The following is a 56,215-nucleotide window of genomic DNA, read 5'->3' on the forward strand; positions in this document are numbered from 1 at the left end:
CCTGACGGCCCTTTATGGGTCCACAACGAAGGGATCCACGTCAAGCTGCCGGGCCAGGTCGCCGACCGGCTCCGTCCCTATGTCGGGGAAAAGGTCACACTTGGAATCCGCCCGGAGGACCTGCACGTCGCCTCCGGCCGCGATCCGGCAGAGCTCGCCTTCGATGCCGCGGTCGAGGTCGTCGAGAAGCTGGGGTCGGAGATTCTGCTGGATGTGAAGGTCGGCCCCAACAGCATGGCGGCCGCAGTAGAGCCGACCGTCCAGGCGAAAGTCCATGACCGGCTTCGCCTCGCGCTCAATCCGGACCGGCTGTACTTTTTCGACGGTGCGTCGCAAGCGGCGATTTGACGAGCTTCCACCTCAGCGATGCTGCAGGCACGGCACGTATTGCGGGACCGCCCTATTCTGCAGCCTGCGCGCGCGCTCGCCTCGACCCGAACCGCGCCTTCACCCATTCCCGCATACGTTGGAAAACAACGTACAGCATCGGGATCACGAAGATGCCGAGAGAGCTCGCGGCGAGCATTCCTCCGAACACGGCAGTGCCCACCGCGCGGCGGCTCAGTTGCGCCGCACCGGTCGCAACGACCAGCGGGACGAGGCCGAGAATGAAAGCGATCGACGTCATCATCACCGCGCGGAAGCGCATCCGCGCGCCGAGCTCCGCAGCATCCACGATCGATAGTCCCGCCTCGCGCTGCTCCTTTGCGAATTCGACGATGAGGATGCCGTTTTTCGCGGCAAGCGCAATCAGCACCACGAGCCCGATCTGCGCATAGAGATCGAGATTGAGCCGCGCCACTTGGATCGCCACAAAGGATCCCAATACGCCCACCACCACGGACAGCAACACCGGAATCGGAATGGTCCAGCTTTCGTAAAGCGCCACCAGGAACAGATAGGCGAACAGGATCGCAAGACCGAGAATGATGCCGGTCTGCCCGGAGGCCTGCTGCTCCTGGAACGCCGTTCCGGTCCACTCATAGGAGTAACCTGCCGGCAGCGTCTTGTCGGAGATCTCCTGCATGGCGGCGATGGCGGTGCCGGATGAGACGCCGGGGCCAGGTGAGCCATTAATGGTGACGGAACGATAATTGTTGTAGCGGCTGATGACCTGCGGGCCGAGCACTATCTTCGCGGCGGCGATCGAGCGCAGCGGCACCATCTCGTTGCGGGCATTTCGGATATAGATCTGCCATAGCGCGGAAATGTCGGCGCGGTCTCGCGCTTCGCCCTGGATATTGACCTGCCAGGTGCGGCCGAAAAGATTGAAGTTATTGACGTAGAAACCGCCAAGCGTGGCCTGCAGCGCCGTGAAGACATCGCTCATGTTGAGCCCGAGCGCCTGTGCCTTGGCGCGATCGATATCGAGATAGACGGACGGGTTGCTGGCCGAGAAGGTCGAGAACACGTGCGTCAGCCGCGGATCCTGGTTCGCCGCGGCGATCAGCCCGCTCATCACGCTGTTCATGTCGGTGGGGTCCTGTCCCTCCAAGGCTTCGAGCTGAAATTCGAATCCGCCGCTGGTCGAGAGCCCGATGATGGGCGGCAGATTGAAGGCAAGGATATTGGCTTGCCGTATCTGATTGCCCGTGGCAAACGCCTTCCCGATCAGCGCCTGCGCGGATTTGGCGAGGCTGGTACGATCGGCAAAGGGCTTCAGGCGGACCACAAGCAACGCGGCGTTCGGCTCGGCGACGCCGTCGAGCAGCGAAAAGCCGATGATCGAAAGCACGTGATCCACTCCGTCGAACTGGCGCAACTTGTCCTCGACCTGCCCTGCGACCTCGCTGGTCCGCGGCACCGAGGCGCCGTCCGGTAACTGCACCATCACGAAGAATGCGCCCTGATCCTCCTCCGGCAGGAAACCCGTGGGCGTGATCAGGGAAATGCCGAATGCGCCGGCGCCGACGAGCGCCACGAACAGCACGGAAAGCACAGCAACGCGAACGAGACGCCGCACCCCGCCCGCATAACGGTCGCGCACCCAGTCGATGCCGCCGAGCACGCGCCCCATGATGCCGCGGCGCGGTCCGGTGTGGCGCAGGAACAGCGCGCAGAGCGCGGGCGAAAGCGTCAGCGCATTGATGGCCGAGATCGTCATCGCGGCGCTGATGGTCACCGCGAACTGCCGAAATAGCGTACCCGAAATTCCCGGAATGAATGCGATCGGCACAAACACCGAAAGCAGCACCAGGCTGATCGCGATGATCGGCGCGGTGATCTGGGCCATGGCCTTCTTCGCCGCTTCCGCCGGCGAAAGCTGCGGCTCCTCCTCCATCACGCGTTCGACGTTCTCCACGACGACGATGGCATCATCGACGACGATGCCGATGGCCAGCACCATCGCGAGCAGCGAGACCGTGTTGGCGGAATAGCCCATGGCCAGAAGCACAGCGAAGGCGCCGATCAGGCTGACCGGTACCGCGATGGATGGGATGATGGTGGCGCGCAGATTGCCGAGGAAGAGGAAGACGACAATCACGACCAGCACGAAGGCTTCAGCGAGCGTTCGCAAGACCTCGCGGATCGTGTCGCGCACGAAGGTGGTGGAATCGTGCACCACGCGATATTTCAATCCCTCGGGAAAGCGCGCCGACAACCTGTCCAAGGTTGCCCCGACGGCGTTCGCCGTCGAGACCGCGTTGGCACCGGGCGCCAGATAAATGCCGATCGGCACCCCCGGCTTGCCGTCGATTCGCGCTTCGCTGTCGAGGTTCTGCGCACCGATTTCGACCCGCGCGACATCATGGACGCGCAGCACCGAGCCATCCGGATTGGCCCGCAGCACGATATCGCCGAATTGCTCTGCGCTCGCGAGCCGCCCCTGAGTCTGGACATTGAACTGGAACTGCTGCTGATCGCTGATCGGACGCGCACCGATCCGTCCCACCGGCGCCTGGACGCTTTGCGCGCGGATCGCATTGATGACGTCGCTCGGCGCCAGGCCGAGGCTGGTCAGCCGCTGGGTGTCGAACCAGATCCGCATCGAATAATTCATACGCGCAAACAGGTTCGCCTGGCCAACGCCGGGCGTGCGCGAGATGGCGTCGAGCAGATTGATGATGGCGTAGTTGGTGATGAACAGCGGGTCCTGCTGCCCGTTCTCGCTATAGAGCACGAGAAACTGCAGCACCGCCGACGAGCGCTTCTGAACGGTCAATCCCTGGGCCTGCACCTCGGAGGGCAGTTGCGAGAGCGCCGTCTGAACCCGGTTGTTGACGTTGACGGTGTCGATGTTCGGGTCTGTCCCGAGGGCAAAGGAAACAGTCAGATTGTAGCTGCCGTCGCTGCCGCTCGTCGACTTCATGTAAAGCATCTGGTCGACGCCGACGATCTGAGCTTCGAGCGGCTGGGCGACGCTCGACTCGACCACCGCAGCGGATGCGCCCGGAAACATGCCGGAGACCGTCACCTGCGGCGGCACGATGTCAGGAAATTGCGCGACCGGAATGCGCAACAGCGCCAGCGCTCCCGCGATCGTGATGACAAATGCGATGACGATGGCAAGCCGCGGACGATCGATGAAGACGGCCGAGATCATGTCAGCGTCCGCCGGAACCGCTTGGGGGCGCCGGATCGTTGCCTCGCTGCGGAGCGCCCGTGGCGCTCCCCACCGTTGAAGTGCCACCGCCGCCGGCGCCAGGCGCGGCACCTTGGCGCCCATCGCGAGTCGAGCCTTCACCTCCGCTGCTGCCGTGCGCGCTCTCCTCCATGAGCGCCTGCACCTGCGCGCTCGCCGGCCCCGGCGCCACTTTGGCGCCAGCCCTCACCCGCTGCAGCCCTTCGACGACGACGCGCTCGCCCTGTTGCAACCCGCTGATCACGCCTGCGAGCGTCGCGGTGGACTGGCCGACCTGGATGCGGCGCTGCTGTGCCGTATTGTCGTTGCCGACCACAAACACGTAACTGCCCTGCTGGTCCGAGAGCACGGCGGCGCGCGGCACTGCCAGCACCTGGATCGGCTGCACGCCTTCGAGCAGCACGGTGACGAACTCGCCATCGAACAACTCACGAACGGGTGTGCCGCTGCCTTTCACCTCCTGGATGGCCGGATTCGCGATTTCGCCGCGCAAGGTAATGGTGTCGGTGTTGGTCGTGATCGTATTGTTCGCAAAATTGAGATGGCCTGTGCTGCCATACATGCGCCCGTTCGGGAGCTGCAGGCGAATGACCACGGCATTGAACCCGCCGCGCGGCACATAACGATCGCGCAAGACCAGCGCCTCACGCACCGACACCGGGAACGTCACATACATGGGATCCTGGCTGACGATGGTCGTGAGTACGCCGGACGACGGACTGACCACGTTGCCTTCGGTCACCGAGGTTCGCCCGATCTTCCCGTCGATCGGCGAAGTGATGTCGGTATAGCCGAGATTGATCTGTGAAGCCCGGACCTGCGCCTGCGCCGCCTGGACCTGCGCCTCCAGACTGCGCTGGTTCGCAATGGCCGCGTCATAATTGGACTGCAGCCCGGCGGGGCCTTTGAGGAGGGCTTCGGCGCGCTGCGTAGTCAGCTTGGCATTTTCCAGGGTCGCTTGTAGCTGGGCAACCGCGGCCTGTTTCGCGGCCAAGTCGGCCTGGAAAGGCCCCTTTTCCAGCTCATAGAGCTTATCGCCGGTCTTGACCTCGCCGCCTTCAGTGAACAGCCGCTTTTCGAGAAAAGCGGTCACGCGGGCGACAGCATCGACGTGGCGCACCGCCTCGATCCTGCCCAGAAACTGCTCTGTTTCCGTCATCGGCCGAGGAGTTGCCGCAACCACTCCCACGGCGGGCGGCGCGGCAGGCGGGTTCTGGGCCCAGGCAGCCGGCGCAACAAGCATGGTCGCGCAACAGGCCCACGCTGTCCAATAAGGTCGAACCAACATGCGTCCCTCGATCGGCCGTGCTGCCGACCCTAGGTGTGCGAGGTGCGGCAGTTCCGGTGCCAACGCACTTAGGTTGCGAAGGTTCAACGACATGCCAAACCCCACCGACAATTTACAGCGGCCAGGGCGGCGGTCGGCCCATGGCTGGGCGGGTGATGCGAGCACATGCACCGGCACTCTCATGCGCAACATCGCCCGCGCGCTGACGCGACATGAGACGGCTCGGCAGCGTGTCGCCTCCTGAAAATCAAATGAGACAACGAGTTAGCCGCAGGCCGACCCGCCAGGCGTCCGCACCCTCCGGGACGATTGAGGCCTGCTGTTGCCGTCGACACAAATATCAGTAATATGTCAGATATATACAAAACAAAATATTCCGGGGAGGACTGGACATGAGTAGCTTGACGACGGGCGGCTCCATTGATTTGGCGCGGCCGGTTATGGATGCCGCGGATTCAGCAACGCACACCGCGGCCATCGCGGCCCGCCTGGAGCGGTTGCCGCTCACCTCGTATCAGCGGAGCATCTTCGCCATCATCGCCACCGCCTGGTTCTTCGACAGCATGGACCTCGGTGCGCTCACTTTCGTTCTTGGCTCGATCCGGCAGGGTTTCGGCCTCTCGACGGCACAAACCGGCCTGCTCTCGGGCATGAGTTTCCTTGGCATGTTCGTAGGCGCCGCCTGCGCCGGACTGTTGGCAGATCGCTTCGGCCGCACGCGCGTCTTTCAAGCCAGCATGATCTTCTGGGGATTGGGCAGCATTCTCTGCGGTCTTGCACCATCGGTGGAGGCACTTGCAGCCGCCCGCGTTCTGCTCGGCTTCGGCATGGGCATGGAATTTCCGGTCGCGCAATCGATGGTGTCCGAGTTCATTCCTGCCAAGCAACGCGGGCGATACATTGCCCTGCTGGAAGGCTTTTGGCCGATCGGCTTTGTCGCGTCGGGCCTTCTGGCCTTCGCCGTGCTTTCGGTCGCTGATTGGCGATGGGTGTTCATTCTGCAGGGCGTGCCGGCGATTTTCGTCCTGATCGTGCGCCGCTACGTCCCGGAGTCGCCGCGCTGGCTCGCCAGCCGCGGCGACATCGCCGGCGCCGACAGGGTGATGTCCGACATTGAAGCCAAGGTCTCGCAGCGGCTCAATGGCGCGGCGCTGCCGGCGCCTTCACCGCAATTCATCGAGGCACGTGGCACGCGCGGCCTATCGACATTGTTCGCCGCTGGCTACGCACAGCGAACCGCGATGCTGTGGAGCCTCTGGTTCTTTGCGCTGCTCGGCTTCTACGGCCTGACCACCTGGCTCGGCGCGCTGCTGCAGGCCAAGGGCTTTCCGGTGACCAAATCGGTCTTCTACACGATCGTGATCTCGCTGGCCGGCATTCCGGGTTTTCTGACCGCGGCGTGGTTGATCGAAAGCCTCGGACGAAAACCGACGCTGATCGGCGCGTTGCTCGGCGCCGCCATCGCCTGCTACTTCTATGGGGCCGCAGCGGATCAGGTCCAACTGATCGTTGCCGGCCTCTGCATGCAGTTCTGCTCCTTCGGAATGTGGTCGGCCCTCTACGCCTACACGCCTGAGCTCTACCCCACCCACATTCGCGCAACGGGCACGGGGTTTGCTTCGGCCGTTGGGCGCATTGGCTCTCTGATCGGTCCGTCGCTGATCGGCTTCATTCTGCCGGCCGCCGGCCAGTCCGGCGTCTTCGCGCTCGGCGCGGGCGCCTTCGGCCTAGCCGCTCTCGCCGTGCTTCTCCTCGGTGAGGAAACCAAGGGGCGGACACTCGAGAGCATTTCGCACTGAAGAGCCGGCTGCCGCAAGCGCGTCTTGCATCGCGACCAATTGACCCTCCTCGTCACGCGTGGAATATCGTCGTGGCGAGCGAAGGGAGAATCACGGCAGATGGCCGCGGACAGGCGAACCGGGCGGGCCCGCACCACCAAACCAGGCAAATCCCGGACGCGGAAGATGATCCCGTCCGATACGGGTGGCAGCGCGGAGCACCAGGCCGAGGAGCCGGAAACGCTGACCGACCGCGCGTATCGGCAAATCGAGGAACTGATCGTCACCCTGGCGTTGCCGCCCGAGACGGTCCTGTCGGAGCAGTCGCTGGCCGCCAAGCTGGCCATCGGGCGCACGCCAATCCGGGAGGCGCTGCAGCGACTGGCCCGCGACGGACTCATCGTCATCCTGCCACGGCGCGGCATCCTGGTTTCGCAGATCAACATCAAGAGACAGATGCGCCTGCTTGAAGTGCGGCGCGAGCTCGAGCGACTGATGGCTCGGGGCGCAGCCGAGCGTGCAACCGAAGAGGAGATCGCGCAATTCGCCGCCATCGCCAGGGACATGCGCCGCGCTTCGGACAAGGCCGATGACATGGCGTTCATGCGGCTCGATCGCGAGTTCAACGAGCTCGTCAGCCATAGCGCGAGAAACGAATTCGCCTCGCGCGCAATGGGGCTGATGCACGGTCTGTCCAGGCGCTTTTGGTATCAGCATTATCGCGAGGTCGGGGATTTGCCGCTGTCGGCCCGCCTGCATGCGGAGGTCGCCGAGGCGATTGCCGCGCGCGATCCGGACGCGGCGGCGAAAGCCTCCGATCGTCTGCTGGACTATATCGAAAGCTTCACGCGCAAGACGATCGAGACGTAATCAAAAAACCACAACGCTGCGGATCGCCGCGCCACGGCGCAGGGCCTCGAAGCCTTCGTTCACCTCCTCGAGCGAGATGCGGGCCGTGATCAACTCATCCAGCTTGAGCCGGCCAGCCAAGGCGGCTTGCGCCAGCATGGGAAAGTCGCGCAGCGGCCGGGCCCCGCCATAGCTGGAACGTCTGATGCGTTTCTCCTGCATCAGGGAGCCCCAGCGGAATGCGACGTCCTGTTCGACATCGATCTTTCCCAGCCAGATGACCTCGCCGCCGGGCCGCACCGCCTCGGTCGTCAAACGAAACGCGCGCCCGCTGCCCGCCGACTCCAACACCAGGTCGACTCCGCGGCCGCCGGTCAATTGACCCGAGAAATCGATCACATCGTCGCTTGCGGCATTGATCGCATGCGTCGCACCAAGTCGCTTCGCCAAGTCGAGCTTCTTGCCGTCAAGATCCACGGCAATGACGGCGCCCGCCCCCGCCATGCGAGCCCCCTGGACGGCCGCGAGCCCGACCGCGCCGCATCCGATCACCATGACACTGTCGCCATAGCGAATGGACGCGACGTTGAGCGCCGCACCAACGCCGGTCATGACGCCGCAGCCGATCAGGCAGGCCTGGTCGAAAGGCAGCTCTTTTTCGACCACGATCGCCTGCTGCGCCGGCACGATGCAGTATTCGGCCAACGCGCCGAGATACATCAGGTGCTTGAGCTCTCGCCCATCGGACAAGCGTGCCCGGCTCCGCCCGTCGAACTGCACGGCACGCGACGCCCGGCCAAGATAGGATTCGCAAAGGATCGGCAAATCACGATCGCAATAGAAGCAATGACCGCAATGCGGGTTCCAGGAGAGAACGACGTGGTCGCCGACGGAAACACCGCGCGCCTTCGGTCCGACCTGCTCGACAATGCCGGCCGCCTCGTGGCCAAGGAGGATGGGCATCGGGTTGCGCAGGCCGCCTTCAATCACCTCGAGATCGGTGTGACAAAGCCCGACCGCCTTGACGCGGATGAGGACATCGTCCGGCGCTAATTCGCTCGCCTCGACCGTTTCGATGGCGAGCGGCGACTTCGGCGCATGGAGGACCGCCGCTTTGTATGTGAGCCCCACCGAAACGTCCCTCGCCTCTGTCTCAGGATGTCGTCCGCGCTGGGATGCGATCTTTCTTGAGCACGGCCACGGCGGCCTCGATGTCGTCCGAGCTCATCTCCCATTCGTTGCCGAAATTGGCCACCACGGCCTTCATGAAGGGCTCAACGAGCGCTTTGGCGGCGACCGCATCCTTGAGATGTTCGGCCAGGATCGCGAGCGATAGCTGCCGCGGTTCATCGCCCTCGTAGCTCCATTCGAAGCCGTTCGCGGTGTACCGGCAGAGATCAAGCCTCTGATCGAGAGGACGGCCGTCCACCGTGACCGCGATCCCGTCGATGGTGCGGTCTCCACAAAATTTCTTCATGCCTTGCGTCCTCCGGCACCCAGCATCTTGCCCAATTGATACATCAGTGATATGTCAGCCGCAAGATCAAATGTCGGCCTGGTTTGGCAATGGGAGGACGGCCATGGAACTCGCTTCAACCGCCATGTCGGATCGTCAGCGCCGCTACCGCGAAACCTACCGCGAGCGCGTGGCGGGCTGGTACAATGGTTGGCTTCACGTCTTCATCATCTATGCGATCGGCGTCACCGCGCTCTACATCTATCTCGCCAATGTTCGCGACCTGCGCGCCTGGGAATTGCTGATCGTGCCGATCGCCTTTCTCGGCGCGAATTTTTTCGAGTGGTGGATTCATCGTTACGTGATGCACCGCCCCTCGCAGATCAGGGCATTCCGCGCAATCTACAATCGTCACACACTGATGCATCACCAGTTCTTCACCGAACAGGAGATGCGCTTCGCCGATCATCATGACTGGCGGGTCACCTTCTTTCCGCCCTACGCGCTGGCAACCTTCACCCTGATGTCGATCCCGCTCGCGCTAGCGGCCGGCTCGATCGTCTCGGCCAATGTCGGATGGCTCCTCATCGCGACGACGACATCGATGTATCTGATCTACGAGTTCATGCATTTCTGCTGCCACGTCGACGAGAACTGGTTCGTCCGCAGCGTGCCGCTCGTGAACACCATCCGCCGCCATCACACGGCCCATCACGATCAGTCGATCATGATGGAGCGGAATATGAACCTCACCTTCCCGATCATGGATTGGCTGTTCCGCACCTCCGACCTGGACCGCGGCCTATTGGGCCATCTCTTCAACGGTTACGACACGCGCTTCATCAGGCGTAACATGCGCAAGGCCGTGCGCACGCCGCGGATCGATCCGGCCGCGACCTCCGTGCCTGCGGAGTAGCCGATCATGGCCGCCATCGAGCCAAATGGCATCGCGCTTGCGCTGTTCGCCGCGAGCTTTGCGGCCTGCTGCCTCGGCTTCTTCACGCTGGTCGGCATGTTTCCGCCGAGCGCCCGGCCGCGAGCGGTAGCGGGCGCTGCAGGCAGCGCACTTGTGCTGCTCAACGCCGTGCTCTGCGTCATGCTCTTGGCAGGCGTAGCGCTGCTCGTGGAGCAGCGATTGCGCTGGACGTCTGCGGTCGTTTTCGGTGGCCTGATCTTTCTGTTTATCCCCTCGATCTTCCAGATCATCCCCAATGAGCGCCGGGACAGTCGCGGCGGGCTCGCCGTGCTTGGCCTTGTTCAGATCGCCTCATTGGTATTGCTGGTCTCGTCAGCCGTCGGATTTTCCCTGTAAGGATGTCGTCGATGCCCCTTCCGATCAAGACCGCTCTTTCCATCATCGTGCTGCTCGTTGCCTGCGCGGCCTACGCCTATCAGGACTCGATCGGACAGCATGGTCCAAAGATCGCAATCATGGTGCTCGCCCCGTTCATGGTGATCGCGATGTGGATCTTCCCGGAAGTGACGCGAAAATAACCAGCACGACGGCGAGCAGGCTGCTCTATGGTGCGCGTGGCTCCATGGTCATTCGCGCACCGCGACCATGCACAGACTTCCGAGCAGCGGTCCTGCCGCGAGAATCACAAGAGCGACCTGAAACGATCCGGTTGCCGCGAAGACCACGCCCACGATGCTGGGAACGATCACGCTGCCCAGTTGCCAGAACGCATTGATCACACCTGTTGCGGTTGCCGTGAAGCGTCCATCGACCTTTTCCGTGATCATGGCAGCGAGAAGCGGGCTGTAGACGACCGCGGTCAGTCCAAGAAAGGGCGCGGCGAGCAGAAACCCTTGTTTGGAGCTCATCAAGCCAAAGATCGTCAGCATCGCCGTGAATGCGAGGAGATCATAGATGACGAGGTTTCGTCGCTTTCCGCCCAGCACGTCCGACAAGAAACCGTAGATCGGCTTGGACACGGCGGCCGCGACGCCGAAAATCAGCGCGATGACGCCCGCGTCAACTGGACTGAGCTGATAGCCGCGAACCATCAGCGCGGTTGCCCAAAACGCAAAGCCCCACGTTCCCCAATTGGCTCCAAAACCCGCGAGCGCGATCAGGACGAGGTTGCGGTCCCTGCAGAGCCCGGACAGTCCACGTCGCCATGTGGTGAAGTCCGATTCCGCTGGCCGGGCGCCGGCCGTGCGCCTCGCCGGCGAGTCGGCGAGCAGGGCAAGACAGATCACGGCAACCAGCGCCGTCAGGCCGCCAAGAACCCAATAGAGCGCGCGCCAGTCGACGATGCCCAGAAGTGCGGGAAAGACGGCATTGGCGCAGGCAATACCGATCGACGGCGCGGTGGAGAAGAGTCCGAGCGCCCTCCCGCGTTCGGCGCGGCCGAACCAGCACGCGACGATCTTGACGCAGGCGGCGTAATCGGCCCCGGCGAAGAGGCCCATGAGACCCTGCAGCACGAGCCCCATTGCGAAGGAAGAGGTAAATCCGAACAGGAAGGTGGTTGCGGCGAGCGGGGTGAGAGCCAGAAACAGCATCAGCCTCGGTCCGATCCGATCCGTGACAAAGCCCGCCAATGCGCTGGCGGATACATAGCCGACATAGAAGGCTGTCACGAATAGGCCGAGTGCCGCGATCGGAATTTGTAGTGATTTGCTTGCCAGAAGGTTGGCGTTTGCCCACGCCAGGCGGTCGAGAAACGTCACGAAGAACGCCGCGAACGCGACGGAGAGGACGACCCAGCGATACGGCGCCGTCAGCTCATCTGCGGGCAGCGCTTCCTTTACAACGCCCGTTCTTGCGTCCGCAAGCTCCGCAGACACGCTCATCATCTCGCCCTCCCTCAGAAATCTTCGCTGCGCGGCGTTCACTCGGCCAATCGCACCAGCGTTTCGGCAGTCAATTTCGGATCGGAGATCATGCACGCGTGCGACGATGCGAGACTTTGAAACCGCCAGTCGGTTCGCGCTTTCGCGCGTGCCCGGAACGGATCGATCGCACCCATCGCCGGTCCTTCGCAGCTCACGTAGACCGTGTCGATCCCAGCCCCGACCGCCTTCGTCAGCCTGGGAGGCTCGACATACGTGCCAATCGGTTGCGGCCGCAGCCGCCGCTCCAGCCAGGCGATCTGATCCGGATCGGTCACTCCAAAGGCGGCGATCGGCGGCGGCGGAAAGCCGTTCGCGGGCGTTGCTCGAGCTGCCGCCACGGCTCATCCGGCCGCAGTTGCCGCAGACAGATGCGCACGCGATGGCAGCGCCCTCGCGGCAGCCAGACCGTCTTGAATGATCTTGGGTGGAACCGATCGAAGGTCCCATTCGAAATCCGCCGCATGTGCGGCCAGGTGCCCAGCCGCCTGGCCAAGGGCCATCGCGGTCGCCTGGTGCCGGATCGCCCCATTTGCTTCACGGCTTGCCGAGATGGCGCGGCCGGTGACGAGGAGGTTTTTGACCTGCGCGCAGGTCATGGTGCGCACCGGAATTTCGAAAGGCTGCGAAGGCATCAGCAGTCGCAGCTTGCCGTCCTCTTCGTGCACGTCCAGAGGACCACATCCCAGCGCGATGGAATCCGCAAACGGCGTCGCCTCGATCACATCCTGCTCGGTGAGCCAGTAGTCGCCGACAAGCCGGACGCTCTCCCGCACGCCGATGTGGCTTGCGATCCCCGCAAGCTCGCAGGTCGCAAAGCCTGGCATCCTGCGTTTCAGGAAAGCGTAGATCCTGCCGACCTGATAGCGTCCGATGAACTCGGCTTTGGTCAGATCGTTGGGATCGAGGCTATCGAGACCATCCAAGTGGCTCATCAGGCAGATGGCGTCGGACTGCCCGACGGGCGAGACCGACAACACGTCCCAGAACAACTCGCCGCCGGCGATGCCCTCGAGGGCGATCGCGCGCTTCTCCTGTCTTGTTAGGGCACGAAACCTTGCGACGTCGACATGCGACAGCCGAAAGACGAGGCTCATCCCCATCCGCTGCTCGCCTGGCGCGGGGCCTTTCATCGGCGCACCCGCATGGCGCGCCACGACGGCATCACCGCTCGCGTCGACGACGCAGCTCGCCTCCACCTCGAGGCGCCCGCCCGACGTCTCGACCTGTACCGCGCTCACGCGGTCACCTTCCCGACGGGCACCGCTGATGCGGGCGTGAACCAAAGCGGAAACGCCGCTCTCCAGCACCAGCTCGTCGGCAACGAGCTTGGCGATCTCGGGATTGAACGGCAGGCGTTTTAGATGAAGCGGCCGCGCAGTGGCTTCCGCGAGCACGTAGTTCTCAAAACCCTTGGACCCACCGCGAGCGATGACCCTCTCGGCGAACTCCATCGGCAGACCGCCGACGGCGCAGGTCTCGCCGTTGTAGAAGCCGAGCCACTGGGCCACCATCCCCGTGGTGCCCGTTCCACCGAAGCAGCCGGACGACTCCACCACAGCAACCCGCGCGCCCAGCCTCGCGGCAGACACCGCCGCCATCAGACCCGAGGCGCCCCCACCGGCTACGACCACGTCGAAATGATCGCTCGATCGGACCGGCGTCAGCCTACTCGCCCTCTGCAAAATATCGCTTCCGCGAACGACCATGACGCTCCTTCCCTGTTTTGCGCGCATTGGCGCGCGTCTGCTGTTGGGAATTATGCGCGTCCACCCGTGACACGCCACGGCGATTTGTGCGTTTTTGTGCTAATTCGTGCGCTCTGCGCACACAGAGTCCCCATCCATGGTTCCATCGACATTCAAGACAAGCCGCTCAAGCGACGACGACGAGGCGAACCGCGATTTCGTCGGCGCTTTTGCGCGGGGTCTTGCGGTCATCGAGGCATTCGGCCCCGAGAACAAGGGCATGACGTTGTCGCAGGTCGCGGAACGCGCAGGCCTCGACCGTGCGGTCGCGCGGAGGCTGCTCCTGACGCTCGTGAAGCTCGGCTTTGCCCGCGTCCATGAGCGCCGGTTCGAGCTCACCACCCGCGTACTGCGTCTCGCTTATTCCTTCCTGTCGTCGTCCGGCCTCGGCACGTCGCTGCAGCCCTTTCTGGACGACCTCGCGCGTGCCATCGGCGAGACCGTCTCGCTATCCGTGCTGGACGAGGCCGAGACCGTTTTCATTGCGCGTTCTGATACGCCGGGCCGGCGTCTGTCCTATGTGATCACGACGGGGATGCGCCTGCCCGCATTCTCCGCTGCATCGGGGCGAATACTGCTCGCCCACAAGCCCCGCATTGAAGTCGAGCGCCTGCTGTCGCGGACAAGGATCACGCGGCATACGCGGCACACCATCATGCTCAAGCGCGAGATCATGGCGCAGATCGCCGAGGCCAGGGTGAAAGGCTATTGCATCAACTATGAAGAACTGGAGGACGGCCTCGTCAGCGTCTCCGTTCCCGTTCTCAACCGTGCCGGAATCGTGGTGGCCTCGCTCAATGCAAGCACCAGCTCTGCGCGCGCCAACAGGGAAAGATTGGCTGGCGAATTCGTCTCCAAGCTGAAGGCAATGGCGGACGAGCTTTCCTTGATGCTGCCCTGACCGGGTGTCGCGGCCCGGTGTAAATCGCGCGACGAGCTGATTTGCCGGACGAGCCGCCGTTGCAAAATCCTGTCAATGCCCGCGCCTGAGAAATATTCGTATGGTCTTCACGTTCCGATCCGGCAGGGAGCGTACGCGTCGTCACGAACGTGGAGCGGAATACGGTGGCCGCGACGGTGCCGATTGACGAGCGGCATCGACGCGGACGTCGAAGTCGTGTGGTCCCGGCGCAGCCATGCGAGTGCCAAGCATCGCACCGACGTGCCCCCTGCGGGCGGCTTTCTCGAGTAGCACCCTTGCAGTGAAAGGATCACGGCGACCGCCACGTCCGTTCGCCATCATCTCCGCGAGCGCCACCTCGGCTTCAGCCATGCCGGCTCCGGCCGCCCGCGCGATCCAGGTGCGACCTTCCGTGGCATCTGTCGGCACGCCGCGCCCCTCGACCAGCATCCGTCCATACCGATATTGCGCGTCCACGACACTATCAGCGGCTCTGCGCATCCACTGGGCGGCCAGGCGCTCGTCACGTTCCATCCCGAGTCCTTCTGCCAGACAGACGCCGAGGTTGAAAGCTGCGGCAAGGTCTCCGGACGTGGCTGCCTGCTCCAACAACTGGCGCGCCTTGACCGGGTCCTCAGGATGGCCAACACCCCTGAGGGAAAGATTGGCAAGATCCACCCGGGCCTGCGGGTCGCCTGCTTCGGCGGAGATGCGGAGCCAGTGCGAAGCTTCATCCGGATCGCGCGCAACTCCAGCCCCGGTCAGATAGAGCAGGCCGAGTGACCGTGCTGCCGTCGGGTGACCGGCCTCCGCGGCACGACGATACCAAATCGCCGCCTCCGCATGATTCGGGGGAAGCGCCTCTCCGCGCCTGGCGTAAAGGTCCCCTAGCCGCGCCGCCGCCTCCGCATCCCCGGCCAGTGCGGCTCGTCGCAGCCACACTTCTCCCTCGGTCTGGTTTCGCTCAACTCCCAGCCCGCCGATGAGCGCCTCCCCCCAGCGTGTCTGACCGGAGCGATTGCCCTTCTCGGCCGCCTGCCTATAGAGGTCAGCCGCGATCACGTCACTGCGCTCGACGCCGATGCCGCCTCGGGTCAGTTCACCGAGCAAGTACAACGCGCTCGCCAGTCCCGCTTCCGCCGCACGACGGACATAGCCCGCGGCCCTTTGTTGCCCTGCCTCATCCTTGGCGACGCGCGCCAGCCACAGGCCGTAGCCGAGGGCGCCTTGCGGACAATTGCCGTCGGCGGACCGCTCGTACCATTGATGCGCCGCGTCGAGGTCGCGCACCGCTTCCGGGCCGGAAGCAAGGATATAGCCAAGAATGGCTAGCGCATCCGCAGAGCCAGCTTCAGCCGCGAGGCGCGCCCATTTCTCCGCCGCGACAAAGTCGGGCTCGCAGGGGTCGTCGCCCGAGAACAGGCTTGAAATTTCCTCGTGCACCGAAGTGCCGACACCTCGCAGATACAGCAATGCAAGCTGCCACTGGGCTTCGATGTGGCCTTGGGTCGCGGCGCGCCTCAGCCAGTGCAGGCCGTCGGTCCGGCTGACTGGAACGCCCGCGCCTTCGAGATAGCATCGCCCGACCCGATATTCGCCTTCCGCGAGGCCGGCGCGGGCGGCACGGGCGAGAAGCGGAAAGGCCTGCACGCGCTGGCCCTCGTCAGCAAGCCGCAGGGCATGTCGCAACGCTGCCACCGGCGACAGCGCATCGATCAAGCGAACCAAAAGGCCCCTTCGATACTTTGTCCCGCCACTCGTTCTGCGTTGGCTGGCCCGGCTCATGGCTCGCGCATCGCCTCTGATGCGACCGGCCGGATACGGCCGAGCAGATAGGTGAGGACGGTGCGCTTGCCAATCATGATGTCGGCAATGACAGGCATGCCCGGTACAATACGAAAGCCGGCTGGGACGCCGTGCAGTTGCACGTTGTCGATGGTGATGCGGGAGCGGTAGAAGGGCTCGGTGCTACCGGGCTTAGGGGGCACAAACCCCGAACGCGTCTTGACCTCGTCCTGCCCGGTAAAGCTGTCCGCACTGATCACGCGGACCGCTCCGCGCGCCAAGCCATACTGCGAGAATGGGAACGTCTCGAACTTAATTGCCACGGGGGTGCCAACCTGCACGAAGCCGCCGTCGCGTCCCACGACATTTGCTTCCACCTCAAGAGGGGCGTTGGTGGGGACCAACGTGATGAACTGGTCTCCGGATTGCAGCACGGAGCCGACGGAAACCTTTGCCACCGTCAAGACGGTTGCGTCGCGACTGGCGCGCAGTTCCACGAGCTGATGGCGCAACCGCGCTTTATTGAGCTGTTCGCGCGCATCGGCCAGCTTCTGCGTCTGCTCCGAGAGCTTCTGCGACACCTCGGCAAGCCAGTTCTGCTCATAGGCATCGCGTTCGGCCTTCAATGCCTCGAGATCGCGGCGCGCGCTCTCGGCAGTTTCCGTTGCATTCGCGAGACCACGCGTCGTTTCCAAGAGATTGTCGGTCGCGGTCAGCGATAAGAGCGTGCTGCCCACTTGATGCCGCTCCAGTTCTTTACGGACAGACACGATCTGTTCGGCCACGGCCTTGCGCGCTTGGTAAGCGTTCACGTCAGCTACGGCGCGTGCGACAGCGGCCTGCAGCCCACTGATGCGTTGCTTATAAGTCTCACGTTTGAAATCGCGCTCCGACTGACGCTGGGCATATATCGACGCCTGCAGCGACAGGTTTGGATCAGAGCCTGTGGACGTGAACGGACGTCCCGTGGCTTCTGCCTGCATGCGCGAGACTTCCGCCTGCAACGTCGAAACCTGCGCCTCGGACGCGCTCACGTCCGCCGCCGCGAAGGTTGGATCGAGCCGCGCAACCACATCGCCGGTGTGCACACTTTGCCCCTCGGTCACGTCGATCGACTGAACAACCGAAGTCTCTAACGGTTGCAGGACGAGCAAGGGTACCTTGGAGACCACCTTTCCCTGGGCGGTCACAACCCGGTCGATCGGGATCAGCCCTATCGCCATCAGACAAGCCGCGAACATGCTGGAGATGACCCATATCGTGCCACGCGCCGTGCGGGGGATTGGGGCGGCGGTGATGGCGCGGGATGGCGACTGAAATTCCAGTATCACTGGAAGCGTGGGATCGTCCGCCCGGTTCGCGCGGCTAGCCAGCCTTTGCATGACGCGGCCCTTGATTGCCGAGATGACGGTTCTGTTGGGTCCAGAGCTGCCGGTAGATGCCGCAGCGTTCGACGAGCAAGCGATGCGGCGCCATATCCACGGCCTTGCCGTTGTCCAGGACAAGGATTTGGTCACAATCGATCAAGGACGACAGGCGGTGCGAAACAATGATCATGGTCCTGCCGTGCGCGATACGAAGCAAATTGGCGTTCAGCACCGCCTCGCTCTCCGGATCGAGCGCGCTCATTGCTTCATCGAGGATCAAGATGCGCGGATCGGTAATGAGGGCGCGTGCGATCGCCAGACGCTGCCGCTGCCCGCCCGAGAGGTTCGGCGACCCCTCCTCGATGATCGTCTCGTAGCCATTTGGCATGCGCTCGATGAATTCCTCGGCGCCGGCGAGGCGCGCCGCGCGCACGACATCGCTGAGCGTGAGCGCGGGGCGACCCGCGATGATGTTTTCGTAAATCGCGCCGCGGAACAGGAAGTTCTCCTGGAGCACCACACCGAAACTCTGGCGTAGATGCCGCAGATTGATCTCGCGCACGTCGTTGCCATCGATCTTCACGAACCCGCTATAGTCCCGGTTGATCCCCTGCAAGAGCCGGGTCAACGTCGACTTCCCGGACCCGCTGCGTCCGACGATGCCAAGCATCGTGCCGGCGGGCACTGCAAATGTGACACGATCAAGCGCGGGAATTTTCGTGTCGCCATATGTAAAGGTTACATCATCGAAGGTGATCGCGCCGGCGAGTTGTGGACGCAGTCCGCGGGAAAGGCCGTCATATTCCAGCGGACGGTTCAGCACCGATGCGGCCTCGCTGATCGCGGCGCCGACCTCCTCGTAATTCTCGATCAGGCGCGCCAGCCCGGCGAGTGGCTGCGCGACGCGCATGCTGAGCATCATGAAGGCGAACAGTGCGCCTACGGCGTAGCCGGATTTGTCAGCGATCGCGATATAGGCACCGATCAAGACAACGCCGATCGACATAAATCGCTCGATCGGATTAGCGATCGTTTGGGGCCAGTTTGCGAGTTTCCCAAAGGCAAGCCGCCACTTTCCGGCCTCGGCAACGCGCACATCCCACAGCATCCGGCGCTGCGGCTCGAGCGCGAGGGATTTCACGGTTTTCACCCCGAAGACCGTCTCGCCCAATGCGGCGGCCTTTTCGGCCTCAGCCACAACGACTTTGGCGAATGCGCGCTGCAACGGGCGGAGATAGGCCAATACGACCAACACGATGAGCGCGGCACAGGCGAGCACCACAAGGGCGAGAAACGAATTGAGATAGAACAGGAATGGAAGCAGTACAGCCAGCGTGCTCATATCGAGAAACGTCGCCAGCAGCTTTCCAGTCAGGAATTCACGAACCTTGTAGACCTGCGCGATCTTATGCATGGTCTCGCCGGCCGGGTGGCGCTCGAAATAGTCGAGTGGCAGCCGCAGGAGACGGTTGAATACGTGCAAGTTCAGCTTCGCATCCAGCCGCGCGCCGACGACCATCACGATCAATCGGCGGGCATAACCGAGGACTGCCTCGTAAAGGGTTGCAATCGCAAGGATGGCGGCAACGAGCGCCAAGGTCGAGTAACTACCGTGCGTCAGCACCTTGTCCACCACCGTCATCACCAACAAGGGCGGGAAGATCGTCAGGAAGCTCAGCGTCAGCGAGCCAAGCCCGATGTCGCGGAGCGAGGACTTCTCCTGCAATACGAGGCCCGACACCCAGCCTAGCGTGAACGGCGCGTCCGTCTCCATCTTCCCACGCTGGGCGCGAAGCAGCAGCGCTTCACCGGACCAGACCCGCTCGAGGCGCAGTTCGTCCACTGGAAGCGCTATCTCGCTTGCGAGCGCGCGAGGATCCCGAAGGAAAACGACATTGCGATCAGCGTCCGCGCCCACCATCAGGGTCGCGCTGCCGTCCGCAAGCAGCAGCACCACCGGTCCAGCATCCACAAAGTGCATAAGCTGGCGCCACCGCAATCGCACCGCTCGCGCCCACATTCCGCTGTTCTGCACCCATTCGGAGAGCGAGGCGGCCGACGGCATGCCCTGCGCACCCGAGGAGACGACCTCGCTCGGATCCAACTCCGTGCCGTGGAATCTCGCGGCAACCATCACTGCCTGCACACGGGGATGGATTAGGTCACTGCCCGTTTGGCGCGCAGCGCCGACATCAGCGGAGACCGTAGGCTGCGTCAACGAGCCGAGACGCTGTCCTATCGACATGTCCACGACGGTGCCTCCTCAGAGGAGCATCCGAAAAAACGACCTGACGTTCTGAGCTGCGAGCTGCGCCGCCATCACGTGGCGCGCGGCGGCCGGAAGGGTTGAAACATCATCAACCCTTCCGAATTGCGATATTCCGCGCTTCGCAGTCGCGGCCATTTAAAACATACAGCGGCTCGACCCTTACTATCCGTGCAAGGAGTGTGCTGCTGTCATCGACGTGGCCGACTTATCGGGTTCTGGAATCGCCGCCAAACTCCCAAAGAGACCGTGCGCCTCGTTCTGCACTCCTGCTGTAAAGTAAATCTTGCTCGGATCGGTGCCGGCATTGCCAGTGCCGGGCATAAGCGCCCAGAGATCGCCGATGGTGATCGGGGCACCGTTGGCGCCTTCCAATTTGCCGAGGAAATGATCGTTCTTCGGATTGAAGACGTTGATCGTCCCGTCGCCGAAATTCCCAACGAGAAGATCGTTGGCGAATTCGCCAAAACCGGCGGGCGCGATCGCAAGTCCCCACGGAGAATTGAGCGGACCACCGGACGCCACCCGGTGCATCAGATGCCCTTCCAAGTCGAACTCGTCTACAAAACCATGGCCTGGCCCGGCGACATCATCATGTTTGGTGTCGTTCTGCAGCGCGAACGTGACGAACAGGTGGCCGTCAAGAACCTGCACGTTGAAAGGCGCATAGCCGACCGGCAGGTGCGGATCGGTAAAGCTCTTCACCTGCTTGAAGTTGTCGTTGAATACGTCGACTGTGCCATTTCGGAAGTTTGCCGCGTAAAGCAACGTGCCATCCTCGGTCTGTGCAATTGCGAGACCCTTGTAGACGGCCCCGGCACCGCCCTGCGAGTTATCGACAGCCAAGACAGAACTCGCTTTGTCCACATTCGGGTTCCAGCCGGAGATGGTACCGTCCTCGGTTGCGAAGATGAACACCGAGGATCCCGTATGGCCGCCGCTGCTGACGTTGAACCCACTTCCCGCAATATTGAACACGTCTCCAGTCGGGGCGGCCGCCGTGGTCTGCCCCGGAGGTGCCGCGATCGCGATTGAGTCAAGCCCACCGACATTCACCTTGGCTCCAGCACCGGTATAGACCGTCGTCACACCCACGCCGTTGTCCGAGACCCAGAAGGGGCTCGTCGCACTGTGAGCTATGCCCCAGGGGTTGATCAGATCCGGATCGATCGTCATCGCAGGAACGAAGCCATCCGAAACCAGATTGGTTTGCGCAAAGGATGTCTCCTCCTGCTCATGGTGGACGTGACGGCGACCTTCGATCTCCTCAACGCGGCGTTGAATCTCGCTTGCAATTGCAGACAAGTTTAAGCTCATTGCTGCCTCCTGCGGATTGTCGATTTTCAGCCTTGCTCGGTACCGTTGGAGTCGCGCCTACCCGCGGCATGGGATCATCTCTTCGCGATCAGACCGCTCTTACTGATCAGACGCGCCCCTCGCGTTAAGAGAATGCAACCCCGGCTTTCAGTGTCGGGGCATTGAGATCACGACAGCTAACCACACGCACCAGTTCTTGTGATTGCAGCTCAACGCTTCCGGAGTCGCTGTTTTTTTTGCAGAGAATAGGACTTTGAAGCGTCCAAGGCACTGACGTCTCGATTTGGTGAGGACTTTGCAGCGACCACTATGCAAGAGATCATTCGATCTGATCTGCTATGCCCCGCAAAACGCAATTCAAGTAGATGTATTGTGAGGGATCAAGTGAGGGCTGTTGCCGTATCGCCGAGCCGCGTCGACTACGCGGCTCGAATTATCCGCATGCAAGAAGAGTAAAATTGAGAAGCTGACTTTTTTGTCAGAAACTAACTCACTCACAATTGAAGTTGGTCTTGTGAGTCCGATGAGAGCGCAGGGGCTGGAGCTCATGACATCGGCTTCTTTTCCAAATGCCGGCTCTTGTGTCGCGGACCACGATGAACCGACTCGTGCAGTACGGCTTAGAGAGCCTTCAATGTATATGGCGTCTCAGGTGATCAGGTAACCTCCACCGTATGGCCTATCTCGCCGATATTGGGATGCTCGCGTTTTGCTCCTGCGTCCATGCCCGAGCGGTCTGGTGATTGACAGCCAGTCTGCACGATCGACCCGTCACGCATGCTCCACGAATTGATTTGCCCGCCGGGCGCTCTCGGAAAAATCCTGTCCAGTCCTCGCGTCAAAAATATTTCTGTTTTTCAGAAACCAGAATCAGTCGTATCGTCGCTGCCGTTCCGATCCGGCAGGAGGGGCGTACGCGTCGTCACGAACGTGGAGCGGAATGCGGTGGCCGTGGATGTGCCGAGAGACGTGCGGCACTCCCCGCGGACGGTGAAGTCGTGTGGTCCTGGCGCGCCCATGCAGGCGCCAAGTCGGCGACGATGCTTAATGCTCGCGCCGGCGACGGTGGCAACAAGCTGGTTCACCGAGGAGAGTACGAAGTAAGCCGTAAACCACTGCGCAGGGAAGGCCGGTGTGACTCCGCCTTGCCTGTGGTTACTCCCGTGTGCGCTTTTGCGCGATTTCTTGCACACGGGGCCGCGGGTGCGGCGGGCACCCGGCCTTCCCTGCGCCCTCTGTATTTCGTGAGGGCCAAGCAGATGCAAAGCTCGGACGCGAATAGCGCCGCGAGAATGCGCAGTCGCATTCTCGTCATGCCCCGCGCAGGCGGGCATCCACGACGGGGCGTCCGTTCGGCTCAAGCTTCGGCGCCTCTGGAATGCTGGACCGTCCGGTCCCGTCCACACCAAGTCGTCGACGAGGCTCACGAGACCAGCGCGCGCCGGAGCTTCAGCGGAAGCAACAATGACGGCGAAGGTGAATCGGCAATGAAAGGCGACAATGACTCTACGGCACCAAACAAAAGCCCCGCCGGCCTACGCCCGCGGGGCCTGTCGTTCTTGCTCCAACTGCTGCTCAATGCGCCAGAATAGCCAGCAGCAGCAGCGCCACGATGTTGGTGATCTTGATCATCGGGTTCACCGCGGGACCCGCCGTGTCCTTATAGGGATCGCCGACGGTGTCGCCGGTCACGGCCGACTTGTGCGCGTCGGAGCCCTTGCCGCCGTAATGGCCGTCCTCGATGTACTTCTTGGCGTTATCCCAGGCGCCGCCGCCCGACGTCATCGAGATCGCGACGAACAGGCCGGTCACGATCACGCCGAGCAGCATCGCGCCGACGGCCGAGAATGCCGCCGATTTGCCGACGGCGCCGCCGCCCGCGATCGCATAGATCAGGAAATAGACGACGATCGGCGAGAGCACCGGCAGCAGCGAAGGCACGATCATTTCCTTGATCGCCGCCTTGGTCAGGAGGTCGACGGCCTTGCCATAGTCCGGCTTGTCGGTCCCCTGCATGATGCCAGGCTTTTCGCGGAACTGGCGGCGGACTTCCTCCACGATCGAACCAGCCGCGCGACCAACCGCCGTCATGCCAAGCGCACCGAAGAGGTACGGCAGGAGGCCGCCGAACAGAAGGCCGACGACGACATAGGGATTAGTGAGCGAGAAATCAGGATTGACGCCACTGAAGTAGGCGTTGCCCGCGCCACCGCCGATGAAGAACTTGAGGTCCTGGTTATAGGCCGCAAACAGAACCAGCGCGCCGAGGCCGGCCGAGCCGATCGCATAGCCCTTGGTGACCGCCTTGGTGGTGTTCCCAACCGCATCGAGCGCGTCGGTCGATTTGCGCACCTCCTTCGGCAGACCGGCCATTTCGGCAATGCCGCCCGCATTGTCGGTGACCGGACCGAAAGCGTCGAGCGCGACGATCATGCCGGCCAGCGACAGCATCGTCGTGGTGGCAATCGCTATCCCGAACAGGCCGGCGAGATTGTAGGTGATGAGAATCCCGGCGATGATCACGATCGCCGGCAAGGCGGTCGCTTCCATCGAGATCGCAAGGCCCTGGATCACGTTTGTGCCGTGTCCCGTCACCGAGGCTGCCGCGATCGACTTCACCGGGCGAAAGTCGGTGCCGGTGTAATATTCGGTGATCCAGATGATCAGACCGGTCACCGCCAGGCCGACCACGCCGCAGGCGAACAGCGCCGCGCCGCTATACTCGACACCATCAAGCTTGCCGAAGCCGATCAGCCAGTAGATGACGGCGGCGACGCCGACGAGCGACAGGATGCCGGTCGCGATCAGGCCCTTGTACAGCGCGCCCATGATCGACTGGCTGGGGCCGAGCTTGACGAAGAAGGTGCCGATGATCGAGGTGATGATGCAGATGCCGCCGATGGCGAGCGGCAGCGTCATCATGTTGGCGAGGATCGGCGTCTTGGCGAAGAAGATCGCCGCCAACACCATGGTGGCGACCGCGGTCACCGCATAGGTCTCGAACAGGTCCGCCGCCATGCCGGCGCAGTCACCGACATTGTCGCCGACGTTGTCGGCGATGGTGGCGGGGTTGCGGGGATCATCCTCGGGGATGCCGGCCTCGACCTTGCCGACGAGGTCGCCGCCGACGTCGGCGCCTTTGGTGAAGATGCCGCCGCCGAGACGAGCGAAGATCGAGATCAGCGACGCGCCGAAGCCGAGCGCGACCATCGCATCGACGACGGTCCGGCTGTCATGGGCCAGATGCAGCGAATAGGTCAGAAAGCCGAAGTAGAGGGTGACACCGAGCAATGCGAGGCCGGCCACAAGGAGGCCGGTGATGGCACCGGATTTGAAGGCGAGCTCAAGTCCGCCGGCGAGCGAAGTGGTGGCGGCCTGGGCGGTGCGCACATTGGCGCGTACCGAGACGTTCATGCCGATGAAACCGGCCGCGCCAGAAAGGATGGCCCCGACCGCAAAGCCGACCGCGACCAGCACGCCGAGGAAGAAGGCGAGCAGCAAGAAGATGACGATCCCGACCACACCGATGGTGGTGTATTGGCGCCGCAGATAGGCCTGCGCGCCCTCGCGCACCGCAGCCGAGATTTCCTGCATCCGCGGATTGCCGGCATCGGCGCTGAGCACCGATCTGGTCGCCCAAATGGCGTAAACAACCGAAAGCGCTCCGCAGAGCACGATCAACCATAAAGCTGTCATTGCACTCCCTCAGATTATTATATTTGTCCCCTCGCCCATGCTGCGGACGCAGCCGGCTCAGATGTCGCTGGTCCGCCCTGCCCAAGGGCGGCCGCAAATCGGCGAGGACCTTGCCAAAGTTGTCCCCAGCGCGCAACGCCGGGAAGGGAGAAAAAGGTCCTTTTTGGAGCGCTTCCCACGCCAAAAGCCGCGCTATCGCGAGGAACTCTCAGAAATGGCTGTAGGACAGGACTTTTAATGCCAGCTCCCGGCCCTGCCCATCGAGAAACCGCGGAGCCTCGCTCCCGGCGAGGATCGTCCCGATGGATGTCACCGCAACACCAGCCTGCCGCGCCGCTTCGGCAAAGTCCGCGCAGCGCGCTTCCGGCACGGTGCACACGATCTCGTAATCATCGCCGGCGGAAATCAACGCGGCCATCGAAGCGACGCCGCGATCGAGGAGTCCTGCGGCCGCGGCAGAGAGCGGAACGCTGGGCAGGTCGATCCTTGCCGATACACCTGAGGCCGCGCAGAGCTTGGAGAAATCTCCGGCAAGACCATCAGAGACGTCCATCGCGGCGCTGGCATGTTCGCGCAGTGCGATCGCCAGCGCGTTGCGGGGTTGGGGAATACGGTAACGCGCGATGAGCATCTCTCTGGCTGCAGCATCTCCGGTAAGCGCCGCGGCGGCGGCGCCCCCCTTCAGGATGTCGAGCCCCAGCGAGGCATCGCCGATCGTGCCGCTGACCATCACACGATCGCCGGGCTTGGCTCCGCTGCGAGGGACCATTTTGCCGGCCGGTACACGGCCAAGCGCCGCAATCGAGATCATCGTCGGCCCCAGCGTCGAAACCGTATCACCGCCAAGCAGGGGACAGCGGAACTGGGCGGCATCCTCACCCAATGCACGGGCGAAAGGCGCGAGCCAGGCGTCCTCGGCACGGCGCAACGCCAGCGTCAGCACGAAGCCGGCGGGGTCGGCGCCCTTGGCAGCGAGATCGGACAGGTTGACCCGCAGCGCCTTGCGCGCAACGGTCTCGGGCGGATCGTCGGGCAGGAAGTGCACGCCCTCGACAATGGCGTCGGTCTTCACGACGACATCCTCGCCCGATGTTTTCAGGATCGCCGCATCATCGACGAGACCGAACGCGCCGGGATCGGTCGCCAGCGGCTTGAAATATCGCGCGATGAGAGAATCTTCGCCGGATCCTGAGCTGCTCGTCATGCGTTCAAGGCTCGTCGCTTACGCTCCTCGCGGTGAGCGGGCACTATCCGCGCGCAAATTCCTCCGCGCGAAACTGCCGCGCGATCTGCTCCAGCACCGCATTCACCATGCCGGTCTCTTCCCTGTCGACAAACGCGTGCGCGACATCGACATATTCGGATACCACGACCTTGGCGGGTACGTCCCTGCGATGCTCGAGCTCATAGGCGCCGGCGCGCAGGACCGCGCGCAAGATGGCATCGATCCGCTTCAGCGGCCAGCCTTTCGACAGCGCCTCATCAATCAAGGGATCGAGCCGCGTCTGATCGCGCACGACGCCGGCGACGATGTCGCGGAAGAACGCGGCTTCCGCCGGCAAATATTGCTCGCCCTCGACCTCGCCGCCGAGCCAATGGCTCTCGAACTCGGCGAAGATGTCGTTGATGCCGGAACCACCGATGTCCATCTGATAGAGCGCCTGCACGGCAGCAAGCCGAGCCGCTCCGCGCCGGTTAGCCTTTCTGTCCGGGCCCTTTTTCTCCGGTCCTCTGACCTGATTTCGTTTGCTCTCGGCCATGATCAAGATTTTGCCAACCGGCGTTTGATGCGCAGCATCGCGAGCGCCGCGCGCGCCGCATCGCCGCCCTTGTTGAGTTCGCTCGCGCGCGCCCGCGCCCAAGCCTGTGCCTCCGTGTTGACGGTGAGAATGCCGTTGCCGAGCGGAAGTTTCCGCGCCACGGCAAGATCCATCAACGCGCGAGAGGACTCCGTGGAGACGATCTCGAAATGGATGGTATCACCCCTGATCACGCAGCCCAATGCGATGATGGCGTCATAGGGTTTTCCCTTGCTTTCGGCCGCATCGACCGCAATCGCTATCGCCGCCGGAATTTCCAGGGCGCCGGGAACCGTGATCACGTCGTGCGTAACGCCGGCCGCCCTCAACTCGGCGACGGCGCCCTCGAGCAGCGCATCCTGGATGTCGTCATAGAAGCGTGCTTCGACAATCAGCGCGCGAGCGCCCGAAATGTCGGTCTGATCTTTCAACGGAGCGCGTCGCGCATCTGCCATTTGGTTGCCAATTCGGAGTTAATTGCGAGTTGTGCTGCTTTTAGGCGCGGCGGCCCGCAAAGCCAAGGCCGCACCTCATTTCATTTCCGCAAGCCTGGCCGCATAGCGCGCCATCAGGTCGACCTCGATGTTGACCTCGCCGCCGGCGCGCCAGTCCGACAACGTCGTGACATCGAGCGTGTGCGGAATGATCAGCACCGAAAAGGCGGTGTCGTGCACGGTGTTGACGGTCAGCGAAACGCCGTCCAGCGTCACCGAGCCTTTCGGAGCGATAAAGCGCGCCAGCTCGCGTGTGGTGTTGAGTTCGAACCGCGCCATGTCGGGCAGGTCCTCGCGGTTCAGAATGCTGGCGATGCCGTCGGCGTGACCTGCGACGAGGTGACCGCCAAGCTCGTCACCGATTTTGAGCGCGCGCTCCAGATTAAGCCGGGTGCCGACGGCCCAGTGCCTTGCCGTCGTCAACCGAAGCGTTTCCGCGGCGGCGTCAACGTCGAACCAGGTCTTGCCGCCCTCGACACCGGAGGCGACCACCGTCAGGCAAACACCGTTGCAGGCGATCGAGGCGCCGTCGGCGATGGTCGCGCGATCGTAGTCGCAGGCGATGCGCAGGCGGTGCAACTGCCCCTGCGCTGTCGGCTTCAGCGAAACGATCTGGCCGATATCGGTGACTATCCCGGTGAACATTTAAGCGCGCTCGTAAACCGTGAGAACATCCTTGCCGAGGCTCTCGCTAGCACGAACGCGAAACGCGGGCGACTGCGTGATTGCGGTGAGCGGCAATGCATCCAGCGCGTTCACCCCGCCCTCGCCGATCGCGTCGGGTGCGCGCAGCAGCCAGGCCTCGTCGACGAGACCAGCGGTCACGAAGGACGAGGCGATGCGGCTACCACCTTCCACCATCAGGCGCGTGATGCCTTTCTCCGCCAGCGTGCGCAGCACTGCCGGCACGTCGAGCCCGGACGTGACTGTCGGCGGCATGCGGATGACCTGCGCGCCTGCCGCGCCCAGTTTTGCGGCAGACGGCGCCTCTGCCAATTCCGACGCCATAACCCAGAGCGGTGTCTCGCGCGCGGAATGCACCAGGCGGCTGTCGCCCGGAATGCGCAGCGCCCGATCCAGCACGACCCGCACCGGCGAGAGCGCTTCCATGCCCGGCAACCGACAGGTCAGCAGCGGATCGTCCGCCAGCACGGTGCCGATGCCGACCAGGAGGGCATCGCTCTGCGCGCGCAAGAGATGCACGCGCCTGCGCGCCGCCTCGCCGGTGATGGCGACCGGCTTGCGACCGGATGCGCCGATCTTGCCATCCTCGGAGATCGCAAGCTTCAGGATCACATGCGGACGACGATCCCTGACGCGGCGAAAATGCCCCGCATGCGCGTAAGCGGCTTCCTCCGCCCCGAGCCCGACATCGACCGCGATGCCGGCGGCGCGCAGTTTTGCAAAACCCTGCCCCGCGACTTCGGGATTGGGATCCTCTATTGCCGCCACGACTCGCGCGATGCCGGAGGCGATCACGGCGTCGGTGCAGGGCGGCGATTTGCCGAAATGCGAACAGGGCTCCAGCGTCACGTAGAGCGTCGCGCCGCGCGTGGCGTTCCCGGCACGCTGCAGTGCCACTGGCTCGGCATGCGGACGCCCACCCGGCTGCGTCCAACCGCGCCCGACAATGATGCCGTCCTTGACCACCACGGCGCCGACTGCGGGGTTCGGCCAGGTGCGGCCGAGGCCACGCCGGCCCAAAGTGAGCGCGAGCCGCATGAAGCGGCGGTCCGCTTCCTGCGCGTCGCGAGCTTTCCGGGCGAGCTGATCCTCCAGGATGCGGAAGATCATTTGCGCATCGGGACGATCCGCGCCTCGTCCTCGCCCGAGAGCTCGCCGAGCACCGTCTCGAAATCCTTGGCCTCCCGGAAATTGCGGTAGACCGAGGCGAAGCGGACATAGGCGACGTCGTCGAGCGTGCGCAGATGCTCCATCACGATCTCGCCGATCGCCTCCGAGGAAACCTCGGCCTCACCCGCGCTCTCGAGCTCGCGCACGATGGCCGAGACCATCTTCTCCACCCGCTCCGGCTCCACGGGGCGCTTGCGCAAGGAGATCTGCACCGAGCGCACCAGCTTGTCGCGATCGAACGGCACGCGGCGGCCGTTGCGCTTGATCACCGTGAGCTCACGCAACTGCACGCGCTCGAAGGTGGTGAAGCGGAAATTGCAGGCGATGCAAACGCGCCGCCGCCGGATCACGGACGAATCCTCGGTCGGACGCGAATCCTTCACCTGCGTATCAAGACTGTTGCAGCTCGGACAGCGCATCCGGATTGGGCCCTATTGATAGATGGGGAAACGGTCGGTCAGCTCCCGCACGCGTGCCTTGATCGCGCTTTCCACCAGAGGCGCCTTGCCGTCCTGCGATTGCGCAATCGCGTTGAGCACTTCCGCGATCATGCCGCCGACCTGCTTGAACTCGGCGACGCCGAAGCCGCGGGTGGTCGTGGCCGGCGTGCCCAGGCGCAGACCGGAGGTCACGAAGGGCGTCTCGGGGTCGAACGGAATACCGTTCTTGTTGCAGGTGATGCCGGCGCGGACCAGCGCCTTTTCCGAGACATTGCCCTTCAGCCCCTTTGGCCGAAGGTCGACCAGCATGAGATGGTTGTCGGTGCCGCCGGAGACGATGTCCAGCCCATGGCCGCGCAGCGTTTCCGCAAGCGCCTTGGCGTTTTCGACGACGTTCTTGGCATAGACCTTGAAGTCCGGCCGCAACGCTTCGGCAAACGCCACCGCCTTCGCGGCGATCACATGCATCAGGGGACCGCCCTGCAGGCCCGGGAAGATCGCCGAATTGAGTTTCTTGGTCAGGCTCTCGTCGTTCCACAGGATCAGGCCGCCGCGCGGACCGCGCAACGACTTGTGCGTCGTCGTGGTCGTGACATGAGCATAGGGCACGGGCGAGGCATGCACGCCGCCGGCCACGAGACCGGCGAAATGCGCCATGTCGACCAACAGATAAGCGCCGACGCTGTCGGCGATCTCGCGGAAGCGCTTGAAGTCCCACGGGCGCGAATAGGCCGAGCCGCCGGCGATGATCAGCTTCGGCTTCACGTGCTCGGCCTGCTTCGCCACCGCATCCATGTCGATGAGATGGTCTTCGCGCCGCACCGTGTAGTGCGATGCCTTGAACCACTTGCCGGACATGTTGACCGGCGAGCCGTGGGTGAGATGACCGCCCGCGGCGAGATCGAGACCCATGAAGGTGTCGCCCGGCTGCAGCAGCGCCAGGAATACCGCCTGGTTCATCTGGCTGCCGGAGTTCGGCTGCACGTTGGCGAAATTCGCGCCGAACAGCTTCTTGGCTCGTTCGATCGCCAACGTCTCGGCGACGTCGACCCATTCGCAGCCGCCATAGTAGCGGGCGCCGGGATAGCCTTCGGCATATTTGTTGGTCATCACCGAGCCCTGCGCTTCAAGCACGGCGCGGCTGACGATGTTTTCCGACGCGATCAGTTCGATCTCATGGCGCTGGCGGCCCAGCTCGCCCTGGATCGCGGCGGCAATCTCGGGATCGGCCTGCGCGAGCGTGGCGGTGAAGAAAGAATCGGGGGCGGAGGCAGCTTTGGCGCTGGAGGACGAAGAGGTCATCGGCGAAATATCTCCACCGCCGCAACCAGTTAGCGGGTCACGGTCGGTCTTGGTAGAGGGAGCGGAAGCGGGCCAGCCCGATTAGCATATCATAGGCTGACGGCCAAGCACTTGCGGTTCGAGCCCGATATTTATGCAAGATGTGGTGGGAATTGAGTGGATTTCCACCCTGCCCCATGGGTTCCCCCGGTTCTTCCAGCGTCGTTCCGAGGCGCCTCGAAGAGGCGAACCCGGAATCTCGAGATTCTCAGGTGCGTAATTGCGCACCATAGTTCGATGCGGAGCCTGTCGTCTGGCCGCGCTTTGCGCGGACCGGGTGGCATCGCCCCGGAATGACGGCGCCGCACACATCTTCGCGTTCTCGCTGCGCGACCCCGCCCGAGCTTTGCCAGTGACATCGCCCTTCGAGATGAGAGGGCGCAGGGAAGGCCAGGTGCCCGCCGCACCCGCGGCCCCGTGTGCAAAAAATTGCGCGAAAGCGCACACGGGAGTAACCACAGGCAAGGCGGAGTCACACCGGCCTTCCCTGCGCGATGGTTTACGGCTTACTCCGCGCTCTCCTCGGTGAACCAGCTTGATTGCCACCGTCGCCCGCGTGATGCGCACGCATCACCCGCGAACTTGGCGCCTGCATGGGCGCGCCAGGACCACACGACTTCGCCGTCCGCGATAGGTGCCGCTCGTCCATCAACACCATCACGGCCACCGCACCCTGTCCCACGTTTCGTGACGATCGGCCGTAACGCCCCTCTTGCCGGGACAGGATGCGCGAGACGATGGCGGTGATTTGCCCGACGGCGCAAGCCGACGCCCTGCGGCAGATTAACGCGACGGGCAAATCGAGTCTTTTGGGTTCGCTTCATTTGCGCGTCGGTCGTGCGGCATGCATTCGATGCTCGACGCTGACGGGCGCGCTTCGCGCCTTCGCTCTTCGAGCTACGGCGGACAAGTCGCTCACCCTACAAAGCCGCAAGAGGCCTCGCCTCACAGCCCGGTATACCCGGCCTTCACCGGATCGGTCGAGCCGTCGAGCTGACGCAGATAGGTCAGCCCGCACACCGTGAGCCGGTGTGCATCCGTTTCGCCGCCCTCGATCAGCATGTTGACGTATTCGGTCACCTTGGCGCGCGCTTCCGCGCTGGCTGCGGCGGAGCTGTTCACCAGGAGATCATAGGTTTGCATGATGCGGTCGATCGCCGCCTGCGCTGAATCCTCGGCCATGTCGTTACGCAAGGTCGACCTCGCGCTCGGACTCGAATTTGGCGATCGCCTTGTTGGCGAGCTTCAGCCTGTTGGCTTCTCCGCAGTGGAACAACTGCACAACGATGCCGAGCAGCCGATCGTCGGTCGCGAAATCGTCAGCGATAGCGCCGCTCCGGCGCAGATAGCTCGCGGCGATGGTGTAGGCCTCGCCGACTACCTCCGTGTTCATCACGCGCATTCCGCGTTCGACCAGCATGCGTCTCGATCCTCCGTTGGGAGGGAAATAAGCCGCAGGCCTCGGACAAGTTCCACCTGGACGGTATGTTTTTTTGCGCGCGCGAAGAAAAGAAAGAGCGCGCCGGGTCCCAAGGGGATCCAGCGCGCTTGAAAAGGGGAAGTCTGAAGGGGATGGCTCGCCGGTCTTCTTGACGGCCGGCTTGGCCGAGAGTTCCTCAGAGCCGGTAAAGGATCTGGTCGGTCCAGAACCGCTCGAGACGATGCAGCGACTTGTTCAGCGTCGCGAACTCCTCGTTCGAGATGCCGCCGACCTGTTCCACCGTCTTAACGTGCTTCTGATAGAGCGCCTCGACGATGCGTCGGATCTCCTGGCCTTGCGGGGTCAGGCGAATGCGCACCGAGCGGCGATCCACGCGCGAGCGTTGATGATCGAGGAAGCCGAGCTCGACCAGCTTCTTCAGATTGTAGGAGACGTTGGAGCCAAGGTAATAACCGCGCGTGCGCAGTTCGCCCGCGGTCAGTTCCTTGTCGCCGATATTGTAGAGCAGCAGCGCCTGCACCGAATTGATGTCGGAGCGGCCGCGACGATCGAATTCATCCTTGATGACGTCCAGCAGGCGGCGATGCAGCCGCTCCACCAACGTCAACGCTTCGAGGTAGAGAGGCTGCACAGCCGGCTGGCCGGCCGTGCGCTCAACGGCTTCCGCCGCCGTTGCAACGGCTTTCATCATGACACTTCCCCTGTTGTCGTTTTATCGACTTATTCGACGAAACTTGTGTCCCGTCCGATAGCCGCAACTTAAGAGGGCGGTTTGAACATCCGCTTAAATAAGACAATAAAGAGAGAATGAATTTCACACAGTGAATCGCGGATTAAGCCGATGAACCAAGGGCTTTTGGCAACTTTCCATTGACGGTGCAGGCCCAATGTTCACGCTTCGTCTCGCCTCGCCTGTCGCATTCCAAAACAGGTGCAGGACGACGGAAAGGTTCGCGTAACGGCTGTGGCGAATTGCGGACGGTCGTCTTAAGGAGCAATTAGCGACAAGCTTTATGAGCGCTGCGGACTCCCTTCTTGTCGTCTGCTGGACAAGGTGTCGCGGACAAAGCCCGCGACCGCGCCGATCCGGAGCTTACGCCAAGACGCCTAAATCACGCCTTGATCGATCTGCCGGATGGTCTGAACGATCAGCCTTCGATGCTCCCTCAGCGCTTCGAGGCTGCCAGCAAACGCCCGCAAGCTGCGTTCGGCGAGCACCGTGTCATGGCCGTCGACACATTGCTTATCGAGATCGGCAATTTGCTCCATGACCGCCATCTCTGCGCCCGCGATCAGCCGGTCCACTTTTCGAAGCATTGCCTGTTCTGTGAGGCGGTCCATCACGCATCCCCTCAGAAGGCTCTTTAACTCGCGGCCGCAGGCGAGCGTTCCCCGGGGGCGGATGCATCGGATTCGCAAGTTCGCCCTGAGCATTCTTGCGTGCATACTCACGGCTTGGGCGCGGCCGACTTGCCCGCATTGGTTCCTGCGCTATGGCGGCCGCTCGCGCGCGGCCATCCAGGCCAGCGCCAGATAGGCGGCGAGCATCAGGGCCTCCCCGGCAACGACCAAGAGGCTGCCGCCATAGATTGCAGGGAACATCAACTCGATCACCGCCATCGACACCACGGTGGTCAGCCACACCACGGCACCCCACGGCGTTGCCAGCCACAGGCCGACGGCGGCGACCAGTTCGATCACGGCGAAATAGACGGTCGCGGCCTGCCAGGCGGTCGGCTGGTTCTCGAACGCTTCGTCCTCGCTGCCGATGAAACCGGTCACCTGTGCCCAGTGATAGAGGCCCTTGAGTATCGCGAGCACGGCCATGATGCGCAGAAACAGCACCAGGCGGCGGGTCCAGACATTGTCGTCGGGTTGGATCCGCTCCGACGAAATCGCCGCGATCGATATTGCACCGTCCCTGGCATTGTCCCGCGCCGGGTCGCGCGCCGAGGTGTCAGACATGCCGGCAGTCGCTCATGAGGGGGGAGATGGTGTTCATGGGCCAAGGATTCATGGAAAGACGTTCGTGCATAGGTCATGACCGCCTGCCGCGACAAAATCAACGATCAATGCCGGATCAATCCCGAGTGAATACCGGCCCCGAGCATTGGAGGCTTGCGGCAGGTCAAGTGACGCGGCTAAGTCAGGATGCTAGAATTAGAACAAATCAATGGCGTCCGCCGGGAGAAAATGAGCATGGCAATCAAGTTCGGCCGTCCGATCGAAGTCCGCGAAGTGTCGCGGCGAGAGGCTCCCGCGGCCCCTGCCCTCGATTTGACGGTTCGCCCGCGCCGCAACCGCAAGGCGGAATGGGCGCGCCGCCTGGTGCGAGAGAACGTGCTCACGACGGATGATCTGATCTGGCCGCTGTTTGTCATCGAGGGCCACAACGCCCGGGCCAATGTCGCCTCGATGCCAGGCGTGGACCGGCTTTCCGTCGACCAGGCGGTGCGCGACGCCGAGCGCGCGATGAAACTCAACATCCCCTGCATCGCCCTGTTTCCCTACACCGAGCCGTCCTTGCGCGATTCCCAAGGTTCGGAAGCGGTCAACCCCGACAATCTCGTCTGCAAGACGGTGCGCGCGGTGAAAAAGGAATTTCCCGATCTCGGCGTGCTCTGCGACGTCGCGCTGGATCCCTTCACCAGTCACGGCCATGACGGCCTGATCGAGGATGGCAGGATCCTCAACGACGAGACGGTGGCCGTGCTGGTGCGCCAGGCCCTGGTGCAGGCCGAAGCCGGCTGCGACATCATCGCGCCATCCGACATGATGGACGGTCGCGTCGGTGCGATCAGGCAGGCGCTGGACCAGGCTGGATTCCTCGACGTGCAGATCATGGCCTATGCAGCCAAATACGCCTCGGCCTTCTACGGACCGTTCCGTGATGCGATCGGCTCGGCCAAGACGCTGACCGGCGACAAGCGTACCTACCAGATGGACAGCGCCAATTCGGATGAAGCGCTTCGCGAGGTCGAGCTCGACATCGCGGAAGGGGCCGACATGGTGATGGTCAAGCCCGGCATGCCCTATCTCGACGTGCTACGGCGGGTCAAAGATACCTTTGCGATGCCGACCTTCGCCTACCAGGTCTCAGGCGAATACGCGATGATCGCTGCGGCCGCGAACAATGGCTGGATCGACGGCGAACGCGCGATGATGGAAAGCCTCTTGGCGTTCAAGCGCGCCGGCGCCGACGGCATCCTGACCTATTTTGCACCGCAAGCAGCCGAACGGGTGCAAAGACACGTCTGAAAGTTCACAGCCAAAGCGCGCATCGCGCTTCAGCTTCTTGATTGCGCATAATCTTTTCGGAAAACCGGCTGCCACTTTTCCAGGTCATGCTCTGACGGGCGCCACAATTGGTGCGAATATTCCGATTCCGCCATCGGAGTCGGGCCTTGCAAGTGATCGGCCGGTTCCCATGTGGTTGCGTGGAAAGCGCAGTCGGAGGGACTGACCATGTCATATTCCGGTTCAACCAATGCGGGTGGCGGTGGCGGCTGGCACGATGGTGGCCCACCGGATGTTCGCCCCCATGCGTTCGATCCCTATTTGGAGCCGGAACTGTTTCGCGGCGTGCTGACGCGCCGGGTGTTTGCCTTCCTCATCGACGTGATCGTGCTTGCGATCCCCGTGGTGCTTGCCGTGGTGTTCATCGCCTTGTTCGGATTGATCACGCTCGGGCTGGGCTGGGCGCTGTTTTGGCTGGTCTCGCCGGCCTCAGTGATCTGGGCGCTCGTCTATTACGGCGCCACGCTCGGTGGTCCGCATTCGGCTACCATCGGGATGCGGGTGATGGACCTGGAGTTGCGCACCTGGTACGGCGCATCCGGGTATTTCCTGCTCGGCGCCATGCATGCGGTGCTATTCTGGATTTCGATCTCGTTCCTCTCGCCGCTTGTTCTGTTGCTCGGGCTGCTCAACGCCCGCCGGCGGCTGTTGCACGATTTCGTGCTGGGAACCGTTATCATCAACAATTCGGTCCGCTCCCCGATCGGACAAACGGCGCGTAGCTATTGAACTCCCACAAGACAATTGACCATCGGCCCCGGCAGCGCGATGCTGTTCGAGTCCTAAAGACCTGACGCCCCGTGACCCAGCACTCGCGTGACACCCCGCAATTCTACCTGACGGCGCCCTCGCCCTGCCCTTATCTGCCAGGTCGGCACGAGCGCAAGGTGTTCACGCATCTGGTGGGCGACAAGGCGGCCGACCTCAACGACCTGCTCACTCATGGCGGCTTCCGCCGCAGCCAGTCGATCGCTTATCGTCCGGCCTGCGACCAATGCCGCGCCTGCGTCTCCGTGCGTGTCATCGCCAACGAATTCCGTCCCTCGCGCAGCTTCCGCAAGGTCCTGGCGCGCAACTCCGATGTCATCGGCGAGCAGCGCAGCGCCGTGCCGACCTCTGAGCAATATTCGATTTTCCGCGCCTATCTCGACCAGCGGCATCGCCACGGCGGCATGGCCGACATGACCGTGCTCGACTACGCGATGATGGTGGAGGACAGCCATGTCGAGACCCGCATCATCGAATACCGCCGTCGTGGCGTCGACAGTGGAATCACTGGGCGCGGCGACGAGTTGATCGCGGTGGCGCTCACCGATGTGCTGAGCGACGGGCTGTCGATGGTGTATTCCTTCTTCGAGCCCTCACTGCACGAGCGCTCGCTCGGCACTTTCATGATCCTCGACCATATCGCGCGGGCACGGCGGCAAGGCCTGCCTTACGTCTATCTTGGCTACTGGATCGAGGGCTCCAAGAAGATGGACTACAAGGCCCGCTTCCTACCGCAGCAGCGGCTCGCGCCTTCGGGCTGGCTGCGGGTCGACGCGTCAGGCGATGTGGCCAGCGAGCCGCAGGATTAGCTCTCCCACTATCTTGACGGGCAAGCCGAGGATATACATATTTTCGATGTATATCTATGGAGGATTGTCATGCAGGTCGCCAAATGGGGAAATAGTCTGGCCGTCCGTCTTCCTGCGGCCGTCGTTGAGGCGCTTGCGCTCAAGGAAGGCGATGAGATCGAAATTCACGTCGCCGGCACGCGGCAATTCGATATTGCCCGTAAGCCCGGACGTGATGAACTCTTGAAGCGCCTCCGTGCGTTCCGCGGTCGTTTGCCTGCCGATTTCAAATTCGACAGGGAAGAGGCGAATGCCCGCTGATTTCTTCGACACGAGCGTGCTCGTTTACATTGTCTCCGGGGACACGGAGAAAGCCGATCGAGCCGAGGCTGTGGTCGCGAAGGGCGGAGCAATCAGCGTACAAGTCCTCAACGAAGTCGCCAATGTATCACGGCGGAAGATGCGGATGTCATGGGCAGAGACCCATTCATTTCTGAGCACGCTGCGCAGCGTGCTGGACGTCCATCCTCTCACGTTAGAGACGCATGAAACGGGGCTGCACCTCGCCGAGCGGTACGGTTTTTCCACCTATGACGCGATGATCGCAGCTTCTGCACTTCAAGCCGGCAGCAAGAGGTTGTGGTCAGAGGATATGCAGCACGGCATGACCTTGGATCAAGGTCTCCGGATCATCAATCCGTTTCGGAACTGAACGCGGCTCACCCGCTCACGTAATCGAACACCAGCTTCGCATTCAGCGCGATGATCAGCGCCGCGATCACGGTCGCGAGCACCGTCAGCCAGCGCGGCGCCACGAACGGCCCCATCTTCGCGCTGCTCGCGGTGAACATCACCAGCGGCACCACCGCGAACGGCAATTGCAGGCTGAGCACGACCTGGCTCAGGATCAGGAGCTTGCCTGTCGCCTTCTCGCCGGCCAGCACGGTGACGATCACCGCGGGCAGGATGGCGATCATCCGCGTCAGCAGCCGGCGCAGCCAAGGCGTGATGCGGAAATTCAAAAAGCCTTCCATCACGATCTGGCCCGACAGGGTCGCGGTGATGGTCGAGTTCAGCCCGCAGCAGAGCAGCGCGACGGCAAACAGCGTCGGCGCCAACGTCGAGCCGAGCAACGGCGCCAGAAAGGAATGCGCCTGGTCCAGTTCGGCCACCTCGGTCTGGCCCGAGCGATGGAACGTCGCCGCCGCCAGGATCAGGATGGAGGCGTTGATGACGAAGGCAAAGCAGAGCGCGATGGTGGAATCGATGGTCGCAAGCGTGATGGCTTCGTGCTTCTCGGCGGGCGTCCGGCCGTAGCCGCGCGTCTGCACCAGGCCCGAATGCAGATAGAGATTATGCGGCATCACGGTGGCGCCGAGAATGCCGAGCCCGAGATAGAGCATGTCGTGATTGGCGAGAAGATCGCTACTCGGCAGGAAGCCGCGGATCACCGCACCCCAATCGGGATCGGCAAGCGCGATCTGCACGGCAAAGCAGGCGGCGATCACGCCTAGCATCGTCACCACGAAGGCCTCGATCCAGCGAAAGCCAAAGGCTTGCAGCGCCAGGATGAGAAAGACGTCGAGCGCGGTGATCACGACGCCGATGGCGAGCGGAATCTCGAACAGCAGGTTGAGGCCGATCGCGGTGCCGATCACTTCGGCAAGATCAGTCGCGGTGATCGCGACCTCAGCCGACAGCCACAACGGCCAGGCCACCCAGCGCGGACAGGAATCGCGGCACGCCTGCGCCAGGTCACGCCCGGCGCCGACGCCGAGCCGCGTGCACAGCGACTGCAGCACGATCGCCATGACATTGGACAGCAGTGCGACGGTCAGCAGCGAATAGCCGAATTTCGAGCCGCCGGCGAGCGAGGTGGCCCAATTGCCGGGGTCCATATAGCCAACGGCGACGAGATAGCCGGGACCGAGAAAGGCGAGCAGCTTGCGCCAGAACGACCCTTCCCGCGCGGTCCGCACCGACGCGAACATGTCCGAGAGCGAAGGTTCGCCGCGCGCGCCGCGCCATCCCGGGGCCGACGACGTGTCCCGGACGTCCACCTCGGATTCAGAGACAAAACCGCCGGGCCTAGCGTCCATGGGCACAGGATGACCGAATTCCGTTTTTATTGCAACTCATTTGCAAAAGCATCTAGACACATCCTGGTGTTCCAGTGGCTTACGCCCGCCCAGTTTCCTCGCTCCTATCGGTAAGCGGGTGGGTTTGGCGGCTCTCGCTCCGCATAATGCAGTCAATCAGCAATCCGGGAACCGCGCTATGTCCGAGATCAAAGACGACCTTCACCTTCCCGCAACCTTCAACCGCCTGGCCTGGTCCAACCTCGCCGCGCAGTCGGCCGAGCAGATTGCGCTTGCGGCCGCTCCCATCGTCGCCGTGCTGTCGCTCGGCGTCGCGGAAGGAGCAACCGGGCTATTGCAAACGGCCCTGACCGCCCCGTTCGTGCTGTTCGCGATCCCCGCAGGCCTCCTCACCGACCGCATCTCGCGGCGCGTGTTGATGGCGGGTGCGGAGGCGCTACGCGCGGCGGCACTGGCCGCCATCCTGCTCTTGATCTGGTCCGGCTGGCTGAAACTATCGTGGCTTGCGCTGCTCGGCTTCGTCGCGGTGTGCGGCACGGTCGCCTACAGCGTCGCGGCGCCGGCGCTGGTGCCGTCCCTGGTCGCGCCGCAACTGTTGCCGGCGGCAAATGCGCGGATCGAGCTTGCGCGCACCGTGGCCTTCGCCAGCGGACCCGCGCTCGGCGGCGTGCTGGTCGGCTGGGTCGGCGCCGGCCCGGCGTTCGGATTTGCCGCGGCGCTGTCCGCGATCGCCGTGGTGCTGCTTGCGGGGATCTACGAGCCGGCGCGGCAGCCAGCGGCGCGGCGTCATCCGCTGCAGGAGATCCGCGAGGGTGCAAGTTTCGTCATGCATCATGCGCTGCTGCGGCCGGTCTTCATCACGCAGTTCATCTTCAACACCGGCTGGTTCGTCATATCCGCCGTGTTCGTGCCCTACGCGGTGCGCCATCTCGCGCTATCGGCGACCGGCGTCGGCACCACTCTCGCGATGTACGGCATCGGCATGGTGGTCGGCGCGCTCGCGGCGACGCGGGTGATGAAGCGCCTGCCCTTCGGTACCGTCATTGGGCTTGGGCCGGTGTGCGGTTTCGCAGCGGCCGGGATCATGGCGCTGACGACCGTCGCGTCGACGCCGCTGCTCGCGGGCTTGAGTTTTTTCCTCCTCGGCGTCGGCCCGATCCTGTGGGTGATCTCGACCACGACCTTGCGGCAATCGGTGACACCGCCGCGACTGCTCGGCCGCGTCTCGGCGATCAACATCCTGAGCTACGGCGCGCGTCCGCTGGGCTCGGCGATCGGCGCCATCGTCGGCGGGCTCTACGGCGCCGAAGCCTGCCTATATCTTGCCTTCGCCATCTTCGGCGCGCAGGCCGTGGTGATCCTGCTGTCGCCCGCGGTGAGCCTCGCGCGCCAGCCGGAGATGGTCGGGGACGGGCAAGCCGCGTCCGCCTGCTGAAGAAAAACTAGCTCTTCAAATAGCGCTCGTAACCGCCCGTCATGGCCTCGTTGCCGGCCATGTCGGGATCGAGCGTGTAGAGATCCTGCGCGCGTCCGATCCCGCGCAGCGCGTAGCGGCCCGTCGAAACCAGATAGCGGCGGCCCGTTGCATCGAGGCCGCTGCGAAACTCCGATGACGCCAGCAGTTGGCGATCCACCGAATTGCACATCGACGCGATGCGGCTGACCTCATTGACGGCAGGCCCCACCACCGTGAAGTCGAGCCGGTCCTCGCTACCGATATTGCCGTAAAAGACTTCGCCGACATGCAGACCGACATAGGCGGACGTGACCGGCTTCCCGGCGGCGGAACGCTCACCATTCACCGCGCTCATGTTGAGCCGAAAGCGATGCTCGGCCCGCAGCGCCGCCCGCCGTGCAACGGCCATGTCCTCGCCGGTGAAGATCGCGAGCACCCCATCTCCAATCAGCTTGAGCACGTCGCCGCCGGCGTCATGGATCGCCTCGATCGAGGCCTGCGCATAATCGTTGAGGAACGGGATGATCTCGTCCGGCCCGATGCTCTCCGAAATCGCCGTCGAGCCCCGCAGGTCGGAGAACCACAAGACCGCATTGATGCGCTCGGTCACGCCGCGCGAGATGCGCCCGCGCAGCACCTGCTCCGATGCATCGCGTCCGAGATAGACGCGCCCCAGCGTGCGCGCGATGTCGACGTGCTGCGCCGACTTGATCGCAAGCCCGAGCACCGGCACCAGGTCGCGCAGCGCGGCAAGCTGTCCCTTGGTAAAGCCCTCCTGGCGACGGGTCGTCCAGTAGGAATAAAAGCAGTCCATCTGACCAAGCGTGCCGGCATCGCCGAAACGATGCACGAAGGCGAGGAAGTGCCGGTGGCCTTTCTCGGCGAGATCGCCGATCATGGAAAAGTCGCGGCCGGCGCAGTCGGAGAGATCAAGGATGAACTCGTCGTGCCCATTCTCGAGCATGTAATGGAAGACGGAGCGGCGCCAGTTTCTGGCCGCATCGCCCTCCGCGCTCGATGTGTATTGGAACGTGTCGCTTTCATTGCTTTCGCGGTCGTTCCAGCGAAAGCCGCGCCCCTCATAGATCGGATGCAGCGTATCGATGAACGCGAGCCCGCGCGACAAGGCAAGTCCGGCTGCCCTGCAGCGCTCGCAGAAGCCGCGAATCAGGTCGGTCTCGGGAAGACCTGTGAGGCCCTGGCTGACGAGCCAGTTCATCAGGTCCAGACGGGAGGCAAGTTCCATGCAAGCGATTATGCCGCGCAATCATGTCGGGTGGAAGGTGGCCTTGCGGCCGGTGCGCTTGACGAGTGCGCTGGTGGCGTCGCAAATGCTGCATAAGATGCATGACCGGCAAGCAAGACGGCGCCCGACGGCATGAACGGGCGCCGCTATCCCCTGATCCTGGCACTCGGCATCACGCAGACGTTGGCCTGGGCTTCCAGCTACTACCTGCCGGCGATCCTGGCCGATCCGATCGCACGCGATCTCTCCATGTCCTCCAACTGGGTCTTTGGCGCCTTTTCGGCAGCGCTGGTGATTTCCGCCCTGCTTGGACCGCGGGTCGGCCGCCAGATCGATCTGATCGGCGGCCGCCCGGTGCTGACGATCTCGAACCTGACGCTGGCGGGCGGGCTGGCATTGCTTGGCCTCACCCACTCGCTTCCCATGCTGGTTGCGGCCTGGCTGTTGCTCGGCATCGGCATGGGATACGGGCTCTATGACGCCGCCTTTGGCGCATTGGGCCGCATCTATGGCGAGGCGGCGCGCGGGCCGATCACCGGCATCACGCTGATGGCGGGCTTTGCTTCCACCATCGGCTGGCCGCTGACGGCGCTGGGGCTGGAACACATCGGCTGGCGCGAGACCTGCTTTGCCTGGGCGGCCGCGCACATTGTGATCGGGCTTCCGCTCAATTTCTTCATGCTTCCACCTGTCCCCGGCGCGAAGCGCGCCGCCGCAAGTTCGGTCAAGCCGCACATCCCGATCGACCGGACCATGGTGCTGATCGCTTTTGCTTTCGCCGCCGCATGGACCGTGACCGGCGCGATGGCCGCCCACTTCCCGCGCATCATGGAAGCGGCGGGCGCAACACCGGTGCAGGCGGTGGCGGCCGGCGCGCTGATCGGGCCTGCGCAGGTCGGGGCGCGTATTGTCGAAGCGGCTGTGCTGAAGCGCTATCATCCGATTGTCTCGACGCGCCTCGCCTGCCTCACGCACCCGCTCGGCGCGGCGATCCTCGCGCTGACGGGCGGCGCGACGCCCGGCCTGTTTGCGCTCCTTCACGGTTCCGGCAACGGCATTCTGACCATTGCGCGCGGCACCCTGCCGCTCGCGATTTTCGGTCCGCAGAACTACGCCTATCGGCTGGGCCTGATCGGAGCGCCATCGCGCATGGCACAAGCGGCGGCGCCGTTGTTGTTCGGTCTTCTGATCGACGTGATGGGAAGCGGCATTCTGATCGTCTCATCCGCGCTCAGCCTCGCCGCCCTCGCGGCGCTGATGCTGCTGAGACAAAGGCCGGAGCCGTCCTGAAGGGCTCGAGAGCGAAATTGCTCTTCCCATTGCCGGGCGTTTGCCGCACAACGCTCGGCATGGACAACCAGACAGATCCGGAGAGCGGCTTCAGAAAACGATGGCGCTGGCTCAGCACGCCACCGCAGGTCTACGTGCTTTACCTGGTCGGCCTGATCGTGGTGTGGATGGTTTCGTTCTACGCGGGAACGCTGAACCCGAGGAAGACGGTCACGCCCATCGCGCCACCTGTTTCCGCTCCAGTCAGATAGCGGCTCGCGTCGGTTAAATCAGCGGTTCGACATCACGCCCGCCGCGGCGCGCTAACCCAGTGCTGCAGCCGCCGCGCTGCTCACAGCTATTTTGAATGCGATCTCCAATAATCCGCGAGACGATCCGCCCACATCCGCGCGTGTATATCCGTGCCGGCATGGCGCATGTGGCAGCCATCATATCGCAAAGCGAGGCCGATCTTGTCGGTATCAGGACCGGCATACGCGCCGAGCGCTGGATTGGGCACCGCGCCTTGCGCCGAGCGGATAATCTCGTCGGGAACGCTGCCGCACAGCGTCGCCGTCGCGACGAAAACGGGCCCCGTCACATCAGCGGCGCGCAGGCCCGCGATGATCTCCAGGTAGTTGCGCAGATATGACAGCCGGCCGGCCTCTTTCATCTGCGTGGTGACGTGCAGGATCGTGCCATCCTCTGCGCCGTTCGTGGAGAAGGCGAAGGCATTGAACTCGCCCTGGTGCCAGAGGACGGCACTTGGCTCGAGCTTCGCGTCCCGCAGCGCCGCGATGGTTGCCAACAGCACCTCGAAATACTTGCCGCCGCGCGCGCGCCACTCTTCCAGATAGGTCCCGCTGATCGCCACCGGTGCGATCACCAGGTTTTTCACGAGCCCGCGATCCATCAACTCATCGCCAAGCTGGGCCGCGACGTTCTCGCCCTCGCCGGCTGTTCCCAGCAGCGGATTGCGCGCGATGTAGCATTGTCCGTCGAAGCGATCGAAATTGTAGAAGACATTGTGCGGCCGGTAGAGCCTGCCTTGGTCCGGCGCTCCCGTGTTCGAGAAATTCGATTGCCCCGCGGTCAGCAAGACCGCCAGACCCTCCCGCGGAATCTGGTCGCATGGAATCGGGGTGGCCTTCGCCCGCACGGCCTCGTTGTCCTGCAGCAGGCAGCGCGAAGCGTTGCCGCCCGCGATGAAATCCGCATCCGAGCCATATAACGCACGCGCGAGATTGCGCCCCTGGAGCAAGCGCGTCACCTCGGGGTCGCCGCTGGCATCATCGATCCGGCGATCGATATCATCGAAGCTGGCGCGGCGCGCGCGGACGCGTTCGACCAGCGCCAGAAAGCTCGGCCGGGTCGAGATTGGCCCGGTAGCGCAAGGGACGCAATTGCCGTCACGCGATTTGGCCGACGTGGTCGGCTGGCATGCGTCGCGCTCGGGCAGCACCTGGGCGGCGGCACTCGGAACGATCAGCGCCAGGCACAGGGCGATCGCTACGGCCACGGACGAGAGGAATGGCATCATGTTGGGCTCTGGAAGCGCCGGGCGCGGCGATCTCGTTGCATCGGGAGTGGGTTATAGTCCGCGTTTATGAATCAGAACCGAATCAAATCGGAGGTTTTCGCGTTCCTTGCCGCGGGCTGGTGGCCGACCGCACTTCTGCTGGCGGGCACCGCAGCGGCCGCCCCGGTGCTGGGTGGCCTCGTCAGGCCGATCTTTGTGCTCGGATGCGCCGTTGCAGGGTGGTTTGCCTGGCGCAAGAGCGCCGAGGCGCACGTTCAGTCGGCCATCCTGCTGTTTGCTTTCGCGCCTTTCGTGCGCCGCCTGGTCGATGTGGTCGCGGGCTTCGACCCCTCAAGCATCATGCTCAGCGGCCCACTGCTGTTCATTGTGGCGCCCTTCCCAAGCTTCTGGTCCCTGCTGGCGAGCAAGGACCGGCCGAGCAATCCCTGGCTGGTACTGCCTGTCATCATTCTGGCCTGCGTCGTCTATGGCGCTGCGTTGTCGATCTTTCAGAATGACTGGTTCAATGCCGCCAATGGCGGGATGAAATGGGCCGCACCCGTGCTCTACGCGATGGCCCTGCAGCAGCAGGCCGACTCCCGTTTCGCGCTCGCGCACGCGATGGCGCGCATGTTCCTGGTGGTTCTGCCGCTCACCGGACTTTACGGCATTTGGCAATATGTCGATCCGCAGAGCTGGGATCAGTTCTGGATGGTGAATGCGAGCATCACCTCGGTCGGCTATCCACTGCCTTACATGGTCCGTGTCTTCAGCACCATGAACGCGCCGGCGAGCTACGCGACCTTTACCGCGACCGGGCTGCTGCTGGTCGGCTTCCTGCGGCCAGGCTGGCAAGCGCTGGCGGCGAGCGTGCCGGCGGCGATTGGCCTCTTGCTATCGCTGTACCGCACAAGCTGGATCGCGCTGGCGGTATGCGTGCTGTTTTGCATGCTTTTCCAGCAGACCCGGAAACGAGCACTGGCGACAACCATCGGCATTGCCTGCGCCGTGATTGCCGCGACCGCGTTTGCGCCATTCAGCGACGTCATCACATCGCGATTTGAATCGCTCGGCAGCGTTGCGAATGACAGCAGCGGCACCGAGCGGCTGGATGAGTTCGTGACATTGTGGAACGCGCCGGACAGCACAGTCACAGGCAGAGGGTTCACCATCACGGACGTCGGCGTCGCCGGCGCCATGCCGATCGATGGGCAAATCATCGCGAGCTGGGTGACCATGGGCATTCCGGTCGGACTGGTGTGCCTGGCGGCCTACATCTGGACTGGCCTTTGGGCAGCGTCGGCGGCCTGGCGGATGCCGATGCGCGAGGGCGTCGTTCTCGGCGCGCTGGCCGTTGGGGCGCTGCTGGTCCAGATGCCGCTGACCAGCGTCTCGTCGGGCGAGGTGTCCGCGCTGTTCTGGATGTGCGTCGCGATGGCCTGTCCGATCGATCAGACCGCCGGCGCGGCGGAGACGAGCGCGCTACCGGCGCCGGACAACCAGACCAGCGTCTGATCAGGCATCCCAGGCCATCGACAAGCAACGGATTGACAGCCGACGTCGGCCTCGGTGTAATGGGTCTATGGGGACACCGCGATCTCCCCACGAGGCGACATGCCCAAGTATCGCGTCCCGTCATCTTTTGCGAGGACGCCATCCATGTCCGCTTACACCACGATATCTCCGGAAAAATTGGCACGGCTGATCGGCACGCCGAACAGTCCTGCCGTGATCGATGTCCGCACCGAGGAGGATTTCGCCGCCGACCCGCGGCTGATCCCCGGCGCGCTTCGGCGCAAGGCGGAAGCCGTTCGCGACTGGGGTAGAGAGTTTGCCGGTCGTTCCGTGATCGTCACGTGCCTGCGGGGCGAGACGCTCGCGCAGGGCACGGCCGCCTGGCTGAGACACCTGGAGGTGCGCGCCGAAACACTCGACGGCGGCTTTCAGGGCTGGAAAGCCGCGAAGCTTCCCCTCGTGCCGCTGGCAAAATTACCGCCACGCGACGCAGAAGGACGCACCGTCTGGGTCACGCGCGCGCGGCCGAAGATCGACCGCATCGCCTGCCCCTGGCTGATCCGCAGGTTCGTCGATCCGCGGGCGGTGTTCCTGTTCGTCGCGCCCGCTGAGGTCGTCGGCGTCGGCGAGCGTTACGATGCCGCACCGTTCGACATCGAAAACGTGTTCTGGAGCCATCGCGGCGAGCGCTGCACCTTCGATGTCATGGTCGAGGAATTCGGCCTCGCCAGCCCGCCCCTTCTGCGCCTTGCGACCATGGTGCGCGGCGCGGACACCGCAAGACTCGATCTCTGTCCCGAAGCGCCCGGCCTGCTCGCGGCCTCGCTCGGCCTGTCGCGCATGTATGACGACGATCTCAAGCAGCTTGAGGCTGGGATCGTGCTTTACGATGCGTTCTATCGCTGGTGCCGCGATGCGACCGACGAGACGCATAATTGGCCCACCAACAAGGTGAAGCCGTAGCGGGCGTGGACCTGGAGTACGACAGAGAGGCTGACGCCGATCACGGCGTCGGCCTCGAACCATCGCTCGCACGCGTCACGGCCGTGATCAAAAATCGCGTCATGCGGCCGTTACCTTCGATGGCGATCAATCGCGGACTATTGTCCAGCCACCGCTCGTACCGGTGCTAATGTTCGCCAAAGACCTCAGGCTCCGGCCGGAGAGATGTAAGCAAGCCTGACGACCTTGCTCGGCAAACGGTGCTGCTGTGCGACGTAGCGGTCAAACCCTATTCCGCAGGTTCCCCGCGAATTGGTCGCGTAAGTACCCAGCGTTGGTCGCATTGCTGCCGTAACCCACTGGAATGATGATCGGAAATACAGGGGTACCAAGATGCCATACACTGTTGTTTTCAGCGCGATGGACAACGGCGATGCGTCGGCCACCGATGCGACCACAGCAAAGGAGGCGCTCGCGATCATCGACGCGCTCCAACGAAGTCACGAGGAGATCATCTTCATAAGATCACCTCACGAAGGCGAGATCGGAGTCGAGATGCTTCGGGTCCTGGCGAAGGAAGAAGAAGAGGAGCTGCCCATGGCCATGGGCCAATAATCGACGCAATCACAGAACTTGGGCGTATGAAGTATGGCGGATGTACCCAGCTTCATGCGTTCTGAATAAGCCCCCGGAAGAGAGGTTCGGGGGCTTATTCATTTGGGCGGATTGATGCGGCCGAGGCGACCGCGCGAACACGCGAGAACACACGAATTGGCCTGAGCAGGTCGCGTCCTCTCGCCAGACGAGCCACGCGACGGCGTGCTCCGGATCGCGCGCTCCAATCGTGCCGGGGCAATCGAGGTACGGCGAGAGACGATCATCTAGTGCACCGTCCCCCAGTCCGGTGGAGGAAGGTTCGTCAGATCGTAAAGATATTGCAGCTCGGCTTCGAGGCGCTCGTTGAGCAATAGCAGCGCCTTCAACGCGCCGTGAACGTCGCCGCTGCATTCGTCAATGAGATGGTTGATCAAGTCGTTGATTGACATCGTTGCCCCCATGCGCGCGGGTTACACTCATCGCTGCCGTCTGAGGCAAAACTGAGCCTAGTCCCCAGAATCCACAGTCGGATCCACAATGGGCGGCTTAAGGCTCGCAAACTGAGATCATGATCCGATTACGGAATCGGATCATGATCTCATCTCTTTGTTTGAGCATGATCTTCTCGGAAAACCGGCTTCCACTTTTCCGGATCATGCTCCAGGAGTATCGTCCCCAGCTCGGATCCGGAGTTGCGCTTCGAGCATGATGCCGCACTGCCGCAGGCCAGAGCGGCAAAAAAAACCTCCGCCTGTTGTAGATGGGTGACGCCTCTCCCGCAGCTCGTAAGGTTATGCTGCATTCCGGCTGGGGGGCCGTAACGATGTTCGATGTCTATCTAAATCACAGGCGTGATCTGCTCGTTGTGCGCAAGGGTTTCCCAATACCGCGCAGCGACGCGGCAAGCAGATGGCGCAAGAAAAAGAGAGTCGTCAGCGTCAGCGAGGAGATTAGTCGAGCTGTCCAAAGGCAAGGCTATTACTTACGCAAGTTGAGTACCAAGCACATGCGCTAGGTTTGCTTGCGGACCCTTCCCTGCGGCTGCACCGATATCCGCATCCCATTCGGCGATCGTGGATGCTGCACACCTCGGCTCGGCTTCATCACGCCTTATACCGCGTCCGCCGACGCCAGCCGGCAGGCCTCGCGGCTGGTTTCGACCTGCAAGGTGGCATGATGAATGTTGAAGCGACGCGACAGCCCGTCGCAGACCTTATGCAAGAACGCATCGTCGGAGCCGCAGGGGCGGACGAGGTGCGCGGTCAGCGCGGTCTCGTTGGTGCTCATGGCCCAGATGTGCAGGTCGTGCACGTCGGCAACCCCCTCCAGTCCGGCGAGATAGTCTCTGACATCGGCATATTCGATGCTCCTCGGCACAGCGTCGAGCGCCAGATTGACGCTGTCCCGTGCCAGTCCCCACCCGCTCACGAGCACCACCGCCGCAACGACGAGGCTGGTGGCGGGATCAACCCATAGCCAGCCTGTCAGCGTGATCACCAGGGCCGCAACCACGACGCCGAAGGATACGAGGGCGTCCGCCGCCATGTGCAGAAAGGCGCCGCGAATGTTGAGGTCGCTGGCGCGGCCGCGCATGAACAAGAGCGCGGTAACCCCATTGACGAGAATGCCGAGGGCCGCGACCCAAATCACCGTCGGACCGGCAACGGCCGCGGGGAAACGAAACCGGTCGATGGCTTCCACCACGATGCCGCCGACCGCGAACAACAGCAGGGCTGCGTTGATCAGCGCGGCGAGAATCGATGCCCGCCGGTAGCCATAGGTATGCAGCTCTGTGGGCCGCTTGCTCGAGAGCCAGGCGGCGCCCCACGCCAAGAGCAGCGCGACGACATCGGACAGATTGTGCAGGGCATCCGAAATCAGCGCCAGCGAATTGGCGAGATAGCCAAAGACCAGCTCCGCGATCACGAAGGCCGAGTTGAGGGTTACGCCGACCGCGAAAGCGAAGCCAAAGCTTTGCGGCGCGTGGCTATGGCCCACATGGCCGTGAGAGCGGTCGTGGACGTGATCGTGAACATGCATCGGGCTATAACCCTCGTCCGCTCGAAGCGATCGCAGCAAGGGTTATAGCCCGCGCAGAATTGAACACTATTACAGCCAGATCCTGATCCGATGAGACGGAATTGCTAACGCGGCCCTCGGGGTCCGGATCATGCACTATTCGATGCTTTTGCCGAACCTGTTCGACTTCGGCAGCCCATGCGCGAGGCGGCCGGCATCGGCGCGGTTGCCGCGCCAATCGGCCAGTTCCTTCATGCCCATGCCCTGGTCGCGACCGGCGGAATCCTTCCAGGTCAGCCCGGTCTTGGAATCGAACACGGTCACGTCCGAGAGCGAAGCGCTGGTGTATTTCTGCAGGCGCACACCGCGGCCGCGCGCCATTTCCGGCACCTGATCGATTGGGAAGATCACCATCTTGTGGTTGGTGCCGATCACCGCGACCGTGTCGCCAGCCACGGTCGCGATCGCCCGGGCCTCGTTCGGCATCTCGACATTGAGCACCTGCTTGCCCTTGCGGGTGGTGCCGACGCAGTCTTCCTCCTTGACGATGAAGCCCTGCCCTTCGGAGCTTGCGACCAGGAACTTGCGCTCGCCCTTGTGGACGAACAGGGAGACGATCGCCGCATCCTGCTCCATGTCCACGAACATGCGGATGGGCTCGCCATGGCCACGCCCGCCCGGCAATTTGGCGACATCGAGCGAATAGAATTTGCCGTTGGTGGCGAACAGCAAAAGCTTCGACGTCGTCTCGGCAAAGAAGGCATGATCGAGCTTGTCGTCGGTCTTGAAAGCAAGGCCCGAGAGATCCTCGATATGGCCCTTCAGCGTACGCACCCAGCCCTTCTCGGAAACCACGACGGTGACCGGCTCGCGTTCGACGAAGGCTTCCTCGATCGCGGCGAGATCGTGCTCGGGCGCGTCGGCGAATTGGGTGCGGCGCTTGCCGAGCGGTGTCTTCGGCCCGAACATCTCGCGCACCTTCTTCACCTGCTCGCCGACCTTGGACCATTGCGCCGCTTCCGAGCCGAGCAGCGCTTCGATCTCCTTCAGTTCCTTGCGGAGGTTCTTGTCCTCGGTGCGGATTTCCATTTCCTCGAGCTTGCGCAAGGAGCGCAGGCGCATGTTGAGGATGGCATCGGCCTGGACTTCGGTGAGCTTGAAGGTCTTCATCAACACCGGCTTCGGCTCGTCCTCGGTGCGGATGATCTTGATCACCTTATCGATGTTCAGATAGGCGACCAGATAGCCCGCGAGAATCTCCAGCCGGTGCTCGATCTGCCCCTTGCGGTAGTTGGTGCGCCGGACCAGCACGTCACGCAGATGGTCGAGCCATTCGCGCAGCGCCTCGGCGAGCCCGAGCACCTTCGGCACCCGGCCGCCCTTCACCAGCACGTTGAGATTCAACGGAATGCGGCTTTCCAACTCGGTGAGCCGGAACAGCGATTCCATGAGAAGCTCCGGATCGACCGTGCGCGACTTCGGTTCGATCACGAGCCGAACTTCCGCGGCCGATTCATCGCGGACGTCGCCGACCAGCGGCAGTTTCTTCTCGTTCAGGAGCTCGGCGATCTTCTCGACCAGCCGCGACTTCTGCACGAGCCAGGGGATCTCGGTGATGACGATCTGCCAGGTGCCGCGGGCGCCCTCCTCCTGCACCCATTTTGCACGGGTGCGGAAAGAGCCCCGGCCGGTCGTATAGGCCTCGGCGATCGCCTCCTTGGAATCGACGATGATGCCGCCGGTCGGGAAATCCGGCCCCTTCACCCAGCGCAGCAGCGCGCGCGATTTGGCGGCCGGTTTTTCGATCAGGTGCAACGCGGCGTCGCACAGCTCCGCGGCATTGTGCGGCGGAATGGCGGTCGCCATGCCGACCGCGATGCCTTGCGCACCGTTGGCGAGCAGGTTGGGAAAGCCGCCCGGCAGAACCACCGGCTCTTTGGAATTGCCGTCGTAGTTGGGACGAAAGTCGACAGCCTCTTCATCGATGCCGTCGAGCAGAAGCTGCGCGACTTCCGTCATGCGCGCTTCGGTATAGCGGTAGGCGGCGGCATTATCGCCGTCGATGTTGCCGAAATTGCCCTGGCCGTCGACCAGCGGATAGCGCGCGGCGAAATCCTGCGCGAGGCGCACCATGGCGTCGTAGATCGCCTGATCGCCGTGCGGATGGAACGAACCCATCACGTCGCCGACGATCTTGGCCGATTTCTTGAACGCGGCGTTCGGATCGAGCCGCAGCAGCCGCATGCCATAGAGAATGCGGCGATGCACCGGCTTGAGCCCGTCGCGGGCGTCCGGCAGCGCGCGGTGCATGATGGTGGACAATGCGTAGGAGAGATAGCGCTCTTCCAACGCCTCCCGCAGCGCGATCTCGTCGACCCTGGAGGGCTCGGGCGGAGTCAGTGGTTTGCCCATAAATCCTTTGCTCTCAATCGTTTCGTACCGCTTTTAGGGATCCCGGACGGCGGCGCAAGAGGTGATTCGCCGCAATATAGCAGCCTGCCGCGGCCACCCCAATGCGAAGGCCCGGGGACCCGCGGGCGATCGATGGAACCGGCGCGCATGTGGCGGCTTGAGCGCCATACGCGCGGACGGCCCACGCATCGCGCAGGCTATTTCGGAAACAGCTTGTCGCGAATGTAACGCGAGGTCGCCGTCAGTCTTATGCCGCGCGGTTTGCGCCACACCGCCTTGTCGATCTCGCGCTTGTCACCGATCTTCAGTTCGCCCGATGCCTTGCGCGCGATGAAGATCGCGTCGCTCATGCGCCCGGAGCTGCGCTTCTTCTTCTTCACTTCCTTCCAAAGCTTGAGCCGGCCAAGCTTGAGCTTGGGCAGCTCCTCCTTGATCTCACGGCGAAGGCATTGCTTGTCGCTCTCGCTGGCCCGCTTGCGGCCGCCGGGAAACATCCATCGCCTGTCGCGCCGTCGTCTGACCAGAAGGACGCGACCGCGCTTGGAGGCCACCAGCTTTGAGGACTTCGCCATCTCTGATCGAGAGTAACGCCCCTAAAAAACACCAAGAAATCACGACAGTTAAGCACGATTACGACGATTCGCAATTTGGCCGCTATCGATGTGTGGACGGTTGTGGGATTGAGCGGTCCTCGCCGAGAAGTGGCTTTCCGACGCAAAAGACGGCCCCGGACGCGCGGGGTGCGCCGGGGCCATTAACCGTTCTTCCGAAGCGGCGGCGTGCTCCGGAAAGAGCCGAGCGAACTTTAGGCCGTCGCTCGTCCGAGGTAACCACCCGCGGCGATCAGCACGAAAAGCTGGTGACGGCCGTTACGAAAAAACGCTCTTCAAAATATTATGCTCCTACCCGCAGCGAAGCCTGCGCCGCCGCCGCGGCCGGGTCTGCATCATATGTTATCCCGCAACATTAAATCTTTCCGTGGGTTGTGGGAGACGGAATACCAGTCTCCGCGCATGAGCGATGGTGAAGATCGCAGATCAATGAGATCCAAGGGGCGCCATCTCAGGCTGTCTCCGCGGAGGGAACTCCGCCTCCTCGCACGGCGTTTAACCTGTGCTGAGGGTTTGTGCGGGGATGAAGGACTTTTCGGACGCCGTTTTCTCTCCTGACGTCATTGAACTCATGACGGCTGCATTGCGGGCATCCGTTGCGAGCTTGCCGGAACCGGTGAGCTCGACGCATGTGACCTTGCTCGCCGAATCCATTTTGCGCGCGGCCAAGGCCGGCGAGCGCGATGTCGCCGTGCTGCAAAGGCTCGCGCTTCTGGAGCTGCAACTCGCGCCGCGATCGTAGCGTTGCGGCCCCGGGAAATGGCATCTCAAACTGCGGCCATGGTCGCCGGATCCGGCGCGGCGTGCCCGTTTGTGATGAGGAATTGCGGGATGTGGCCGAGGCTCGTCACGAGCGCGGCATCCACCCCCAGCGCCTTGCGCCAGTCGTGGCCCTCGGTGAGGATCACGCCGATGCCGACGACATCGGCGCCGGCTTGCCGGACAAGCCGCAGCGTCGCCGCGAGACTCGAGCCGGTCGCGACGACGTCATCGACCACCACGACCCGCCGTCCCTTCAGCAGTGGAACAGCCCGCCGATCGAGCAACAGCCGCTGCGAGCCCGCCGAGGTCACCGACGTGACGTGCTCGACCAGCGCATCGCCGAGATGAATCTTGGGCGACTTCTGGACGATGACGTACTGATCAAGCCCGAGGTGGCGCGAGACCTCGATGGCGACGGGAATCCCCAGCGTCGCGGCCCCGACGATGATATCCGGCCTGGTCGCCGCGAGCCGCGTCGCCAGCGCCTTGCCGATCCGCTCGCCGAAAGAGACGCCCATGTCGATCACCATCAGCAGCGAAATGGCGAGCTTGTCGTTGATCGCGACGATCGGAAGCTCGGTCGGCTCGCCCGCGATGTCGACCGTATAGTTCGCGGGTGTGAGTTTGTTCGCGCTCATGTCATCTCATCGGAAGGGTTGGAGGAAAGGCGGTCTGGATAGTGAGCCAGCCGATGTCGCGCCAGCTCGTGCGCGCGACTTTGGGATCGAAGCCATAGATCGATAGTGCCAGCGCAATCATCTCGGCCATGCGATAGGTCTGCACCATCAGCGGCACGCCGCGGCCGAGCGCGTAGACGATCCGTTTCGCGAGCGGCCCCCGATCAAGCTCGAGACCGCGTGCCCGCTGGGTCTCGCCGATGTTGCGGAACTCCTCGCGCATCAGCGGGATCATGCCGACGACGAGAACGAGCACGAGCGTGACGAACCCCGGCAGGCGGCGACGGCTGCAGGCGGCCAGCAACGAGCCCGCCGACGTGGTCTCGATGGCGATGAAGAAACTGCCGGTCGTTGCGATCAGGCGGAAGGCCATCCGCAGCGCGTCATCGATGGCGGTCGCGATCGGCACACCGTTCCAGACAAAGCTCAAGGTCCAGCTCAGCGTGACCAGGCCGCCGACCAGCGCCATCAGCTTCAGGTAGCCCGAGGTCTGCGGCAGGCGGCAGATGATCACGCCGAAAAGCGCGATCGCCGCGGCGAGCCCTGATGCGAGGGCGTTACCGGCGAGCCAGCCAAGCGATGACAGCAGAAGCGCGGCCACAAGCTTGACGAACGGATTGATACGATCAAGCGGATGCACGCTGCGCTCCTTCGATCGGGGAGATTTCGCCGCCCACCGGCCGCCGCCAGCCGCGGCGGGCGAACACATCCGATGACCATGCCGCTTGCGTCGGCCCGTCGAAGGCAAGCCGTCCCCCGTCCAGGATCAACACGCGATCACTGGCGCGGTCGACGAGCTGCAGATCGTGCGAAACCAGAAGCACCGCGCATCCGCGGCTGCGGCAACGTGCGAGAAAAGCGAGCACGCCGGCACGGGAGTCCCGATCACAGGCGATCAGCGGCTCGTCGAGGATGACGACCGAGGGCGATGTTGCCTCGATACAGACCAGTGCCAGCATGAGCTGCTCGCGTGCCGACAGCGTGAACGGCGACGCCTCGGCCCTGTCGGCGAGGCCGACGCCGCGGAGCAACTCGATTGCCCCGTCGCGATGGGCCGCTACCGCCTTGGCGCCCGTCTCGCCTCCGGACAGCGAGAAGACCACCTCCTCCACTAGCGACAGAAGAAAGAACATGCGCCGCAGGTTTTGCGCGACATAGCCGATCTCGCGCGCCCGCTGCGCGACGGTCCAGCCGGCGCTGTCCTTGCCCCCGATCTCGATCGATCCACTTGCGGCCGCCTCAAGCCCGAGCAGCGTGCGCATCAACGTGGTCTTGCCGGCGCCATTACTTCCGATCAGCCCGGCGACCTCGCCTCGTGCCAGCGCCAGGTCGACCGAGGAAAGCACGGGCGCCCCGTCCGGGCGGCGCAGCGTGCTCGACAACTGCTTGACGGTCAGCGCCGCGCCGGTGTGCTCCCGTTGCTGCATCGGGCGGGGCTCTTGCGGAGCGAAAGGCGGCTCGATGCCGGCCGCCACGTAGGGTATCGAGGCGCGGACCGCCGCCGACCATGGGAGGTCGTCGATGACACCGCCCTCCTTGAGGAACACCACGCGATCCGCGACGCCGTCGAACCAGCCGAGATCCTGCTCGGCGATCAGTATCGTCAGCTCCTGCTTTCGCAACTCACGCATGATAGCGACCATGCGCGCCCGCGCATCGGGATCGAGACCACTGGTCGGCTCGTCCAGGATCAGGACCTGCGGCTGCCACACCAGCGCCGAGGCGAGCGCCGCGATCCTGCGTTCGCCGCCGGACAAGGTGCGCACCTGACGGCCGATGAGACGCCCAATGTTCATCTGCTCGATTACGGCAGCCACGCGGGTGCGGATCTCCGCCTTTGGCACGCCGCGGTTCTCGAGCGGAAAGGCGATCAGGTCCTCGACGGAGAGATCCCACACCTGGTCCTCGACCGATTGCAGGACGACGCCGATGCGGCGAAACAGATCGGCAGTCCCGATCATCGCGATATCGGCGCCGCCGAGCGATACCCTGCCCTG

At 63.4% G+C, this 56,215-nt stretch carries 53 protein-coding genes (2 of these 53 running past the window's edge); 19 read left to right on the forward strand and 34 right to left on the reverse strand.

The window, feature by feature from the left end; all coding sequences use genetic code 11:
- On the forward strand, nt 1–348 hold the 3' end of the coding sequence (locus P6U23_RS22805) for an ABC transporter ATP-binding protein (RefSeq protein ID WP_407174823.1). Its footprint begins 747 nt before the window's first position; the window shows 348 of its 1,095 coding nt (coding positions 748–1,095); its start codon lies off the left edge, out of view; the stop codon is at nt 346–348.
- A gap of 52 nt (nt 349–400) precedes the next feature.
- Here the strand turns inward: P6U23_RS22805 and P6U23_RS22810 are convergent, their stop codons facing one another.
- Together P6U23_RS22810 and P6U23_RS22815 are read right to left on the reverse strand one after the other, a co-directional pair.
- Complete coding sequence (locus P6U23_RS22810; protein ID WP_407174824.1) at nt 401–3,544, reverse strand: efflux RND transporter permease subunit; 3,144 nt, start codon at nt 3,542–3,544, stop codon at nt 401–403.
- A 1-nt stretch (nt 3,545) separates the two neighbouring features.
- Nucleotides 3,546–4,871, reverse strand: a complete 1,326-nt coding sequence (locus tag P6U23_RS22815; protein WP_407174825.1) for an efflux RND transporter periplasmic adaptor subunit — start codon at nt 4,869–4,871, stop codon at nt 3,546–3,548.
- 392 nt (nt 4,872–5,263) lie between these two features.
- On the opposite strand from P6U23_RS22815, the gene P6U23_RS22820 reads away from it, so the two are divergent.
- A complete protein-coding gene (locus P6U23_RS22820; RefSeq protein ID WP_407174826.1) occupies nt 5,264–6,670 on the forward strand; it encodes an MFS transporter in 1,407 nt (468 codons plus the stop codon).
- Nucleotides 6,671–6,835: 165 nt separating this feature from the next.
- Nucleotides 6,836–7,519: a GntR family transcriptional regulator gene (locus tag P6U23_RS22825; RefSeq protein ID WP_407174827.1), complete on the forward strand. Its 684-nt coding sequence runs from the start codon at nt 6,836–6,838 to the stop codon at nt 7,517–7,519.
- On the opposite strand, the gene P6U23_RS22830 is transcribed toward P6U23_RS22825, so the two are convergent.
- Both P6U23_RS22830 and P6U23_RS22835 read right to left on the reverse strand, forming a co-directional pair.
- Nucleotides 7,520–8,629, reverse strand: a complete 1,110-nt coding sequence (locus P6U23_RS22830) for a Zn-dependent alcohol dehydrogenase (protein WP_407174828.1) — start codon at nt 8,627–8,629, stop codon at nt 7,520–7,522.
- 22 nt (nt 8,630–8,651) lie between these two features.
- Nucleotides 8,652–8,975 (reverse strand): DUF6166 domain-containing protein, encoded by a 324-nt coding sequence (locus P6U23_RS22835; RefSeq protein ID WP_407174829.1) that lies wholly within the window; start codon nt 8,973–8,975, stop codon nt 8,652–8,654.
- Between the two features lie 103 nt (nt 8,976–9,078).
- Here P6U23_RS22835 and P6U23_RS22840 point away from each other — a divergent pair, with 103 nt between their 5' ends.
- The 3 genes from P6U23_RS22840 to P6U23_RS22850 are packed head-to-tail and all read left to right on the forward strand — an operon-like array spanning nt 9,079 to nt 10,448.
- Nucleotides 9,079–9,870 carry a sterol desaturase family protein gene (locus P6U23_RS22840; protein ID WP_407174830.1) on the forward strand — a complete coding sequence of 264 codons (792 nt, stop codon included), beginning with the start codon at nt 9,079–9,081 and terminating at the stop codon, nt 9,868–9,870.
- A 6-nt stretch (nt 9,871–9,876) separates the two neighbouring features.
- The gene (locus P6U23_RS22845; protein ID WP_407174831.1) at nt 9,877–10,266 is read left to right on the forward strand and encodes a hypothetical protein; all 390 of its coding nucleotides are present in this window, start codon (nt 9,877–9,879) and stop codon (nt 10,264–10,266) included.
- An 11-nt stretch (nt 10,267–10,277) separates the two neighbouring features.
- The gene (locus P6U23_RS22850) at nt 10,278–10,448 is read left to right on the forward strand and encodes a hypothetical protein (RefSeq protein WP_407174832.1); all 171 of its coding nucleotides are present in this window, start codon (nt 10,278–10,280) and stop codon (nt 10,446–10,448) included.
- A gap of 48 nt (nt 10,449–10,496) precedes the next feature.
- Here the strand turns inward: P6U23_RS22850 and P6U23_RS22855 are convergent, their stop codons facing one another.
- From P6U23_RS22855 to P6U23_RS22865, 3 genes are read right to left on the reverse strand one after another with little or no spacing between them, the layout of a single operon-like run.
- On the reverse strand, nt 10,497–11,756 hold the full coding sequence (locus P6U23_RS22855) for an MFS transporter (protein WP_407174833.1): 1,260 nt from the start codon (nt 11,754–11,756) through the stop codon (nt 10,497–10,499).
- 35 nt (nt 11,757–11,791) lie between these two features.
- Nucleotides 11,792–12,133, reverse strand: coding sequence for a hypothetical protein (locus P6U23_RS22860; RefSeq protein ID WP_407174834.1), 342 nt, complete (start codon nt 12,131–12,133; stop codon nt 11,792–11,794).
- A 3-nt stretch (nt 12,134–12,136) separates the two neighbouring features.
- Nucleotides 12,137–13,501, reverse strand: coding sequence for an FAD-dependent oxidoreductase (locus P6U23_RS22865; protein WP_407174835.1), 1,365 nt, complete (start codon nt 13,499–13,501; stop codon nt 12,137–12,139).
- Nucleotides 13,502–13,637: 136 nt separating this feature from the next.
- On the opposite strand from P6U23_RS22865, the gene P6U23_RS22870 reads away from it, so the two are divergent.
- The gene (locus P6U23_RS22870; protein WP_407174836.1) at nt 13,638–14,441 is read left to right on the forward strand and encodes an IclR family transcriptional regulator C-terminal domain-containing protein; all 804 of its coding nucleotides are present in this window, start codon (nt 13,638–13,640) and stop codon (nt 14,439–14,441) included.
- 141 nt (nt 14,442–14,582) lie between these two features.
- On the opposite strand, the gene P6U23_RS22875 is transcribed toward P6U23_RS22870, so the two are convergent.
- The 17 genes from P6U23_RS22875 to P6U23_RS22955 form a co-directional block, all read right to left on the reverse strand.
- Complete coding sequence (locus P6U23_RS22875) at nt 14,583–16,169, reverse strand: tetratricopeptide repeat protein (RefSeq protein WP_407174837.1); 1,587 nt, start codon at nt 16,167–16,169, stop codon at nt 14,583–14,585.
- Between the two features lie 53 nt (nt 16,170–16,222).
- Nucleotides 16,223–17,608, reverse strand: a complete 1,386-nt coding sequence (locus P6U23_RS22880; protein WP_407174838.1) for an HlyD family type I secretion periplasmic adaptor subunit — start codon at nt 17,606–17,608, stop codon at nt 16,223–16,225.
- Nucleotides 17,592–19,727, reverse strand: coding sequence for a peptidase domain-containing ABC transporter (locus tag P6U23_RS22885; protein ID WP_407174839.1), 2,136 nt, complete (start codon nt 19,725–19,727; stop codon nt 17,592–17,594). The genes P6U23_RS22880 and P6U23_RS22885 overlap by 17 nt, the downstream gene beginning before the upstream one ends.
- 297 nt (nt 19,728–20,024) lie before the next feature.
- Nucleotides 20,025–21,176: a TIGR03118 family protein gene (locus P6U23_RS22890; RefSeq protein ID WP_407174840.1), complete on the reverse strand. Its 1,152-nt coding sequence runs from the start codon at nt 21,174–21,176 to the stop codon at nt 20,025–20,027.
- Nucleotides 21,177–22,751: 1,575 nt separating this feature from the next.
- Complete coding sequence (locus P6U23_RS22895) at nt 22,752–24,872, reverse strand: sodium-translocating pyrophosphatase (protein WP_407174841.1); 2,121 nt, start codon at nt 24,870–24,872, stop codon at nt 22,752–22,754.
- Between the two features lie 208 nt (nt 24,873–25,080).
- Entirely contained in the window at nt 25,081–26,076 is a 996-nt protein-coding gene (gene thiL / locus P6U23_RS22900) for a thiamine-phosphate kinase (protein ID WP_407174842.1), read from the reverse strand.
- 43 nt (nt 26,077–26,119) lie between these two features.
- Nucleotides 26,120–26,632, reverse strand: a complete 513-nt coding sequence (gene nusB, locus P6U23_RS22905; protein ID WP_407174843.1) for a transcription antitermination factor NusB — start codon at nt 26,630–26,632, stop codon at nt 26,120–26,122.
- 2 nt (nt 26,633–26,634) lie between these two features.
- Entirely contained in the window at nt 26,635–27,126 is a 492-nt protein-coding gene (gene ribH / locus P6U23_RS22910) for a 6,7-dimethyl-8-ribityllumazine synthase (RefSeq protein WP_407174844.1), read from the reverse strand.
- A gap of 75 nt (nt 27,127–27,201) precedes the next feature.
- Nucleotides 27,202–27,810, reverse strand: a complete 609-nt coding sequence (locus tag P6U23_RS22915) for a riboflavin synthase (protein WP_407174845.1) — start codon at nt 27,808–27,810, stop codon at nt 27,202–27,204.
- Complete coding sequence (ribD, locus tag P6U23_RS22920; protein WP_407174846.1) at nt 27,811–28,959, reverse strand: bifunctional diaminohydroxyphosphoribosylaminopyrimidine deaminase/5-amino-6-(5-phosphoribosylamino)uracil reductase RibD; 1,149 nt, start codon at nt 28,957–28,959, stop codon at nt 27,811–27,813.
- Nucleotides 28,956–29,438 (reverse strand): transcriptional regulator NrdR, encoded by a 483-nt coding sequence (nrdR, locus tag P6U23_RS22925; protein ID WP_024506749.1) that lies wholly within the window; start codon nt 29,436–29,438, stop codon nt 28,956–28,958. The genes ribD and nrdR overlap by 4 nt, the downstream gene beginning before the upstream one ends.
- Nucleotides 29,439–29,450: 12 nt before the next feature.
- Nucleotides 29,451–30,761, reverse strand: a complete 1,311-nt coding sequence (glyA, locus tag P6U23_RS22930) for a serine hydroxymethyltransferase (protein ID WP_407174847.1) — start codon at nt 30,759–30,761, stop codon at nt 29,451–29,453.
- 984 nt (nt 30,762–31,745) lie between these two features.
- Complete coding sequence (locus tag P6U23_RS22935) at nt 31,746–31,982, reverse strand: hypothetical protein (protein WP_407174848.1); 237 nt, start codon at nt 31,980–31,982, stop codon at nt 31,746–31,748.
- A 4-nt stretch (nt 31,983–31,986) separates the two neighbouring features.
- Nucleotides 31,987–32,220, reverse strand: a complete 234-nt coding sequence (locus P6U23_RS22940; protein WP_407174849.1) for a hypothetical protein — start codon at nt 32,218–32,220, stop codon at nt 31,987–31,989.
- Nucleotides 32,221–32,416: 196 nt separating this feature from the next.
- The gene (gene ldtR, locus P6U23_RS22945; RefSeq protein WP_024512663.1) at nt 32,417–32,932 is read right to left on the reverse strand and encodes a transcriptional regulator LdtR; all 516 of its coding nucleotides are present in this window, start codon (nt 32,930–32,932) and stop codon (nt 32,417–32,419) included.
- A 416-nt stretch (nt 32,933–33,348) separates the two neighbouring features.
- A complete protein-coding gene (locus P6U23_RS22950) occupies nt 33,349–33,582 on the reverse strand; it encodes a hypothetical protein (protein WP_407174850.1) in 234 nt (77 codons plus the stop codon).
- A gap of 150 nt (nt 33,583–33,732) precedes the next feature.
- Entirely contained in the window at nt 33,733–34,206 is a 474-nt protein-coding gene (locus P6U23_RS22955) for a DUF6163 family protein (RefSeq protein WP_407174851.1), read from the reverse strand.
- Nucleotides 34,207–34,440: 234 nt separating this feature from the next.
- Between P6U23_RS22955 and hemB the strand changes: the two genes are divergently transcribed.
- The 5 genes from hemB (at nt 34,441) to P6U23_RS22980 (ending at nt 37,806) form a co-directional block, all read left to right on the forward strand.
- Nucleotides 34,441–35,499: a porphobilinogen synthase gene (gene hemB / locus P6U23_RS22960; RefSeq protein WP_407174852.1), complete on the forward strand. Its 1,059-nt coding sequence runs from the start codon at nt 34,441–34,443 to the stop codon at nt 35,497–35,499.
- A gap of 207 nt (nt 35,500–35,706) precedes the next feature.
- Nucleotides 35,707–36,267, forward strand: coding sequence for an RDD family protein (locus P6U23_RS22965; RefSeq protein ID WP_407174853.1), 561 nt, complete (start codon nt 35,707–35,709; stop codon nt 36,265–36,267).
- 71 nt (nt 36,268–36,338) lie between these two features.
- Nucleotides 36,339–37,115: an arginyltransferase gene (locus tag P6U23_RS22970; RefSeq protein WP_407174854.1), complete on the forward strand. Its 777-nt coding sequence runs from the start codon at nt 36,339–36,341 to the stop codon at nt 37,113–37,115.
- 69 nt (nt 37,116–37,184) lie between these two features.
- On the forward strand, nt 37,185–37,415 hold the full coding sequence (locus P6U23_RS22975; protein WP_407174855.1) for an AbrB/MazE/SpoVT family DNA-binding domain-containing protein: 231 nt from the start codon (nt 37,185–37,187) through the stop codon (nt 37,413–37,415).
- A complete protein-coding gene (locus P6U23_RS22980; protein WP_407174856.1) occupies nt 37,405–37,806 on the forward strand; it encodes a PIN domain-containing protein in 402 nt (133 codons plus the stop codon). Before P6U23_RS22975 ends, P6U23_RS22980 begins: the two co-directional genes overlap by 11 nt.
- 7 nt (nt 37,807–37,813) lie before the next feature.
- On the opposite strand, the gene P6U23_RS22985 is transcribed toward P6U23_RS22980, so the two are convergent.
- Nucleotides 37,814–39,193: an Nramp family divalent metal transporter gene (locus P6U23_RS22985; RefSeq protein WP_407174857.1), complete on the reverse strand. Its 1,380-nt coding sequence runs from the start codon at nt 39,191–39,193 to the stop codon at nt 37,814–37,816.
- A 178-nt stretch (nt 39,194–39,371) separates the two neighbouring features.
- Between P6U23_RS22985 and P6U23_RS22990 the strand changes: the two genes are divergently transcribed.
- Entirely contained in the window at nt 39,372–40,628 is a 1,257-nt protein-coding gene (locus tag P6U23_RS22990; RefSeq protein WP_407174858.1) for an MFS transporter, read from the forward strand.
- Between the two features lie 7 nt (nt 40,629–40,635).
- Here P6U23_RS22990 and P6U23_RS22995 read toward each other — a convergent pair whose 3' ends face one another.
- On the reverse strand, nt 40,636–41,895 hold the full coding sequence (locus P6U23_RS22995) for an adenylate/guanylate cyclase domain-containing protein (RefSeq protein ID WP_407174859.1): 1,260 nt from the start codon (nt 41,893–41,895) through the stop codon (nt 40,636–40,638).
- Between the two features lie 132 nt (nt 41,896–42,027).
- Between P6U23_RS22995 and P6U23_RS23000 the strand changes: the two genes are divergently transcribed.
- A complete protein-coding gene (locus tag P6U23_RS23000; protein WP_407174860.1) occupies nt 42,028–43,185 on the forward strand; it encodes an MFS transporter in 1,158 nt (385 codons plus the stop codon).
- A 59-nt stretch (nt 43,186–43,244) separates the two neighbouring features.
- Nucleotides 43,245–43,436: a hypothetical protein gene (locus tag P6U23_RS23005; RefSeq protein ID WP_407174861.1), complete on the forward strand. Its 192-nt coding sequence runs from the start codon at nt 43,245–43,247 to the stop codon at nt 43,434–43,436.
- Between the two features lie 86 nt (nt 43,437–43,522).
- Here P6U23_RS23005 and P6U23_RS23010 read toward each other — a convergent pair whose 3' ends face one another.
- Nucleotides 43,523–44,704, reverse strand: a complete 1,182-nt coding sequence (locus P6U23_RS23010; protein ID WP_407174862.1) for a sialate O-acetylesterase — start codon at nt 44,702–44,704, stop codon at nt 43,523–43,525.
- Nucleotides 44,705–44,770: 66 nt separating this feature from the next.
- Between P6U23_RS23010 and P6U23_RS23015 the strand changes: the two genes are divergently transcribed.
- The 3 genes from P6U23_RS23015 to P6U23_RS23025 all read left to right on the forward strand — a co-directional run bounded on the left by P6U23_RS23015 (nt 44,771) and on the right by P6U23_RS23025 (nt 47,755).
- Complete coding sequence (locus P6U23_RS23015; protein WP_407174863.1) at nt 44,771–46,198, forward strand: O-antigen ligase family protein; 1,428 nt, start codon at nt 44,771–44,773, stop codon at nt 46,196–46,198.
- A 144-nt stretch (nt 46,199–46,342) separates the two neighbouring features.
- Nucleotides 46,343–47,161 (forward strand): chromate resistance protein ChrB domain-containing protein, encoded by an 819-nt coding sequence (locus P6U23_RS23020; protein WP_407174864.1) that lies wholly within the window; start codon nt 46,343–46,345, stop codon nt 47,159–47,161.
- A 372-nt stretch (nt 47,162–47,533) separates the two neighbouring features.
- Nucleotides 47,534–47,755 carry a hypothetical protein gene (locus tag P6U23_RS23025; protein ID WP_024512676.1) on the forward strand — a complete coding sequence of 74 codons (222 nt, stop codon included), beginning with the start codon at nt 47,534–47,536 and terminating at the stop codon, nt 47,753–47,755.
- A gap of 266 nt (nt 47,756–48,021) precedes the next feature.
- Here the strand turns inward: P6U23_RS23025 and P6U23_RS23030 are convergent, their stop codons facing one another.
- The 4 genes from P6U23_RS23030 to P6U23_RS23045 all read right to left on the reverse strand — a co-directional run bounded on the left by P6U23_RS23030 (nt 48,022) and on the right by P6U23_RS23045 (nt 52,740).
- Complete coding sequence (locus P6U23_RS23030; RefSeq protein ID WP_407174865.1) at nt 48,022–48,186, reverse strand: hypothetical protein; 165 nt, start codon at nt 48,184–48,186, stop codon at nt 48,022–48,024.
- Between the two features lie 661 nt (nt 48,187–48,847).
- A complete protein-coding gene (locus tag P6U23_RS23035; protein ID WP_407174866.1) occupies nt 48,848–49,777 on the reverse strand; it encodes a cation diffusion facilitator family transporter in 930 nt (309 codons plus the stop codon).
- A 135-nt stretch (nt 49,778–49,912) separates the two neighbouring features.
- Nucleotides 49,913–52,168: a DNA topoisomerase IV subunit A gene (parC, locus tag P6U23_RS23040; RefSeq protein ID WP_407174867.1), complete on the reverse strand. Its 2,256-nt coding sequence runs from the start codon at nt 52,166–52,168 to the stop codon at nt 49,913–49,915.
- 197 nt (nt 52,169–52,365) lie between these two features.
- Complete coding sequence (locus P6U23_RS23045) at nt 52,366–52,740, reverse strand: NUDIX hydrolase (RefSeq protein ID WP_024512680.1); 375 nt, start codon at nt 52,738–52,740, stop codon at nt 52,366–52,368.
- A 562-nt stretch (nt 52,741–53,302) separates the two neighbouring features.
- On the opposite strand from P6U23_RS23045, the gene P6U23_RS23050 reads away from it, so the two are divergent.
- Complete coding sequence (locus P6U23_RS23050) at nt 53,303–53,521, forward strand: hypothetical protein (protein WP_407174868.1); 219 nt, start codon at nt 53,303–53,305, stop codon at nt 53,519–53,521.
- 25 nt (nt 53,522–53,546) lie between these two features.
- On the opposite strand, the gene P6U23_RS23055 is transcribed toward P6U23_RS23050, so the two are convergent.
- The 3 genes in view from P6U23_RS23055 to P6U23_RS23065 are tightly spaced (at most 1 nt apart) and all read right to left on the reverse strand, a layout consistent with a single transcriptional unit that may run on beyond the window.
- Nucleotides 53,547–54,179, reverse strand: a complete 633-nt coding sequence (locus tag P6U23_RS23055; protein WP_407174869.1) for a phosphoribosyltransferase family protein — start codon at nt 54,177–54,179, stop codon at nt 53,547–53,549.
- Between the two features lies 1 nt (nt 54,180).
- Nucleotides 54,181–54,858, reverse strand: a complete 678-nt coding sequence (locus P6U23_RS23060; protein ID WP_407174870.1) for an energy-coupling factor transporter transmembrane component T family protein — start codon at nt 54,856–54,858, stop codon at nt 54,181–54,183.
- Nucleotides 54,845–56,215, reverse strand: partial view of an ABC transporter ATP-binding protein gene (locus tag P6U23_RS23065; RefSeq protein WP_407174871.1) — the 3' portion only. The gene runs 183 nt beyond the window's last position; 1,371 of the gene's 1,554 nt are visible here — the last part of the coding sequence; its start codon lies beyond the right edge, outside the window — the gene reads right to left on this strand; the stop codon is at nt 54,845–54,847. Before P6U23_RS23065 ends, P6U23_RS23060 begins: the two co-directional genes overlap by 14 nt.

Origin of the sequence: Bradyrhizobium sp. STM 3562, assembly GCF_045571435.1 — a bacterium.
Taxonomy (GTDB): domain Bacteria; phylum Pseudomonadota; class Alphaproteobacteria; order Rhizobiales; family Xanthobacteraceae; genus Bradyrhizobium.

Excerpts from the sequence above, each read along its gene's own strand:
- P6U23_RS23020 (WP_407174864.1), top strand. The coding sequence starts at position 46,343 with ATGTCCGCTTACACCACGATATCTCCGGAAAAATTGGCACGGCTGATC.
- P6U23_RS22825 (WP_407174827.1), top strand. The coding sequence starts at position 6,836 with ATGATCCCGTCCGATACGGGTGGCAGCGCGGAGCACCAGGCCGAGGAG.
- P6U23_RS22885 (WP_407174839.1), bottom strand. The coding sequence starts at position 19,727 with ATGGTTGCCGCGAGATTCCACGGCACGGAGTTGGATCCGAGCGAGGTC.
- P6U23_RS22865 (WP_407174835.1), bottom strand. The coding sequence starts at position 13,501 with ATGGTCGTTCGCGGAAGCGATATTTTGCAGAGGGCGAGTAGGCTGACG.
- P6U23_RS22975 (WP_407174855.1), top strand. The coding sequence starts at position 37,185 with ATGCAGGTCGCCAAATGGGGAAATAGTCTGGCCGTCCGTCTTCCTGCG.
- thiL (WP_407174842.1), bottom strand. The coding sequence starts at position 26,076 with ATGACGAGCAGCTCAGGATCCGGCGAAGATTCTCTCATCGCGCGATAT.
- P6U23_RS22985 (WP_407174857.1), bottom strand. The coding sequence starts at position 39,193 with ATGGACGCTAGGCCCGGCGGTTTTGTCTCTGAATCCGAGGTGGACGTC.
- P6U23_RS23035 (WP_407174866.1), bottom strand. The coding sequence starts at position 49,777 with ATGCATGTTCACGATCACGTCCACGACCGCTCTCACGGCCATGTGGGC.
- nusB (WP_407174843.1), bottom strand. The coding sequence starts at position 26,632 with ATGGCCGAGAGCAAACGAAATCAGGTCAGAGGACCGGAGAAAAAGGGC.
- P6U23_RS23055 (WP_407174869.1), bottom strand. The coding sequence starts at position 54,179 with ATGAGCGCGAACAAACTCACACCCGCGAACTATACGGTCGACATCGCG.
- P6U23_RS22815 (WP_407174825.1), bottom strand. The coding sequence starts at position 4,871 with ATGTTGGTTCGACCTTATTGGACAGCGTGGGCCTGTTGCGCGACCATG.
- parC (WP_407174867.1), bottom strand. The coding sequence starts at position 52,168 with ATGGGCAAACCACTGACTCCGCCCGAGCCCTCCAGGGTCGACGAGATC.
- P6U23_RS23050 (WP_407174868.1), top strand. The coding sequence starts at position 53,303 with ATGAAGGACTTTTCGGACGCCGTTTTCTCTCCTGACGTCATTGAACTC.
- P6U23_RS22835 (WP_407174829.1), bottom strand. The coding sequence starts at position 8,975 with ATGAAGAAATTTTGTGGAGACCGCACCATCGACGGGATCGCGGTCACG.
- P6U23_RS22820 (WP_407174826.1), top strand. The coding sequence starts at position 5,264 with ATGAGTAGCTTGACGACGGGCGGCTCCATTGATTTGGCGCGGCCGGTT.
- P6U23_RS22950 (WP_407174850.1), bottom strand. The coding sequence starts at position 33,582 with ATGGACCGCCTCACAGAACAGGCAATGCTTCGAAAAGTGGACCGGCTG.
- hemB (WP_407174852.1), top strand. The coding sequence starts at position 34,441 with ATGGCAATCAAGTTCGGCCGTCCGATCGAAGTCCGCGAAGTGTCGCGG.
- P6U23_RS23010 (WP_407174862.1), bottom strand. The coding sequence starts at position 44,704 with ATGATGCCATTCCTCTCGTCCGTGGCCGTAGCGATCGCCCTGTGCCTG.
- ribD (WP_407174846.1), bottom strand. The coding sequence starts at position 28,959 with ATGATCTTCCGCATCCTGGAGGATCAGCTCGCCCGGAAAGCTCGCGAC.
- P6U23_RS23005 (WP_407174861.1), top strand. The coding sequence starts at position 43,245 with ATGGACAACCAGACAGATCCGGAGAGCGGCTTCAGAAAACGATGGCGC.
- nrdR (WP_024506749.1), bottom strand. The coding sequence starts at position 29,438 with ATGCGCTGTCCGAGCTGCAACAGTCTTGATACGCAGGTGAAGGATTCG.
- P6U23_RS22870 (WP_407174836.1), top strand. The coding sequence starts at position 13,638 with ATGGTTCCATCGACATTCAAGACAAGCCGCTCAAGCGACGACGACGAG.
- P6U23_RS23045 (WP_024512680.1), bottom strand. The coding sequence starts at position 52,740 with ATGGCGAAGTCCTCAAAGCTGGTGGCCTCCAAGCGCGGTCGCGTCCTT.
- P6U23_RS23000 (WP_407174860.1), top strand. The coding sequence starts at position 42,028 with ATGAACGGGCGCCGCTATCCCCTGATCCTGGCACTCGGCATCACGCAG.
- ribH (WP_407174844.1), bottom strand. The coding sequence starts at position 27,126 with ATGGCAGATGCGCGACGCGCTCCGTTGAAAGATCAGACCGACATTTCG.
- P6U23_RS22810 (WP_407174824.1), bottom strand. The coding sequence starts at position 3,544 with ATGATCTCGGCCGTCTTCATCGATCGTCCGCGGCTTGCCATCGTCATC.
- P6U23_RS22890 (WP_407174840.1), bottom strand. The coding sequence starts at position 21,176 with ATGAGCTTAAACTTGTCTGCAATTGCAAGCGAGATTCAACGCCGCGTT.
- P6U23_RS22850 (WP_407174832.1), top strand. The coding sequence starts at position 10,278 with ATGCCCCTTCCGATCAAGACCGCTCTTTCCATCATCGTGCTGCTCGTT.
- ldtR (WP_024512663.1), bottom strand. The coding sequence starts at position 32,932 with ATGATGAAAGCCGTTGCAACGGCGGCGGAAGCCGTTGAGCGCACGGCC.
- P6U23_RS22990 (WP_407174858.1), top strand. The coding sequence starts at position 39,372 with ATGTCCGAGATCAAAGACGACCTTCACCTTCCCGCAACCTTCAACCGC.
- P6U23_RS22895 (WP_407174841.1), bottom strand. The coding sequence starts at position 24,872 with ATGACAGCTTTATGGTTGATCGTGCTCTGCGGAGCGCTTTCGGTTGTT.
- P6U23_RS22855 (WP_407174833.1), bottom strand. The coding sequence starts at position 11,756 with ATGATGAGCGTGTCTGCGGAGCTTGCGGACGCAAGAACGGGCGTTGTA.
- P6U23_RS22880 (WP_407174838.1), bottom strand. The coding sequence starts at position 17,608 with ATGCAAAGGCTGGCTAGCCGCGCGAACCGGGCGGACGATCCCACGCTT.
- P6U23_RS22915 (WP_407174845.1), bottom strand. The coding sequence starts at position 27,810 with ATGTTCACCGGGATAGTCACCGATATCGGCCAGATCGTTTCGCTGAAG.
- P6U23_RS22980 (WP_407174856.1), top strand. The coding sequence starts at position 37,405 with ATGCCCGCTGATTTCTTCGACACGAGCGTGCTCGTTTACATTGTCTCC.
- P6U23_RS23030 (WP_407174865.1), bottom strand. The coding sequence starts at position 48,186 with ATGTCAATCAACGACTTGATCAACCATCTCATTGACGAATGCAGCGGC.
- glyA (WP_407174847.1), bottom strand. The coding sequence starts at position 30,761 with ATGACCTCTTCGTCCTCCAGCGCCAAAGCTGCCTCCGCCCCCGATTCT.
- P6U23_RS23025 (WP_024512676.1), top strand. The coding sequence starts at position 47,534 with ATGCCATACACTGTTGTTTTCAGCGCGATGGACAACGGCGATGCGTCG.
- P6U23_RS23015 (WP_407174863.1), top strand. The coding sequence starts at position 44,771 with ATGAATCAGAACCGAATCAAATCGGAGGTTTTCGCGTTCCTTGCCGCG.
- P6U23_RS22935 (WP_407174848.1), bottom strand. The coding sequence starts at position 31,982 with ATGGCCGAGGATTCAGCGCAGGCGGCGATCGACCGCATCATGCAAACC.
- P6U23_RS22845 (WP_407174831.1), top strand. The coding sequence starts at position 9,877 with ATGGCCGCCATCGAGCCAAATGGCATCGCGCTTGCGCTGTTCGCCGCG.
- P6U23_RS22965 (WP_407174853.1), top strand. The coding sequence starts at position 35,707 with ATGTCATATTCCGGTTCAACCAATGCGGGTGGCGGTGGCGGCTGGCAC.
- P6U23_RS22955 (WP_407174851.1), bottom strand. The coding sequence starts at position 34,206 with ATGTCTGACACCTCGGCGCGCGACCCGGCGCGGGACAATGCCAGGGAC.
- P6U23_RS22995 (WP_407174859.1), bottom strand. The coding sequence starts at position 41,895 with ATGGAACTTGCCTCCCGTCTGGACCTGATGAACTGGCTCGTCAGCCAG.
- P6U23_RS22940 (WP_407174849.1), bottom strand. The coding sequence starts at position 32,220 with ATGCTGGTCGAACGCGGAATGCGCGTGATGAACACGGAGGTAGTCGGC.
- P6U23_RS22840 (WP_407174830.1), top strand. The coding sequence starts at position 9,079 with ATGGAACTCGCTTCAACCGCCATGTCGGATCGTCAGCGCCGCTACCGC.